At 63.0% G+C, this 57406-nt stretch carries 52 protein-coding genes (1 of these 52 cut by a window edge); 32 read left to right on the top strand and 20 right to left on the bottom strand.

Going from position 1 to position 57406, the window contains the following annotated elements:
* A protein-coding gene (locus tag BLU76_RS28950) for a mechanosensitive ion channel family protein (RefSeq protein ID WP_092225543.1) crosses the window boundary here: on the top strand, positions 1–1516 show its 3' portion. 557 nt of this gene lie to the left of the window's left edge; the window shows 1516 of its 2073 coding nt (coding positions 558–2073); its start codon lies beyond the left edge, outside the window; it ends in the stop codon at positions 1514–1516.
* Between the two features lie 155 nt (positions 1517–1671).
* Here the strand turns inward: BLU76_RS28950 and BLU76_RS28945 are convergent, their stop codons facing one another.
* Entirely contained in the window at positions 1672–5985 is a 4314-nt protein-coding gene (locus tag BLU76_RS28945; protein ID WP_092225541.1) for a DEAD/DEAH box helicase, read from the bottom strand.
* Positions 5986–6314: 329 nt separating this feature from the next.
* On the opposite strand from BLU76_RS28945, the gene BLU76_RS28940 reads away from it, so the two are divergent.
* Together BLU76_RS28940 and BLU76_RS28935 are read left to right on the top strand one after the other, a co-directional pair.
* A complete protein-coding gene (locus BLU76_RS28940; RefSeq protein ID WP_053188636.1) occupies positions 6315–7199 on the top strand; it encodes a sugar nucleotide-binding protein in 885 nt (294 codons plus the stop codon).
* Positions 7192–8121, top strand: a complete 930-nt coding sequence (locus BLU76_RS28935; protein ID WP_063324158.1) for an NAD-dependent epimerase/dehydratase family protein — start codon at positions 7192–7194, stop codon at positions 8119–8121. The genes BLU76_RS28940 and BLU76_RS28935 overlap by 8 nt, the downstream gene beginning before the upstream one ends.
* A gap of 182 nt (positions 8122–8303) precedes the next feature.
* Here the strand turns inward: BLU76_RS28935 and BLU76_RS28930 are convergent, their stop codons facing one another.
* The 5 genes from BLU76_RS28930 to BLU76_RS28905 form a co-directional block, all read right to left on the bottom strand.
* The gene (locus BLU76_RS28930; RefSeq protein WP_063324159.1) at positions 8304–9002 is read right to left on the bottom strand and encodes an OmpW/AlkL family protein; all 699 of its coding nucleotides are present in this window, start codon (positions 9000–9002) and stop codon (positions 8304–8306) included.
* A gap of 260 nt (positions 9003–9262) precedes the next feature.
* Positions 9263–9781: a DUF3299 domain-containing protein gene (locus BLU76_RS28925; protein ID WP_013694320.1), complete on the bottom strand. Its 519-nt coding sequence runs from the start codon at positions 9779–9781 to the stop codon at positions 9263–9265.
* Positions 9782–9792: 11 nt separating this feature from the next.
* Positions 9793–11058 carry an ABC transporter permease gene (locus tag BLU76_RS28920; RefSeq protein WP_092225539.1) on the bottom strand — a complete coding sequence of 422 codons (1266 nt, stop codon included), beginning with the start codon at positions 11056–11058 and terminating at the stop codon, positions 9793–9795.
* A gap of 1 nt (position 11059) precedes the next feature.
* Positions 11060–11770: an ABC transporter ATP-binding protein gene (locus BLU76_RS28915; RefSeq protein WP_063324161.1), complete on the bottom strand. Its 711-nt coding sequence runs from the start codon at positions 11768–11770 to the stop codon at positions 11060–11062.
* 136 nt (positions 11771–11906) lie between these two features.
* Positions 11907–12485, bottom strand: a complete 579-nt coding sequence (locus BLU76_RS28905; RefSeq protein WP_092225537.1) for a DUF2796 domain-containing protein — start codon at positions 12483–12485, stop codon at positions 11907–11909.
* A 120-nt stretch (positions 12486–12605) separates the two neighbouring features.
* Here BLU76_RS28905 and BLU76_RS28900 point away from each other — a divergent pair, with 120 nt between their 5' ends.
* Complete coding sequence (locus BLU76_RS28900) at positions 12606–12998, top strand: hypothetical protein (protein WP_092225535.1); 393 nt, start codon at positions 12606–12608, stop codon at positions 12996–12998.
* 42 nt (positions 12999–13040) lie between these two features.
* Here the strand turns inward: BLU76_RS28900 and trxA are convergent, their stop codons facing one another.
* The 3 genes from trxA to BLU76_RS28885 form a co-directional block, all read right to left on the bottom strand.
* Positions 13041–13913: a thioredoxin gene (trxA, locus tag BLU76_RS28895; protein WP_072346362.1), complete on the bottom strand. Its 873-nt coding sequence runs from the start codon at positions 13911–13913 to the stop codon at positions 13041–13043.
* 199 nt (positions 13914–14112) lie between these two features.
* On the bottom strand, positions 14113–14769 hold the full coding sequence (locus BLU76_RS28890; protein WP_063324165.1) for a class I SAM-dependent methyltransferase: 657 nt from the start codon (positions 14767–14769) through the stop codon (positions 14113–14115).
* The gene (locus tag BLU76_RS28885) at positions 14766–15230 is read right to left on the bottom strand and encodes a YbaY family lipoprotein (RefSeq protein ID WP_092225533.1); all 465 of its coding nucleotides are present in this window, start codon (positions 15228–15230) and stop codon (positions 14766–14768) included. Before BLU76_RS28885 ends, BLU76_RS28890 begins: the two co-directional genes overlap by 4 nt.
* A 127-nt stretch (positions 15231–15357) precedes the next feature.
* Here BLU76_RS28885 and nrdR point away from each other — a divergent pair, with 127 nt between their 5' ends.
* The 12 genes from nrdR to BLU76_RS28825 all read left to right on the top strand — a co-directional run bounded on the left by nrdR (position 15358) and on the right by BLU76_RS28825 (position 24228).
* Positions 15358–15822 carry a transcriptional regulator NrdR gene (gene nrdR / locus BLU76_RS28880; protein ID WP_013694316.1) on the top strand — a complete coding sequence of 155 codons (465 nt, stop codon included), beginning with the start codon at positions 15358–15360 and terminating at the stop codon, positions 15820–15822.
* Positions 15819–16952, top strand: a complete 1134-nt coding sequence (ribD, locus tag BLU76_RS28875; RefSeq protein WP_092225531.1) for a bifunctional diaminohydroxyphosphoribosylaminopyrimidine deaminase/5-amino-6-(5-phosphoribosylamino)uracil reductase RibD — start codon at positions 15819–15821, stop codon at positions 16950–16952. Before nrdR ends, ribD begins: the two co-directional genes overlap by 4 nt.
* Before the next feature lie 46 nt (positions 16953–16998).
* The gene (locus BLU76_RS28870) at positions 16999–17664 is read left to right on the top strand and encodes a riboflavin synthase (protein WP_041022468.1); all 666 of its coding nucleotides are present in this window, start codon (positions 16999–17001) and stop codon (positions 17662–17664) included.
* A 16-nt stretch (positions 17665–17680) separates the two neighbouring features.
* Positions 17681–18772, top strand: a complete 1092-nt coding sequence (gene ribBA, locus BLU76_RS28865; RefSeq protein ID WP_063324168.1) for a bifunctional 3,4-dihydroxy-2-butanone-4-phosphate synthase/GTP cyclohydrolase II — start codon at positions 17681–17683, stop codon at positions 18770–18772.
* Between the two features lie 299 nt (positions 18773–19071).
* The gene (gene ribE / locus BLU76_RS28860; RefSeq protein ID WP_003206025.1) at positions 19072–19548 is read left to right on the top strand and encodes a 6,7-dimethyl-8-ribityllumazine synthase; all 477 of its coding nucleotides are present in this window, start codon (positions 19072–19074) and stop codon (positions 19546–19548) included.
* Entirely contained in the window at positions 19545–20045 is a 501-nt protein-coding gene (gene nusB, locus BLU76_RS28855; RefSeq protein WP_057713127.1) for a transcription antitermination factor NusB, read from the top strand. Before ribE ends, nusB begins: the two co-directional genes overlap by 4 nt.
* Positions 20046–20063: 18 nt before the next feature.
* Positions 20064–21029, top strand: coding sequence for a thiamine-phosphate kinase (gene thiL, locus BLU76_RS28850; protein WP_092225529.1), 966 nt, complete (start codon positions 20064–20066; stop codon positions 21027–21029).
* Positions 21026–21529, top strand: coding sequence for a phosphatidylglycerophosphatase A family protein (locus BLU76_RS28845; protein WP_003206020.1), 504 nt, complete (start codon positions 21026–21028; stop codon positions 21527–21529). The genes thiL and BLU76_RS28845 overlap by 4 nt, the downstream gene beginning before the upstream one ends.
* Positions 21530–21540: 11 nt before the next feature.
* On the top strand, positions 21541–22299 hold the full coding sequence (locus tag BLU76_RS28840) for a substrate-binding periplasmic protein (protein WP_092225527.1): 759 nt from the start codon (positions 21541–21543) through the stop codon (positions 22297–22299).
* A 110-nt stretch (positions 22300–22409) separates the two neighbouring features.
* A complete protein-coding gene (gene ribA / locus BLU76_RS28835) occupies positions 22410–23027 on the top strand; it encodes a GTP cyclohydrolase II (RefSeq protein WP_030140454.1) in 618 nt (205 codons plus the stop codon).
* Positions 23024–23443 carry a hypothetical protein gene (locus BLU76_RS28830; RefSeq protein WP_063324171.1) on the top strand — a complete coding sequence of 140 codons (420 nt, stop codon included), beginning with the start codon at positions 23024–23026 and terminating at the stop codon, positions 23441–23443. Before ribA ends, BLU76_RS28830 begins: the two co-directional genes overlap by 4 nt.
* Positions 23443–24228 (top strand): cobalamin-binding protein, encoded by a 786-nt coding sequence (locus BLU76_RS28825; RefSeq protein WP_092225525.1) that lies wholly within the window; start codon positions 23443–23445, stop codon positions 24226–24228. Before BLU76_RS28830 ends, BLU76_RS28825 begins: the two co-directional genes overlap by 1 nt.
* A 65-nt stretch (positions 24229–24293) precedes the next feature.
* On the opposite strand, the gene BLU76_RS28820 is transcribed toward BLU76_RS28825, so the two are convergent.
* The 5 genes from BLU76_RS28820 to BLU76_RS28800 all read right to left on the bottom strand — a co-directional run bounded on the left by BLU76_RS28820 (position 24294) and on the right by BLU76_RS28800 (position 30832).
* Positions 24294–26174: a TonB-dependent receptor domain-containing protein gene (locus tag BLU76_RS28820; protein ID WP_092225523.1), complete on the bottom strand. Its 1881-nt coding sequence runs from the start codon at positions 26172–26174 to the stop codon at positions 24294–24296.
* Positions 26175–26325: 151 nt separating this feature from the next.
* Positions 26326–28224: a 1-deoxy-D-xylulose-5-phosphate synthase gene (gene dxs, locus BLU76_RS28815; RefSeq protein WP_092149748.1), complete on the bottom strand. Its 1899-nt coding sequence runs from the start codon at positions 28222–28224 to the stop codon at positions 26326–26328.
* Between the two features lie 115 nt (positions 28225–28339).
* Entirely contained in the window at positions 28340–29227 is an 888-nt protein-coding gene (ispA, locus tag BLU76_RS28810) for a (2E,6E)-farnesyl diphosphate synthase (protein WP_092225521.1), read from the bottom strand.
* Positions 29224–29466, bottom strand: a complete 243-nt coding sequence (locus tag BLU76_RS28805) for an exodeoxyribonuclease VII small subunit (RefSeq protein ID WP_003185917.1) — start codon at positions 29464–29466, stop codon at positions 29224–29226. The genes ispA and BLU76_RS28805 overlap by 4 nt, the downstream gene beginning before the upstream one ends.
* A gap of 229 nt (positions 29467–29695) precedes the next feature.
* The gene (locus BLU76_RS28800) at positions 29696–30832 is read right to left on the bottom strand and encodes a Fic family protein (protein ID WP_092225519.1); all 1137 of its coding nucleotides are present in this window, start codon (positions 30830–30832) and stop codon (positions 29696–29698) included.
* A 269-nt stretch (positions 30833–31101) separates the two neighbouring features.
* On the opposite strand from BLU76_RS28800, the gene BLU76_RS28795 reads away from it, so the two are divergent.
* From BLU76_RS28795 to BLU76_RS28735, 13 genes are all read left to right on the top strand, one after another.
* A complete protein-coding gene (locus BLU76_RS28795; RefSeq protein ID WP_063324177.1) occupies positions 31102–31890 on the top strand; it encodes a YfaP family protein in 789 nt (262 codons plus the stop codon).
* Between the two features lie 30 nt (positions 31891–31920).
* Positions 31921–33630 (top strand): DUF2138 domain-containing protein, encoded by a 1710-nt coding sequence (locus tag BLU76_RS28790; protein ID WP_092225517.1) that lies wholly within the window; start codon positions 31921–31923, stop codon positions 33628–33630.
* Positions 33627–34310 carry a DUF1175 domain-containing protein gene (locus BLU76_RS28785; protein ID WP_170867337.1) on the top strand — a complete coding sequence of 228 codons (684 nt, stop codon included), beginning with the start codon at positions 33627–33629 and terminating at the stop codon, positions 34308–34310. Before BLU76_RS28790 ends, BLU76_RS28785 begins: the two co-directional genes overlap by 4 nt.
* Entirely contained in the window at positions 34307–38875 is a 4569-nt protein-coding gene (locus BLU76_RS28780; protein WP_092225515.1) for an alpha-2-macroglobulin family protein, read from the top strand. The genes BLU76_RS28785 and BLU76_RS28780 overlap by 4 nt, the downstream gene beginning before the upstream one ends.
* A gap of 1 nt (position 38876) precedes the next feature.
* The gene (locus BLU76_RS28775) at positions 38877–40496 is read left to right on the top strand and encodes a DUF2300 domain-containing protein (protein ID WP_092225513.1); all 1620 of its coding nucleotides are present in this window, start codon (positions 38877–38879) and stop codon (positions 40494–40496) included.
* Positions 40497–40499: 3 nt separating this feature from the next.
* Positions 40500–41330, top strand: coding sequence for a YfaP family protein (locus BLU76_RS28770; RefSeq protein ID WP_063324182.1), 831 nt, complete (start codon positions 40500–40502; stop codon positions 41328–41330).
* 368 nt (positions 41331–41698) lie between these two features.
* Positions 41699–42280, top strand: coding sequence for a YjfI family protein (locus BLU76_RS28765; protein WP_086936714.1), 582 nt, complete (start codon positions 41699–41701; stop codon positions 42278–42280).
* 22 nt (positions 42281–42302) lie between these two features.
* Entirely contained in the window at positions 42303–43001 is a 699-nt protein-coding gene (locus BLU76_RS28760; protein ID WP_003205987.1) for a PspA/IM30 family protein, read from the top strand.
* Positions 43002–43266: 265 nt separating this feature from the next.
* A complete protein-coding gene (locus tag BLU76_RS28755; protein ID WP_092149766.1) occupies positions 43267–44301 on the top strand; it encodes an ion channel in 1035 nt (344 codons plus the stop codon).
* A complete protein-coding gene (locus BLU76_RS28750) occupies positions 44288–44950 on the top strand; it encodes a DUF2491 family protein (protein WP_092225511.1) in 663 nt (220 codons plus the stop codon). Before BLU76_RS28755 ends, BLU76_RS28750 begins: the two co-directional genes overlap by 14 nt.
* A gap of 15 nt (positions 44951–44965) precedes the next feature.
* A complete protein-coding gene (locus tag BLU76_RS28745; protein ID WP_063324186.1) occupies positions 44966–45394 on the top strand; it encodes a DUF350 domain-containing protein in 429 nt (142 codons plus the stop codon).
* Positions 45395–45413: 19 nt separating this feature from the next.
* Positions 45414–46118, top strand: a complete 705-nt coding sequence (locus BLU76_RS28740; RefSeq protein WP_092225509.1) for a DUF1190 domain-containing protein — start codon at positions 45414–45416, stop codon at positions 46116–46118.
* A gap of 12 nt (positions 46119–46130) precedes the next feature.
* Positions 46131–47288 (top strand): glutathionylspermidine synthase family protein, encoded by a 1158-nt coding sequence (locus tag BLU76_RS28735; RefSeq protein ID WP_092149777.1) that lies wholly within the window; start codon positions 46131–46133, stop codon positions 47286–47288.
* Positions 47289–47499: 211 nt separating this feature from the next.
* On the opposite strand, the gene BLU76_RS28730 is transcribed toward BLU76_RS28735, so the two are convergent.
* The 6 genes from BLU76_RS28730 to BLU76_RS28705 form a co-directional block, all read right to left on the bottom strand.
* Positions 47500–48432, bottom strand: a complete 933-nt coding sequence (locus tag BLU76_RS28730) for a phosphatidate cytidylyltransferase (protein WP_063324189.1) — start codon at positions 48430–48432, stop codon at positions 47500–47502.
* Position 48433: 1 nt separating this feature from the next.
* Positions 48434–49054 carry a lysophospholipid acyltransferase family protein gene (locus BLU76_RS28725; RefSeq protein ID WP_063324190.1) on the bottom strand — a complete coding sequence of 207 codons (621 nt, stop codon included), beginning with the start codon at positions 49052–49054 and terminating at the stop codon, positions 48434–48436.
* Positions 49055–49256: 202 nt separating this feature from the next.
* On the bottom strand, positions 49257–49712 hold the full coding sequence (locus BLU76_RS28720) for a hypothetical protein (RefSeq protein WP_092149783.1): 456 nt from the start codon (positions 49710–49712) through the stop codon (positions 49257–49259).
* Positions 49702–51045, bottom strand: coding sequence for a phosphatase PAP2/dual specificity phosphatase family protein (locus tag BLU76_RS28715; RefSeq protein ID WP_092225507.1), 1344 nt, complete (start codon positions 51043–51045; stop codon positions 49702–49704). The genes BLU76_RS28720 and BLU76_RS28715 overlap by 11 nt, the downstream gene beginning before the upstream one ends.
* Positions 51045–52802, bottom strand: coding sequence for a bifunctional alpha/beta hydrolase/class I SAM-dependent methyltransferase (locus tag BLU76_RS28710; protein ID WP_092225505.1), 1758 nt, complete (start codon positions 52800–52802; stop codon positions 51045–51047). Before BLU76_RS28710 ends, BLU76_RS28715 begins: the two co-directional genes overlap by 1 nt.
* 11 nt (positions 52803–52813) lie before the next feature.
* Entirely contained in the window at positions 52814–53437 is a 624-nt protein-coding gene (locus tag BLU76_RS28705; protein ID WP_092225503.1) for a CDP-alcohol phosphatidyltransferase family protein, read from the bottom strand.
* A 562-nt stretch (positions 53438–53999) separates the two neighbouring features.
* Between BLU76_RS28705 and BLU76_RS28700 the strand changes: the two genes are divergently transcribed.
* The 3 genes from BLU76_RS28700 to BLU76_RS28690 all read left to right on the top strand — a co-directional run.
* Positions 54000–54407 (top strand): DUF6088 family protein, encoded by a 408-nt coding sequence (locus BLU76_RS28700; protein ID WP_092225501.1) that lies wholly within the window; start codon positions 54000–54002, stop codon positions 54405–54407.
* 315 nt (positions 54408–54722) lie between these two features.
* The gene (locus BLU76_RS28695; protein WP_092225499.1) at positions 54723–55181 is read left to right on the top strand and encodes a GNAT family N-acetyltransferase; all 459 of its coding nucleotides are present in this window, start codon (positions 54723–54725) and stop codon (positions 55179–55181) included.
* A 134-nt stretch (positions 55182–55315) separates the two neighbouring features.
* Positions 55316–57406, top strand: a 2091-nt coding sequence (locus BLU76_RS28690; protein WP_256572713.1) for a YD repeat-containing protein, incomplete at its 3' end; no start/stop codon positions are given.

Genomic DNA, 57406 nt, shown 5'->3' with positions numbered 1-57406 from the left:
TTTCTCCACCTCGGTGTTGCTGTGCGTGATCGTGATGTTCAACGCGGGTCACAAACGCCGGGCGGTGGCGATGATCCGGCGCTTCAGCCCCCGGCCATTGTTCATGATCGGTTTTCTCGCCGCCCTCAGCGATGCCCTGACCAGCCCGCAGATCGCCCGGCAACTGGGCGGCAACATCACCAGCAGCATCGCAGTGTTCACCGGCTTGTTTGCCTCGGTGATCTTTGGCTGGCTAGTGATTCGCATGCGCAGGCCCGTGGCGCACCTGATCCGCAACCGCCCGCTGGCCCAGCGCTTGAAGCAACCGGCCTTGCAGGAGTCGCTGCGGATTTTCTCCGGGCTCTGGTATTGGCCGATCCTGTTGATGGTGCTGGTGTCGGCGGTGAGCCTGATCGGTGTCGGCGAGGACAACCAGAAAGCCCTGCGTTGTGCGCTGTTCACCACCATCCTGCTGATCGCCACGGTGTTCCTCAGCACCGTGTTCCAACACGTCTTCAAGTCGCCCAAGGCCGAGGCCATCCAGCGCAACAGCGCCTACAAGGGTCGCCTGTTGAGCCTGCTGCACGCGTTGCTGCGCATCGTCATGGCGGTGGTATTCATCGAAGTCCTCGGACGGATCTGGGGCATTTCCCTGTTCGAGTTCGCCTCGCGCAATGCCATAGGCCGGGCGATCAGCGATTCCTTGAGCCGCATCGGCCTGATCTTCCTGATGACCTGGCTCACGTGGGTGGTGCTCGACACGGCGATCCAGGAAGCCCTGAAACCGCCGCTGAACAAGCGCGGGGCCCGCCAGCCCAGCACCCGGGTCAAGACCATCCTGCCGCTGTTGCGCAACGCGGCGAAAATCATCCTGGTGGTGATTTGCGCGATCACCACCATGGCCAACCTGGGCATCAACGTCGCGCCGTTGCTGGCCGGTGCCGGGGTGGTGGGGCTGGCGATCGGCTTCGGTTCCCAGCAACTGGTGCAGGACGTCATCACCGGGCTGTTCATCATTATCGAAGACACGCTGTCCATCGGCGACTGGGTTGTGCTCAGCTCTGGCCACGCCGGCACCGTCGAAGGCCTGACCATCCGCACCCTGCGCCTGCGCGACGGCAAGGGCTTCGTGCATTCGGTGCCGTTCGGCCAGATCAAGGCGGTGACAAACCAGTCCCGGCAATTCGCCTTTGCGTTTTTCTCCGTGCAATTCACATACGACACCGATGTCGACCAGGCCATCGAGCTGATTCGCGAGGCCGGGCGTTCGATCGCCGAAGACCCGTTCCTCAAGTTCAACCTGCAAGGGCCGTTGGATGTGTTTGGCGTGGACAAGATGGACCTCAACGGCGTGGTGCTCACGGCGCAGTTCCGCACCGTGTCGGGTGGGCAATATGCGGTGAGCCGGGCGTTCAACCAGCAGTTGAAGAAGCTTGTGGATAACCACCCGGCGGTGCACTTTGCGCAGACTTATCCACAGCAGGTGATGTTGCCCAAGCGGTTCGTGGAGGAGCCGAAAGAATCGGGGGAGTCGTGAGCTAATCGGTAACCCTGTGGCGAGGGAGCTTGCTCCCGCTCGGCTGCGAAGCAGTCGTCGCTTTGGGCGGATATTGCCGCGCACGGATGTATTGTTTGGGGCTGCTACGCAGCCCAGCGGGAGCAAGCTCCCTCGCCACAGGTGTGATGTGTAGGCTAATGGTGTTGGATCAGCTTATTCTTGATCTCAGCCATCCCATGAGCATCCAACTCCATCCAAAGATGCTGCTTGCCAGCAATCTGCGCCGCCACCGGCAAACCATCGCGATACACCAGCCGATTGCCCGCCAGCGCCGGCACTTTCGCCCCCGGCAGCAGGGTGCCGGCCAGGTTCAGCGGGTCGACGCCGCACACCGCCACCAGGCTGCCGTCGGTGGGGCGGCGGCGTACTTCGCGCAGCAGCGGGATGGCTTCGGGCAGGGCGAATTGTTCACCTGCCAGGCCGCTGACGAACCGCCCGCCACGAATCTCGCCCCGCGCCTCCAGGCGATGAAAGGTACGCAGCAGCTCGCGCCAGCTCGGCAACCAATCGGCCTCCCGCTCCAGCAAGCGCCAGAACACCACACCGTAGCGGCGCAGCAGGGTCATGGCGATGTGCTCCAGGGTCTCGGGCGGTGTCGGCGCCGGGCGGTTGCCTTCCACCGGTGCGGGTTGGCTACGGCGCAGCAAGGCCCAGCGCCCGGCGTCGTCCATGCCGCCGACAAACGCTCCGCGCCCGCGTCGGCTGCTGCGGGCCTGGCGTTTGCTGGCGGGGGTGATCAGCGCGCGCAAGCCGGCGAAGCTGTCGGCATTCACCAACCCGGCACCCACCAGTTCCTGCAAGGCGATTTCCAGTTCGCTGCGCAGCAGATGGGCCTCGTGGGCCAGTTCGTCGAAAAACAGCGCGCCGTGTTCGGCGAGGGCCTGATGGACTTTTTGTGTCTTGGGTGACAGCTCATCAAGGGCCGTTTGCCCTGCCAGGCTGCTCCACAACGCCACCTGGCTGCGCGGCAGCAATACCACCGGCGTGCTGCGCAGGGCGCTGGCGGAAGGCTTCTGGTGCGCACTCAGGCGCGTCCATACCCACTTGCCACTGCGGCACAACTCATCGAGCCAACTGGGCGAATAGTCTTTGATCCGCGCCGGCAGCAGGTCGCTGTCCCAGGCTGACGCGGCGGCTGGAAAGCCTTCGAACTGACCCAGGATCGACGGCAGCACGGCATTGCCCCGACCTTGGCTGGACGATGACAGGTGTTGCCAGTCGAACAGGAAACGCATGAAATCCTGCAGCATCACCGGCTCGATTTCCCGGCGCAGGCGCTTGACCGTGTAGCGATGAATCCGCGCCAGCAAATGCCGCTCGCACCATTCCTCCTGGCCGGTGCCCGGCGTGAACCGCCCACGCAGCACATAGCCTTGCTGCTCGAGCTGCGCCAGGGCCTGGGTGACTTGCGGGGTCGACAACCCCAGCGGGTAGGCAATGGCCTTCAACGGCAGCGGGCCAAAGGCGCTGAGTCGGGCGCGGAGCACTTCCACCAGGGCCTCGTCGCCGTCCCAGGCTTCATCGAAACCGGCCATGGGCGTCAGCGCTGGTTGCCATTGGGCCTGTGGATAAACCGCTTGCAGACACGTCAGCCGTTCCAGCGCCACCCACAAGCCGCGTTCGGCGCTGATCTGCACATGGCTGGCGCGTCCGCCCTCGGCCAGCGTCTGCAACCAATCCAGCCACGACGCGTGGGCGCTGGCCTCGCTGTCGGCGATGCAGGCCAGGCTCATCAAGGCTTCGTGCATCTCATCGAGATTGGTCGGCGTCGGCCAGGCTTCATCCCGGACCGACTGGATGGCTTCGGCGTCCAGGGCGCCGAGGTCGTCGGTGGCCTGTGGATCGCTCCAGCGCCGGTTGATCACCGCCTGGGTGCGCCGTTCTTCCAGCGGCGCGTCGTCGAGAAAGGTGTAGGGCCGGGCGCTGAGGATTTCCGCCGCCAGCGGCGAGGGCGCCGGCAGGTCGCGGCTGATCAGGCGAATCTGGCCGGCTTCCATGCGCCGCAACAGCGTCAGCCAACCTTCGCTGTCCATGGCTTCGTGCAGGCAATCGTCGAGGGTCTGTTCCACCAGCGGATGGTCGGGGATCTCCCGCTCGCCGGCGAGGTTTTCCAGGCAGGCGATCTGGTCCGGAAACACGCTGGCAATCAGGTCCTCGCTTTTCATCCGCTGGATCTGCGGGGCGACTTTGCGCCCGCCGGCGTAGCGCGGCAAGGCCAGGGCCACGCCAGCGTTCCAGCGCCAGCGCACGCCGAACAGCGGCGCATCCAGCACCGCCTGGACCAGGATCTGCTCGGCGCTGTGGCTGTTGAGGTAGCGCCACACTTCGTCCAGTTCGAAGCTGTGGCTGGTGGACAGCGAGAGCACGATGGCGTCTTCACTGGCGGCGGCCTGCAATTCGAAGTTGAAGGTGCGGCAGAAGCGCTTGCGCAAGGCCAGGCCCCAGGCGCGGTTGATACGGCTGCCGAAGGGCGTGTGGATGATCAGTTGCGTGCCGCCGGACTCGTCGAAAAAACGCTCCATCAGCAGCGTGTCCTGGGACGGCAGGGCGCCGAAGGCCAGGCGCGCCGGGGCCAGGTAATCCACCAGTTGTTCGGCGCTGGCCAGGTTCAGTTGCAAGGTGCCGGTCAGCCAATCCAGGGCCGGTTGCAGATGGCCCGGCGTGGCGCCGAGCAGTTGATCGAGCTGGGCTTGCAGGCGCGCCACGGCCAGGGACAATTCGGCGCTGCGTCCCGGCGCTTCGCCGAGCCAGAACGGGATGGTCGGCGGTTGGCCCTGGGCGTCCTCGACCCGCACGCGGCCAGTTTCGACGCGAATGATGCGGTAAGAGGTATTGCCCAACTGGAACACATCGCCGGCAATGCTCTCCACCGCGAAGTCTTCGTTGACGCTGCCGATGTTCAGCCCTTGGGGTTCGAGCAGCACGCTGTAGTCGGCATTGTCTGGAATGGTGCCGCCGCTGGTCACGGCGGTCAGCTTGCTGCCCCGGCGCCCGCGCAGGGTCCGGGTCACGGCATCGCGGTGCAGGTAGGCGCTGCGCACGCCCTGGCGGCCATTGAGGCCTTCGGCGAGCATCTGCAACAGCGCCTGGTAATGCCCTTCGTCCAGCTCGGCGTAGGGCGAGGCGCGGCGGAAGGTCTCCAGCAGCGCCTGCTCCGGCCATTCCTGGCAACTGACCTCGGCGACAATCTGCTGGGCCAGCACATCCAGTGGCGCCTTGGGAATGTGCAGGATGTCGAGTTCGCCACGGCGCACGCAGTCGAGCAGGGCGGCGCATTCGATCAAGTCGTCGCGGGTGGTGGCGAACAGGCGGCCCTTGGGCGTGCCACCGACCTGGTGACCGGAACGACCGACCCGTTGCAGGAACGCCGAGATCGAACGGGGCGAGGCGATCTGGCAGACCAGGTCGACATCGCCGATATCAATGCCCAGCTCCAGGGACGCGGTGGCGATCAGCACCTTCAGTTCGCCGCGCTTGAGGCGTTGTTCGGCGTCGAGGCGAAACTCCTTGGCCAGGCTGCCGTGATGGGCCGCCACGGCGTCCTTGCCCAGGCGCTCGCTCAGATGACGGCTCAGGCGCTCGGCCAGGCGCCGGGTGTTGACGAACACCAGGGTGGTGCGGTGTTCCCGGGCCAGCTCGGCGAGGCGGTTGTAGACCAGTTCCCACACGTCATTGGCCATCACCGCCGACAGCGGTACTGGCGGCACCTCTATGTCCAGGTCCCGGGGGCGGGCGTGGCCGATGTCGACGATTTCGCAGCTACGTCCCTCACCGACGAGAAAACGCGACACCGCTTCGATGGGCTTTTGCGTGGCGGACAGGCCGATGCGCATCAACGGTTCGGCGCACAGGGCTTGCAGGCGTTCCAGGCTCAAGGCCAGGTGGCTGCCGCGCTTGCTGGCGGCGATGGCGTGGATTTCGTCGACGATCACCGTGCGGGTGCTGGCGAGCATCTGCCGGCCGGAATCGGAACCGAGCAGCACGTAGAGCGATTCGGGGGTGGTCACCAGGATGTGCGGCGCGGTCTTGCGCATCGCCGAGCGTTCTTTCTGCGGCGTGTCGCCGGTACGCACAGCGGTGGTGATGTGCAGGGGGGGCAGGTCCATCCGCCGCAGCTGTTCGGTGATGCCGGCCAGCGGATTTTGCAGGTTGATCTGGATATCGTTGCTCAAGGCCTTGAGCGGCGAGACGTAGACCACCAGCGTTTGGTCCGGCAGGCCGCCCTGTTCCAGGCCGCGATGCACCAGGTCATCGAGCACGGCGAGAAAAGCCGTCAAGGTCTTGCCCGAGCCGGTTGGCGCCGCCACCAGGGTCGAACGACGCTGGCCGATCAACGGCCACGCTTGGGCCTGGGCGGCCGTGACCGCCGGGAATGTCTGGCTGAACCAGGCGCGAACGGCGGGGTGAAAGCCTGCCATGGCGTGGTCGGCTGCAAGGGGCAGATTCATAGGATCAGTGTATGCGGGCGAGGTGGGGAGGATGCAAGTACTGATACTGTGCCTGTGGCGAGGGGATTTATCCCCGCTGGGCTGCGAAGCAGCCCCAAACAAGCAAATGGGATAGATCTGACCCACCCAGGTGGCAATTAAAGGGGCTGCTGCGCAGCCCAGCGGGGATGAATCCCCTCGCCACAAGTCAGCTACCAGCCTTGTAAGATGCGATCCACACTTTACGGATGACGGTTGCGCACTAAACCCGCAAAATGCAACGATTCCGACAACGCCTGCGGGCGTGGTCGACCAAATTCTTGTGCCAATAGACTGGGCCTGCTGACTTTATGCGAATGCGCCTTATGTTACTGGGCGGCGGAAATGCCCTTGGGCAGGCGCTGATTCGCCTCGGTGCAGAAGAAGACATCGGTTTTCTTGCCCCCCGCCCGCCCGAAGACGGTTGGGATGCCGCGAGCCTGACGCAACTGCTCGACGACACCCGTCCGGACGCCTTGATCAACCTGGCGTACTACTTCGACTGGTTCCAGGCCGAGGCTGTCAGCGAGCAGCGCCTGGCCAGCCAGGAGCGCGCTGTCGAGCGCCTGGCCGAGCTGTGCCAGCATCACAATATCGTCTTGCTGCAACCGTCGAGCTATCGCGTGTTCGATGGCTCCCGCGCCACGGCCTACAGCGAGAAAGACGAGCCCGTGCCCCTGGGCGTGCGCGGCCAGGCGCTGTGGCGGATCGAGCAAAGCGTGCGCGCCACCTGCCCGCAACACGTGCTGCTGCGGTTCGGCTGGCTGCTGGACGACAGCGCCGATGGCATCCTCGGGCGTTTCCTGGCCCGGGCCGAACAGCCCGAAGAGCTGTTGCTGGCCGACGACCGCCGGGGTAATCCGACGCCGGTGGACGATGCCGCGCGGGTGATCATCTCGGTGCTCAAGCAACTCGATTGCGCGGCGCCGCTATGGGGCACCTATCATTACGCCGGGCACGAGGCGACTACACCGCTGGCGCTGGGCCAGGCGATCCTCACCGAAGCCCGTGCCCTGCATCCGCTGGCCATCGAGTCGCCCACCCCCCAGGCCCACGCCGCACGGCCGGACGCCGCGGAAGAACCGCAGCACGCGGTGCTGGCCTGCAAGAAAATTCTGCACACTTTCGGGATCAAGCCCCGCGCCTGGCGCGCGGCACTCCCGGGCTTACTGGATAGGTTTTATCGCCATGGCTGAAGGCCCTGTTTTAATCACCGGCGGCGCGGGTTTCATTGGCTCGCACCTGACCGACGCTTTGCTTGCCAAGGGACATTCGGTACGCATCCTCGATGATCTGTCCACTGGCAAGCGCAGCAACCTGCCGCTGGACAACCCCGCTGTCGAACTGATCGAAGGCGACGTCGCCGATGCCGCGCTGGTGGCGCGGGTCATGGCCGGTTGCAGCGCCGTCGCGCACCTGGCGGCGGTGGCTTCGGTGCAAGCTTCGGTGGACGATCCGGTGCGCACGCACCAGAGCAACTTCATCGGCACCCTGAATGTCTGCGAGGCCATGCGTCAGTCCGGTGTGAAGCGAGTGCTGTTCGCCTCCAGCGCAGCGGTCTACGGCAACAACGGCGAAGGCGAGTCCATCGACGAAGAGACCCCCAAGGCGCCGCTCACGCCGTATGCCTCGGACAAACTGGCCAGCGAGTTCTACTTCGACTTCTATCGCCGCCAGCATGATCTGGAGCCGGTGGTGTTCCGCTTCTTCAACATCTACGGCCCGCGCCAGGATCCGTCCTCGCCGTATTCCGGGGTCATCAGCATCTTCAGCGAACGGGCACAGAAAGGCCTGCCGATCACCGTGTTCGGTGATGGCGAGCAGACCCGGGATTTTGTCTACGTCGAAGACTTGGTGGACTTGCTGGTGCAGGCCATCGAGAAGCCAGAAGTGGAAGTGGGGGCAGTGAACGTCGGCTGGAACCAGGCCACGACCCTCAAGCAGATGCTCCAGGCCCTGGCCGCCGTGGTGGGTGATCTGCCGCCGATCAGCTACGGCCCGGCGCGCTCCGGCGACATCCGCCATTCCCGGGCCGACAATCGCCGGCTGGGGCAGCGCTTCAGCTTTCCCCAGCAAACTCCGCTGAGTGTGGGGCTGGCGCGGCTGTTGGGCCGCTGAACGAAAAAGGCGCCTTTCGAGGCGCCTTTTTCATGAACTTGCTGGAGTGAACACTGTGGCGAGGGAGCTTGCTCCCGCTGGGCTGCGAAGCAGACCCAAAGTATTTGCGACCGCTTCGCGCTCGAGCGGGAGCAAGCTCCCTCGCCACAGGATGTGTTGTCAGCTGTTCATTGCGTTGCCATTTAGAACTTGTAACCCAACCCCACCATGTAGATCCATGGGTCCACGTCGACATTCACCTTGGCCCGGGTACCGCCGGCCACGGCGTTGTTGTCCACATAGGCGGTGGTGTCGATGTCGATGTAGCGAATCTGGCCGTTGATCATGACGTTGTCGGTCAACATGTAGTCAGCGCCCACTTGCCACGCCATGCCCCAACTGTTGCTCGCGCGGAAATTGCTGAAGCCGTTGGCACTGGCTTCGCTGCCGACGTGTTCGTCGTAGATCCAGGTGTAGTTGATACCGGCGCCGACATAAGGCTGGAACGTCGACTTGGCGTCGAGTGGGTAGTAGACCAGGCTCAGGGTTGGCGGCAGGTGCTTGAGGGTGCCGAGCTTGTTGTTGGCCGCGCCCAGGGCGGTGCCTTTGATTTTCACGTCGTGCTCGAACGGCGAGGCCGCCAGCAGTTCGATCCCCAGGTTGTTGGTGATCATGTAGGCGAAGTTCAAGCCCAACTGCGTGTCGCTGCTCATGGTCGCCTTGCCGCCCAGGTCGGCGCCGGCCAGCGGGCCACGGTCGACCTTGACGCTGGAGCTGTCGGCTTCCGGATTGACGGTGATGGCACCGGCGCGAACGATAATATCGCCGGCTGTGTGGGCCTGGGCGAGTGGGGCGGCGAGCGCGAGGGCGGCGAGGGAAGCGCAGAGCAAGGACTTGTTCATGAGGGCTCCAGAGGGCATCGAAATTTGATGTCTCATGGTACGAAGCCGTCTGGTCCGGTCTTTTGACCCAGCTCAATGAGTCAGGGGGTGTTTAATTGACTCAGCTCAATAAAAGCGCTGATGAGAAAATTCGAGGGAACCATCGCGAGCAAGCTCGCTCCCACATCATTCGACCGCATGCTTTCTGAAGAAACACGATCAACTGTGGGAGCAAGCTTGCTCGCGATAGCTATCTGACTGACCGCACATCACGACCGGATTCACTCCGGCAGCTCATATACATAAATTTTCTCGGCCTCCATCTGATACCCGGCATCGGCCAGTTCACTGGTGGACGGCTTGACCTGCATCGGCCCTTCGACCCAGTACGGTTGATACAACTCGTCGAGCTTGACCCCGACTTCACTTTTCACATGCACGATCTGGTTGGACGGCGGTGGTGGTACGTGGATACAGGCGCCGAAATACGGCACCAGCAAAAAGTCGGTGGTGCGACCTTCCTCGCTGACTTCCAGCGGCACGATATAGCCCGGCAAACGAATCTGCTGGCCATCGAGGGCCTTGACCACCGGGGCGTTGGGCAAGTCCTGCTTGGCCGCAGGGGCGGACTCGGCGGCCAGGGCGTCGCTCATCTTCGACAAGTCGTGCAGCGGGGTCATGTTCGGCACTTCTGGCGGGGCGTCCGGCGGGATCATTTCCGACCAGGCCAGGTCCCTCGGCTCGGCCGCCCACAGCGGCAGGGCGACCATCATCAACAGCGCAAGCAGGGCGCGGGGCATTTTCAAGGTCCTCATAGACGGATCGACAGGCCGTCGGCCAACGATTGGCGATAGGCGCGCCAGGCCGGCACGCTGCCCATCAGCAGGGCGGCGACCAGGATGCCAGCCAGCAGCGTCCATTCATATTCGCTCGGCCAGCCCAGCGGCAAGTACAAGCCGTAGGCCGATTGCACGTAACCCTGGGCGGCGGCGATGCCGATGTACAGCAAGGCCAGCCCGGCGATGACCCCGGCCAACGCCAGGGCGAAGGCTTCGAGCACCAGCAGCGTTGCGATGTGCCACGGCCGCGCACCCACCGAGCGCAGGATCGCCATTTCCCGGCGGCGCTCGTTGAGGCTGGTGAGGATCGCCGTAAGCATGCCGATCAACCCGGTCAGGACCACGAACAACGAAATCACGAACAAGGCTTTTTCCGCCGTGCCCATCAAGCTCCACAACTCCTGCAGCGCCACGCCGGGCAGGATCGCCAGCAAGGGTTCGCCGCGGAACTCGTTGATCTCGCGCTGCAAGGCAAAGGTGGAAATCTTGCTGTTGAGGCCGAGCATGAACGCGGTGATCGCTTGGGGCGTGAGGTCCATGTTGCGGGCCTGGTCGGCGCTGATGCGGCCATTGCCCTGGGCCGGCACGCCGTTCTTCCAGTCGATGTGGATCGCCTCCATGCCACCGAGGCTGATGTGCAGCGTGCGGTCCACCGGGGTGCCGGTGCGCTTGAGAATCCCGACCACGGTGAAGGGCTTGTCGTCGTGCTTGACCAGGCTGATCGCCGCCACGCCGTGGGCCAACACCAGTTTGTCGCCGAGCTTGTAGTGCAGCGCCTCGGCCACTTCGGCACCGAGCACCACTTCGAACGGATCGGTTGCGAAAGCCCGGCCGTCGGCCAGTTCCAAGTGCTGCTGGCGGCCGTACTGGTAATGCTCGAAGTAGGCCTCGGTGGTGCCCATCACCCGATAACCACGGTGGGAATCGCCCAGGGACATGGGGATCGCCCACTTCACTTTCGGGTTACTGGCGAAGTGTTCAAAGCTGTCCCAGCGGATGTTGTTGGTGGCGTTGCCGATGCGAAACACCGAATACAGCAGCAGGTTCACGGAGCCGGAGCGGGCGCCGACGATCAGGTCGGTGCCACTGATGGTGCTGGCGAAACTGGCTCGTGCTTCGGTGCGCACTCGCTCCACCGCCAGTAACAGACAGACCGAGAGGGCGATGGCAAACGCGGTGAGGATCGCGGTGAAGCGGCGGTTCGCCAGGCTGGCCATGGCTAGACGGAACAAATACATCTCAAACCTCGAGTGGCGTGGCGGCGCGATTGAGATCGGCCAGCGACAGGTTGCGGTCGAACAGCGGCGCCAGGCTCTGGTCGTGGCTGACGAACAACAGGCTCGAGCCGGCCTCGCGGCATTCGGCGAACAGCAGTCGCAGGAAGTTTTCCCGGGCGTCGTAGTCCAGGGCCGAAGTCGGCTCGTCGGCGATCACCAGCTCCGGCTGGCCGATCAGGGCCCGGGCGGCGGCGACCCGTTGCTGTTGGCCGATGGACAGCGAGTCGGCGCGCCGCCCCAACAGGTTCGGATCGGTCAAACCCAGGTGGGCCAGCAGCGTGGCGGCGGCTTGATCGACGCTGCCGTGGCGCTGGATCGCCCGTTGCGCACGCAGCTTGGAAAAGTGACAGGGCAGCTCGACGTTTTCGCGCACCGAGAGAAACGGCAGCAGGTTGAACTGCTGGAAGATATAGCCGGTGTGGTCGACGCGAAAGCGGTCGCGACGGCCGGCGCCCAGTTCGCTGAGTTCCTGGCCAAGCAGGCGGATGCTGCCGCGGTCCGGTGTCTGCACCCCGCCCAGCAGCCCCAGCAAGGTGGTCTTGCCGCTGCCGCTCGGGCCCTTGAGAAACAGCGTCTCACCAGCCTCCAGGCGGAACGCCGGGATATCCAGCAACGGCGGATGCCCGGGCCAACTGAAGCCCAGGTCGGAGAGTTCGATGAGTGCTTGGGTCATATGAAACCGGTCAAATTAAAGATCAACTCCTGTGGGAGCGAGCTTGCTCGCGATAGCGGTTTGTCAGGCAGCATCTGTGTTGGATGTGCCGGCCTCATCGCGAGCAAGCTCGCTCCCACATGGGCTTTCGGTGTACTTAGAATTTCAGGCTGGCCGCCTTGGCCGTCACTTCCACGCCTTGCTGGCCGCTCGGGCTGATCAGTTGTACCTGAATTTTCTGGGTGGCCGGGAAGGTTTTGAACAGGGTCGCCAGGTCCAGGTTCTTCAGTGCACCCGGGGCGGCGCAGGTGAATTGGTAGTGGGCATGAATCTCACTGTGCTCGCCGTGGTGCTCGTCGCCGCCTTCATCATGGTCTTCGTGGTCCGGTTCATCGCCGAACAATGGGCTTTCCAGTTCCTGTTGGGCCACGGTGCATTTGGCGGCGGCCGGCAAGTTGAACAACGCCAATGGCTTGTCCAACTGCGCGCGTACGGCGGCGACCTTGGCCTTGTCGGCATCGCTGGTGGCGGCATGTTCGAAGCCCACCAGGTTCATCGCCGGGCTTTCCAGTTCCAGCTCCAGGGTCTGGCCGTCCAGGGCGGCGTTCAACCGGCCCACACCATGTTCATGGGCACCCAGGCTGCCGTGCTCGTGGTCATGATCATGCTCGACCGCCCCATGAGCGACGGCCAATGGCAGCAGGGCGAACGGCAAAGCGAGAAACAGACGACGCATGACGAGTCTCCGAAAAGGTTATGTAATCTTATAACGAAAGTGCGGAGAGTTTGACCGTCTGCTTGGCGTCGCGCAAGGGCCATGGGAGCATGCGAACATGAAATATTCAGGAGCACGGTGATGTTGCGGATACGCGGAACCGTCGGCGATTGGCCGGTGGACTTGTCGATCGAAATGGATGAGAGCGACTGGGCGCAGCTCGGCGCGCAATTGCAAGTGGCCAAGTGCGAGGGTGTCGCGGCCCCGGCGACCAAACCGGTGGCCAATCCGGTGAGTCAGGACGATGCCCAGTGGCAGATCGCCAAGGAATTGCTGCGCAAGGCCGGGCAATTGAGCGGCCCGGACCTGCTGGAACAGCTCGAAGGCCTGACCGGCAGCGCCTCGGCGGGCAAACGCCTGTTGGTGCGCTTGCGCCACTGTGCCGAGGTCAAGGTACTGAGCGGCGCCGATACGCCGCTCTACAGTTGGGTGGGAGAAGAAGCGGCAAGCTACAAGCCGCAAGCTTCAAGCTGAAGCAATCTTGCAGCTTGCAGCTTGCAGCTTGCCGCTGCCTCCCTAATACAACGCCGCGAACAGCTTGCGACGATAGCTCGTCACCAGCGGATGATCGTTGCCCAGCAGTTCGAACACTTGCAGCAAGGTCTTGTGGGGCAAGCCTTCGCTGTAGCTGCGGTTACGCATGAACAGCTTGAGCAGTGCATCGAGGGCCGCTTCGTACTGCTGGCGCGCCAGTTGCTGGATCGCCAGTTGGTACACCGCTTCATCGTCCTGCGGGTCTTTTGCCAGTCGGGCCTTGAGGTCGGCGGCGTCCGGCAGGTGCTTGGCCAGGCCGAGGAACTGGATTTGCGCCTTGGCGCCGGCGAGCGCGGCTTTGTGCTCGTCGCTTTTTACCGCATCGAGCACGGTCTGCGCTTCGTCCAGCTCGCCGCGTTCAGTCAGGCAACGGGCGTACAGGATCAGCGCCTTGGCGTTGGTGTTGTCTTCACCCAGCAACACCGTGAGCAGGGCTTCGGCGTCGGCGAAACGACCGTCGTCGAACAGCGCCTGGGCTTGTTCGAACGGGTCGGCGGCGGCTGGCGGTGGCATCTGCACGTGGGGTTCGAGCATCGCCCGCACCGCCGATTCCGGCTGGGCCCCGGCAAAGCCATCGACCGGCTGACCGTCCTTGAACAGCACCACGGTGGGCAGGCTGCGGATGCCGAAGCGGGCGACGATATCCTGCTCGATGTCGCAGTTGACCTTGGCCAGCAGCAGTTCGCCCTGATAGCTCTCGGCAATGGTTTGCAGCATCGGCATCAGGGCCTTGCACGGCGCACACCACTCGGCCCAGAAATCCACCAGCACCGGTTTGTGGAAAGAGTTCGCGATCACCGACTGGTCGAAATCGGCGGTGGTGGCGTCGAAGATGTAGGGCGTTTCCTGAGTCATGGGCAATCTCGTAGAGCGCTTGAATGGGGCAACTATACGGCTTGGTGGGGGGTGGCTGAAAGCGGGGTGGTCTTTCGCCCTGTGGTGTCTGACAGGACGCCTTCGCGGGCAAGCCCGCTCCCACAGTTGATCTTCAGTGGGTACAACATTCGCGTTCACTCTAGATCCCGTGTGGGAGCGGGCTTGCTCGCGAAGCTTCTCAGGCGCGCCGCGCGTGATACAGGCTCACATGCCGAAACTCTTCAGGCTCGGCCAGGTCCGGCAAGGTCATGGCCTGGAGCATGTCGATGCGTCGGTACAGCGGATGCTGGAAGTCCCGCACCCGGGAATCGGCCACCAACGCCTCGCGACCACGGCTGAGGAATTGATCGAGCAGCGGCAGGTTGGCCCGGTCGTAGAGCACATCGGCGACCAGGATCAGGTCGAAGCGATCGGCCTCGGCGAAGAAATCCGTTGAATACCCCAGCTCCACGTCATTGAGCGCGGCATTGGCCCGGCACGCGGCAATCGCCAGAGGGTCCAGGTCGCAGGCCACCACCTCCAGCGCTCCAGCCTTGACCGCCGCGATGCCCGCCACGCCGGAACCGGCGCCAAAATCCAATATGCGCTTGCCCTTGACCCACTGCGGCTGTTCGGCCAGGTAGCGCGCCATCGCCAGGCCGCTGGCCCAGCAGAAACTCCAATAGGGCGGCTCGTGGAGAATGCGCCGGGTTTCTTCCGGGCTGAAGGCACGGTCCATGTTGTCGCCGTCGATCAGCCACAACTTCAAGTCGGCGCCGGGTAGCGGGCAGGCCACCAGGCGCGCGTCACCCAGCAATTCACTCAACGCCCGTTGCAGGTCCTGCGGTGCACTCATGGCGCTTTGACGAATTGCAGGGCGCCCAGGGCCTGGGTGGTTGGTTGGCTGATGCGTTGCTCCGGCAGGTGCAGGATCAACTGGCCCGACTGGCTGGCGCGGCCACGCAGTTCCACCCGGGCGCCGACCGGGAAGGCGTCGGGGTTGAAGCGCAGGCGGAAGGGCAGGGCCTGGTTGGTACCGATCAGGCTGGAACTGGCGAGCAATTGCTGCGGACGGTCCTTGTCATCGATCACCAGCAGCGCCAGTTCAACCTCGGCCCCGGCCGGTACGCCTTGCAAGGTGCCGCTCAATTCGCGCTGATACGCCGGCAGTGGCCCCAGTTCGGCGGCCTGGCGGGCTTTTTCCTGGGCCTGTTTCGGCGCCGGGGCCGGTGCGGGCGCCGCGGGCTTGGGGGCGTCGCTGCTGCACGCCATCAGCAGGCTGAAAAGACTGAGCAAAACGAGCGATCGTAGCGGCATGTGTGGCTCCAGCAAGGTGAATTCCATGGATCTGACGGTAAGCCCGTCTGTATACCGTAAACCCTATGGCTTGTCTTGCCAGTGGGATGCGCTACCATGGCCCTCCCTTTTTTTGTTGCCTGCCACCATGCACTGTCCCTTCTGCGGTGCCAACGACACCAAGGTCATCGACTCGCGACTGGTCGCCGAGGGCGAACAAGTCCGCCGCCGCCGCGAATGCCTGGCTTGCGGCGAACGTTTCACGACGTTCGAGACCGCTGAACTGGTGTTGCCGCGCCTGATCAAAACCGACGGCAGCCGCCAGCCGTTCGATGAAGAAAAACTGCGCGCCGGCATGCAGCGCGCCCTGGAAAAACGCCCGGTGAGCGTCGAGCGCCTGGAAGCGGCGCTGGTGCACATCAAGCACAAGCTGCGGGCGACCGGCGAGCGCGAGGTCAAATCCCTGGTAGTCGGTGAGTTGGTGATGGCCGAGTTGCAGAAGCTCGATGAAGTCGCCTACATCCGTTTCGCCTCGGTGTACCGGCGCTTCCAGGACCTGAACGAGTTCCGCGAAGAAATCGACCGCCTGGCTCGCGAACCGGTGAAAGAATGACCGTCTCGGCGCAGCAGGCCGTCCTCGACGCCCACTACATGGCCCGTGCCCTGGAGTTGGCGCGGCGCGGTCACTACACCACCCACCCCAATCCCCGGGTCGGTTGCGTGATCGTGCGTGACGGGCAGATTGTCGGCGAAGGCTGGCATATCCGTGCCGGCGAGCCCCATGCCGAAGTCCATGCCCTGCGGGCTGCTGGCGAACAGGCCCGCGGCGCCACGGCTTACGTGACCCTTGAACCGTGCAGCCATCACGGGCGTACGCCGCCGTGTGCCGATGCGCTGGTCAACGCCGGCGTGGCGCGGGTGGTGGCGGCGATGCAGGACCCCAACCCGGAAGTCGCTGGGCGTGGCCTGCAACGGCTGGCCCAGGCCGGCATCGCCACCGAAAGTGGCGTGCTGGAAGGCGAGGCGCGCAAGCTCAATGAGGGTTTTCTCAAACGCATGGAGCAGGGGCTGCCGTTCGTGCGGGTCAAGCTCGCCATGAGCCTCGATGGCCGCACCGCCATGGAAAGTGGCGAAAGCCAGTGGATCACCGGCCCGGCTGCACGTTCAGCGGTGCAACGCCTGCGCGCCCAGGCCAGTGTGGTGCTGACCGGCGCCGATACGGTGCTGGCGGACAACGCCCGGCTGACCGTGCGCGCCGATGAACTCGGGCTCGATGCGGAGCAGACGGCGTTGGTCATGAGCCGCCCGCCGCTGCGGGTGTTGGTGGACGGTCGTCTGCGGGTGCCGCTGGATGCCGCGTTTTTCAAGGCCGGTCCGGCGCTGGTCGCTACCTGCATGGCGGTGGAAGAACAATACGCCAACGGTCCCGAATGCATGATCGTGGCAGGCGATGACGGCCAGGTCGATCTGCGTCGGCTGCTGGTGGCGCTGGCTGCCCGGGATGTCAATGAAGTGCTGGTGGAGGCTGGTCCGCGCCTGGCGGGCGCTTTTGCCCGGCAAGGGCTGGTGGACGAGTTCCAGATTTTCATCGCCGGCAAGTTCCTCGGTTCTTCGGCGCGGCCGCTGTTGGACTGGCCGCTGGCGCAGATGAAAGATGCCCCGCAGCTGAAAATCACCGAAATCCGCGCCGTGGGCGATGACTGGCGAGTCATCGCCGTTCCCGTTCCACCGGCCAGCGTATAATTCCCGGCTTTCGCGCAAGCGGCGGCCTGTTCTCGAGGAGGACTCCATGTTTACCGGCATCATCGAATCCATCGGCAGCATCCGTGCACTCACCCCCAAGGGCGGCGATGTGCGGGTCTACGTCGAAACCGGCAAGCTCGACCTGAGCGACGTCAAGCTGGGCGACAGCATCGCGGTGAACGGCGTGTGCCTGACCGCCGTTGAACTGCCAGGCAACGGCTTCCTGGCGGACGTGAGCCGTGAAACCCTCGACTGCACGGCCATGAACGACCTCAAGAGCGGCAGCCCGGTCAACCTGGAAAAAGCCCTGACCCCCACCACTCGCTTGGGCGGGCACCTGGTCAGCGGCCACGTGGACGGCGTCGGCGAAGTGGTCTCGCGTACCGATAACGCCCGGGCCGTGGAGTTTCGCATCCGCGCGCCCAAGGAATTGGCCAAGTACATTGCCCACAAAGGCTCGATCACCGTCGACGGTACCAGCCTGACGGTCAACGCGGTGGATGGTGCCGAATTCCTGCTGACGATCATTCCCCACACCCTGAGCGAAACCATCATGGCCTCGTACCGGCCAGGTCGCCGGGTCAACCTGGAAGTCGACTTGCTGGCCCGTTACCTGGAGCGCCTGCTGCTCGGTGACAAGGCCGCGGAGCCTGCATCCGGCAGCAACATCACCGAAAGCTTCCTGGCCGCCAACGGCTACCTCAAATCCTGACCCAAGGGGGTGCCGCGTGGCGCTCAATAGCATCGAAGAACTGGTTGAAGACATCCGCCAAGGCAAGATGGTCATCCTCATGGATGACGAAGACCGCGAGAACGAAGGCGACCTGATCATGGCCGCCGAATGCTGCAAGGCCGAGCACATCAACTTCATGGCCAAGCATGCTCGTGGGCTGATCTGCATGCCGATGACCCGCGAGCGCTGCGAGCTGCTGAAGCTGCCGCTGATGGCACCGCGCAACGGCTCGGGCTTCGGCACCAAGTTCACCGTGTCCATCGAGGCTGCCGAGGGCGTGACCACCGGTATTTCCGCGGCTGACCGCGCGCGCACCGTCCAGGCGGCTGCCGCGAAAGACGCCAAGGCCGAAGACATCGTCAGCCCCGGCCACATCTTCCCGCTGATGGCCCAGGCTGGCGGCACCCTGGCCCGCGCCGGCCACACCGAAGCGGCCTGCGACCTGGCGCGCATGGCCGGCTTCGAGCCCAGCGGCGTGATCTGCGAAGTGATGAACGACGACGGCACCATGTCCCGTCGTGCGGAGCTGGAAACCTTCGCCGCCGAACACAACATCAAGATCGGCACCATCGCCGACCTGATCCACTACCGGATGATCCACGAACGTACCGTTCAGCGGATTGCCGAGCAGCCGCTGGACAGCGAACTGGGCCAGTTCAACCTGGTGACCTACCGCGACTCGGTGGAAGGCGACGTGCACATGGCGCTGACCCTGGGCACCGTGTGCGCCGAAGAGCCGACCCTGGTGCGGGTGCACAACATGGACCCATTGCGCGACCTGTTGATGGTCAAGCAACCCGGCCGCTGGAGCCTGCGGGCCGCCATGGCCGCGGTGGCCGAGGCCGGCAGCGGCGTGGTGCTGCTGCTCGGTCACCCGCTCGATGGCGACGTGCTGCTGGCGCACATCCGCGAAACCGCGGATCAAGCCGCCGTGAAAAAACCGACCACCTACAGCATCGTCGGTGCCGGTTCGCAGATCCTTCGGGACCTGGGCGTGCGTAAAATGCGCCTGATGAGCGCACCGATGAAATTTAATGCGATATCCGGTTTCGATCTGGAAGTTGTAGAATACGTGCCCTCCGAATAATGGCCTGCGGATTCCGGCATTATTGTTCACTTAAGGCTTGTTAGATTCATTGTGGCGAGGGAGCTTGCTCCCGCTTGGGTGCGCAGCACCCACAACTGGGCCGCTGCGCAGCACCCACAACTGGGCCGCTTCGCAGCACCCACAATAGGGCCGCTTCGCAGCCCAGCGGGAGCAAGCTCCCTCGCCACAAAAGCTTGAAATGGACAGCATGACGGGATCTGCGGGTGCTGTAGATTCGAGACTAATATCACTGAGGAGCGCGTATAGAACGCGCTCCGGCTCTTTAAGAGATCTGACGAATGACCCTGAAGACCATCGAAGGTACCTTCATCGCCCCCAAAGGCCGCTACGCTCTGGTAGTGGGCCGTTTCAACAGTTTCGTGGTCGAGAGCCTGGTTGGCGGTGCGGTCGATGCCCTGGTTCGCCATGGCGTGAGCGAAAGCGACATCACCATCATCCGTGCCCCTGGCGCCTTCGAAATTCCGCTGGTTGCGCAGAAAGTCGCTCAAAAGGGCGAATATGCGGCGATCATCGCCTTGGGCGCGGTCATTCGTGGCGGTACTCCGCACTTCGAATACGTGGCCGGCGAATGCACCAAGGGCTTGGCCCAGGTCTCCATGGAATTCGGCGTGCCAGTCGCTTTCGGCGTACTGACCGTTGACTCCATCGAGCAAGCCATCGAGCGTTCCGGCACCAAGGCCGGTAACAAAGGTGCCGAAGCGGCACTGTCCGCCCTGGAAATGGTCAGCCTGCTGGCGCAGTTGGAGGCCAAGTGATTAGCGACGAAAGCGATCGTTTCAACCCGCGCGATCCAAAGCCTGCGGATGCCGGCAAGCCGTCGAAAAGTGCCAAGCGCCGCGAAGCCCGTCAGCTCGCGACCCAGGCGCTGTATCAATGGCACATGGCCAAGCAATCGCTGAACGAGATCGAAGCGCAGTTTCGGGTCGACAACGATTTCAGTGATGTTGATGGCGCTTACTTCCGCGAGATCCTGCACGGGGTCCCACAGTTCAAGACTGAAATCGACACCGCGCTCACGCCTTGCCTGGACCTGACCATTGAAGAGCTGGATCCGGTTGAACTGGCGGTGCTGCGCCTGTCCACCTGGGAGTTGCTCAAGCGCGTCGACGTACCGTACCGCGTGGTGATCAACGAAGGGATCGAGCTGGCGAAAGTCTTCGGCTCCACCGATGGCCACAAGTTCGTCAACGGTGTGCTCGACAAACTTGCCCCGCGCTTGCGTGAAGCCGAAGTGAAGGCGTTCAAGCGCTGATTGGCGTTTGCAGCGGCTATGGGCGAATTTGAGCTGATCCGTCACTACTTCGCCGCCGCGCCTTGTGCGCAGGGCGGCGAGGGCGTTGCGCTGGGGATCGGCGACGACTGCGCCCTGCTGGCCGTTCCTTCCGGGGAACAGCTGGCGGTGTCCACCGACACGCTCGTGGCCGGTGTGCATTTTCCAGACCCTTGCGAGCCGTTCCTGCTCGGCCAGCGCTCGCTGGCCGTGGCGGTCAGTGACCTGGCCGCCATGGGCGCCAACCCTTTCGCCTTTACCCTTGCCCTGACCTTGCCGACGGTGTCCGCCGATTGGCTGCAAGCCTATGCCCGCGGTTTGAACCACATGGCCCAGGCCTGTGGCGTGGCGCTGGTGGGGGGGGACACCACACGTGGGCCCCTGAGCCTGACCATGACGGTGTTTGGCCACGTGCCGTCCGGCCAGGCCCTGACCCGTAGCGGCGCGCGGCCCGGCGACCTGCTGTGTGTGGGCGGCGAATTGGGCAATGCCGCCGGCGCATTGCCGCTGGTGCTCGGCCAGCGCAGCGCCGAACCTGCGATTGCCGAGCCGTTGCTGGCCCATTACTGGTCGCCACGTCCGCAGATCGACCTGGGCCTGGCGTTGCGGGGCAAGGCCAGCGCGGCGATGGATATTTCCGATGGCCTGCTGGCCGATTGCGGGCATATCGCCCAAGCGTGCGGGGTGGCCTTGCAGGTTGAACGGGACCGACTGCCGCTGTCCAACGCTCTGGTAGCGTTTCTTGGCCGGGCGGATGCCGAGCAGGTCGCCCTGAGCGGCGGTGACGATTACGTGCTGTTGTTCGCCGTGCCACCAAGCCGATTGTCGGCGTTGCAGGCCGCCGGCTGGCCGATCCACGTGATCGGCCGTGTACTGGCCGGGCAAGGCGTCACGCTGGTCGACAGCCTCGGGCACGACATCACCCCGCCAGTGCGGGGCTATCAACATTTTCGGGAGACACCGTGACAGATCATCCCAACCAGGTCCCGGCAGAGTTCGTTCCGCCTTCGGTCTGGCGCAATCCCTGGCATTTCCTGGCATTTGGCTTCGGTTCGGGTACTTTGCCCAAAGCCCCGGGCACCTGGGGCTCGCTGGTTGCGCTACCCTTCATACCGTTGTGGCAGATGTTGCCGGACTGGGGCTACTGGTTGATGCTGGGCATCACCATGCTGTTTGGCTTCTGGCTGTGTGGCAAAGTGGCGGATGACCTTCGGGTGCACGATCATGAAGGCATCGTCTGGGACGAAATGGTCGGCATGTGGATCACCTTGTGGCTGGTACCGGAAGGCTGGTATTGGTTGCTGGCGGGTTTCCTGGTGTTCCGTTTCTTCGATATCCTCAAGCCGTGGCCGATCCGCTGGATCGACAGGCATGTACACGGCGGTGTCGGTATCATGCTCGATGATGTGTTGGCCGGGGTTTTCGCCTGGCTGGCAATGCAGGGATTGGTGTGGTGTTTCACCTGAGGGAGTCAGGCATGGGCGTAAGCCGCGCACTACTGCTGTTGCTGTGTTTAGGAGCCTGTTTGGGTGCAAGGGCGGTCGAGTCGACGCCGCTGCCTGACAAGATCCGTGCGGCCAGCGAAGAGTGGGCCGATTACACCCAGGCCGATGGCCAGGGCATGGGCTGGGATATCTTGCGCGCGGTCTTCGAGCCTGAAGGCGTCAAGCTGGAGATCCGCAGCGTGCCCTACACCCGCTCGATCGGGTTGGTGCAGCGCGGCGAGGTCGACGTGCAGGTTGGCGCCTATCGGGATGAATCCGAAGGCGTGCTCTACCCGCATTGGCACTACGACGTCGATCATATCTATGCCTTGGGGCTGGCCTCCAAGCCTTCACCGACGCTGGCGACGATTGGCAACTATCGACTGGTGTGGATGCGCGGGTACGAATACAACAACTACCTGCCCAACATCCGGCGTTTCAATGAGATTCACCGCGCTGTAGGTATCTTGCCGATGCTGGCCCATGATCGTGCCGATTTTTATATCGATGCGTTGATGGAAATCCAGGATGTGCTTGCCAAGGCCGACGATCCCAAGCAATTCAAGCTTTCGCCCCTGATCAATTTGCCGCTGTACCTGGGTTTCGCCAACAACGAAAACGGCCGTACGTTGCGGGCGCTGTTCGACCGGCGCATGGAAGTGCTGGTGAAGAGCGGCGAGTTGAAACCGATTTTCGAACGCTGGAAGCAACCCTATCCTTTCGACGAGAAAGGCAAGCCGCCGAAGCCATGATCAATCTTATCGATGTTCATTAGCGATAATTCAGCCTAAGCGTCTGTCGGATCGTGCTGTTACAATGCCCGCCTCTGCGAATCTCCAGTACTAGAATCAGGAGCACACCGGTGCCTGTCGTTTTTGTTGCCGCTTCCAAGCTGCCAACGCCCTTTGCGCAATTCACCATGCATGGTTTTCTCGATGAAGCCACCGGCCGCGAGCACGTTGTGCTGAGCCTGGGTGATTTCGCCGACGGTGCACCGGTGCTGGGCCGCCTGCATTCCGAATGCCTGACCGGCGACGCCCTGTTCAGCCAGCGCTGCGATTGCGGTTCGCAACTCGAGGCCGCGCTGCAAGCCATTGCCCGTGAAGGCCGTGGTGTGTTGTTGTACCTGCGCCAGGAAGGACGTGGTATCGGCTTGTTGAACAAGATCCGCGCCTATGAACTGCAAGATGGCGGCGCCGATACCGTGGAAGCCAACGAACGCCTGGGCTTTGCCGCCGACCTGCGTGACTACAGCATTTGCTTGCCGATGCTCGAACACCTGGGTATCAAGTCCCTGCGGCTGATGACCAACAACCCACGCAAGGTCAAGGCCTTGACCGACATGGGTATCGTGGTGGCCGAGCGTGTGCCGCTGCACACCGGTCACAACCCCCACAACAAACTCTACCTGGCAACCAAGGCCAGCAAGCTCGACCACATGATGGGTAACGAGCACCAAGGCGAGGTTGACCGGGCGTGACGCGCGGTCAGGTTCGGCGGCGGCTATCGGTCAGTTGGTGGAAATACCTGGCCCTGGCCTTGCTGCCGCTGTTCGTGATCAACGCGGTGTTCGGCCAGGGCGAAGCGATTCTGCCGGTGCTGGCGATGCCGCTGTTCATTGCCGGCGTGGCGTCGATGTTTGTCAGCCTGCGATTCTTCGGGCCGTACAAGCAAGCCCTGATCGCCACCCAGAAAGCGCTCGACACGCCCGAAGAACCCCAGGCCTGGATTGACCTAGCGGCCCGTCGCCGCTCAGCCTTCCTGGTGGCCGGGCTACCGGCCTGGGTCGGTGCCCTTGCGGTGTTCGTGGGCCTGGAAGCGGTGCCGTTGATGCTGCTGGCCTTGTCGACCGCCGTGTTGTTCTACCTGTACCGCATCCCGCGCCAACTCGGCTGATGAACCGCTGGCTGGCGGTCTTGCTGCTGGCCGCCAGCGCCTCGACGATGGCGGCTTCGCGGGTCGTCAGCCTCGCGCCGTCTTTGTCGGAAATCGTCGTTGAACTGGGCTCCGCCGACCTCTTGGTGGGCGTGCTGGATGGCGGTGACCGTCCGCCAATCCTTAAGGACCTGCCTTCCGTAGGACGTTACGGTCAATTGGACATGGAACGCTTGCTCAGCCTCCAGCCCGACCTGCTCCTGCTCTGGCCCGGCAGTGTCGGCCCGGCGCAGCGCGAGCAACTCAAGGGCTTGGGTATTCCCGTTTATGTCGCCGAGCCCCGCAGCCTCGACCAACTCATCGCGCAAATTGAAGACATTGCCATGCAGCTCGGCCGCCCGGAGCGGGGCGCGCCGCGGGCGGCGCAGTTGCGTGTGCGTCTGGAAGCGTTACGCCATCGCTATCGACGGGACCCGCCGTTGCCGGTGTTCTACCAAGTCTGGGACCGGCCGCTGTACACCGTCGGGGGCGGGCAGATCATCAGTGATGCGCTGGCGGTGTGCGGCGCTCGCAACGTCTTCGCTGACCTGAGCGTGCCGGCCCCGCAGGTGAGTGTGGAAGCGGTGCTGCAACGCAATCCGCAGGTCATCCTGGCCACGGAGCAGGCGCAGCTCGATGCCTGGAAAACCTGGCCGGTGGCGCAGGGGCGGTTGTTGCTGGTCAATGACAAGGGGCTGGAGCGGCCCAGTGGGCAGATGATCGAGGCGACGGCGCGGCTATGTGAGTTGATTGCGCCAGACAGATAGATTGCGGCGGGCCCAATCGCGAGCAAGCTCGCGATGAGGCCCGCCCAAACACCACAAATTCCAGATCAGAGGGCGGGGGACCAAGTCACCCCAAGCAACCAGGTCCGACCTTCCTCCCGATACCCATACTGGCCTCCATCATGGCTATACAGCGCTCGGCTGTAACCCTTGTCCAGCAGGTTATCCACCTTCATCTCCAGCTTGACCTCCCGGGTCAACGCCCAGCTGCCGCGCAGCCCGAGCAAGGCATAGCCACCCAGGGCATTGCGGTTGTTTTCATCGTCATAGCTGCCACTCACCGCTTGCCAGGTGGCGCCCAGGCCCAGACGGTCGAATTGCCGGTCCAGGTCCAGGCTCAAGGTCCGCCGGGCGCGGCGTGCCAGAGTGTGGCCGCTGTCGCGGTCACGTGGGTCGATGATGGCCAGGCCCAGGTTGCCCTGCCAGCCGAACACATCCTGCAGGTAGGCCATCTCAAAACCGTTGATCCGCGCCGAGGCAACGTTCTGTGGGCGTGAGTTACTGCCAAAGATGATCGCGTCTTCCAGGTCCGTGCGGTAAAGCGAGGTCTCCAGGCGGGCGCTGTCGCTCAGTTGGCTGCGCCATTGCAGCTCGTAGCTTTTCGCCGTCTCGGGTTTCAGGTCAGGGTTGCTGAAGTCCGGGTAGTACAGGTCGTTGAAGGTCGGCGCGCGGAAGCTTTCGCTGTAGGTCAGCAACAGGTCGTTGTCCGGGTTGATCGGCAGGGTAAGCGTGCCGCTCCAACTGTTCTGGCCGCCAAACTGCTGATTCTGGTCGAGACGCAGGCCCAGTTCGGTGGAGAACGTTTCGGCCTGGAAGCGGTGCTGGATGAACGCGGCACGGTTCCAGCGGCTGTCTTCGTCGAACGGCGTGCTGCTGTTGACCCGGTCCTGATACCAGTCGCCGCCGACGATCAGGCTGTTGCGCTCGTTCAGCGTCACGTCGTTCTGCCAGGTCACGGAATCGCGGTAGGTGTTGAACACTTCGCGGACATCGCTGAGCTTGTCGAAGGTTTTTTCACGGTTCTCGCTGTGGCCCAGTTCCAGGCGCGACTTCCAGGCCTCGTTGATTCGCCCGTCCACATAGGTGCTGAAGCTGCTCACCGCAAACTCACTGTAGGGTTGCTGGGGCAGGGACTCGAACGTGGCCGGATCGAAGCGGCCGAATGGGTTGTCGTATTCGCTTTTGCCGCGGTTATCCAGCAGGTTCAGGCCAACTTCCAGGTCATCGCTGGCTGCATGGCTCAGGCTCAGGCTGAAGGACTGGTTGCGATTGGCATCGTCGTCGCGATCGCTGGCGTAGGACTCGTGGGTCCGATTGCTTCCGGCGCTGTCGTCGAGGCTGGCGCCGAGGTTGAAACGGGTCTGCTCGTCGCCACCGGACAGGCCCAGGCTGCGCTCCCAGGTCTGATGGCTGCCGACACCCATATGCAGGCGCGGTTGCAGGCCTTGCTCGTTGCCGCGGCGGGTGAAAATCTGAATGACGCCGCCCACCGCATCGGCACCGTAGATCACCGAACGCGAACCGCGCAGCACTTCCACGCGCTCGATCTGGTTGATGTTCAGGCGTTGCAGGTTGCTGTCACCGGAGGTGGCGTTACCGATGCGCTGGCCGTCCACCAGCACCAGGCTCTGGGCCGATTTGGTCCCGCGAATGTAAATCCCCGGCAGGCTGCCGCGCCCACCCAGCGGAGCCACCTGCACGCCTGGTACACGGCTGAGCAAGTCAGTGACACTGGCCGGCTGCAAGCGCTCGATGTCGTCGCGGGTGAACACGGTATTGGCGGCGCTGCTGTCGTTGCGGGCCTCGACCTGGCGGTTGGCGCTGATCACGATGTCGGGCAGCTTCAGGGCCTGGTCGCGTTCGAAGGTGTCGGCCAGCAGTTCTGGGGTTGGCAGCAGGGTAAGGGTGAGGGCGAGGCGCAGTTTCATGGGGTTCCGGACATTTCTGGTCTGCATAAACCCCTTGTGGGAGCGAGCTTGCTCGCGATGGCGCAAGATCAGATCAGTCAAGTCATCCATTGGCTGACACACCGCTATCGCGAGCAAGCTTGCCCCCACAGGGAGTTTGTGTTGGCTGAACTTACAGGCCCAACAACTGCAACCGCTGGCGCACCGCCGTTTCGATCCCCACCTCGTCCAATCCACATTCGGCCAGCATCTGCGCCGGCTTGGCGTGTTCGACATAGAGGTCCGGCAAGCCCAGGTGCAGCACCGACTTGAGGATGTTGTCCCGGGCCAGGAATTCGCTGACCGCCGCGCCGGCGCCGCCCATGATGGCGTTTTCCTCGAGGGTCACCAGCAGGTCATGGCTGCCGGCCATCTCGCGCACCAGGGCTTCGTCCAGGGGTTTGACGAAGCGCATGTCCACCACGGTAGCGTCCAAGGTGTCGGCGACTTTCAAGGCCTCGGCCAGTTGCACGCCGAATACCAGCAGGGCGGTTTGCTTGCCCTGGCGGCGAATCACGCCCTTGCCGATCTCGATTGGCTCAAGGTCGGGCGAGATCGTCGCGTTCGGGCCGGTGCCACGCGGGTAACGCACTGCCGCCGGGCCATTGAACAGGTGGCCGGTGGTGAGCATCTTGCGCAGCTCGTTTTCATCGCTCGGGGTCATCACCAGCATGCCGGGGATGCAGCGCAGGAACGACAGGTCGAAGCTGCCGGCGTGGGTCGGGCCGTCTTCGCCCACCAGGCCGGCGCGGTCGATGGCGAACAGCACGTCGAGGTTCTGTACGGCGACGTCATGAATCAGTTGGTCGTAGGCCCGTTGCAGGAACGTCGAATAAATCGCCACCACCGGTTTGGCACCCTCACAGGCCATGCCGGCGGCGAGGGTCACGGCGTGCTGCTCGGCAATCGCCACGTCGAAATAGCGTTGCGGGTAGCGTTCGCTGAAGGCCACCAGGTCCGAGCCTTCCTTCATCGCCGGGGTGATGCCCACCAGGCGCGGGTCGGCGGCGGCCATGTCGCACAGCCATTGGCCGAAGACACCGGAGTACTTTGGTCCGCCGGCCTTTTTCGGTGCGGCCGCCGGAGCGTCCAGGGGTTCGAGCTTGGTGATGGCGTGGTAGCCGATCGGGTCGACTTCCGCCGGGGCGAAGCCTTTGCCTTTCTTGGTGACCACGTGCAGGAACTGCGGGCCCTTGAGGTCGCGCATGTTGCGCAGGGTGGCGATCAGCGTGGGCAGGTCATGGCCGTCGATGGGGCCGATGTAGTTCCAGCCCAGTTCTTCGAACAGCGTGCCGGGCACCAGCATGCCCTTGGCGTATTCTTCGGTGCGGCGGGCGATTTCCCAGGCGCCGGGCAGGCGCGACAGCACTTTCTTGCTGCCTTCGCGCATGCTGGCGTAGGTGCGGCTGGAGAGGATCTTTGCCAGGTAGTTGGACAAACCGCCAACGTTGCGCGAGATCGACATGTCGTTGTCGTTGAGGATCACCAGCATGTTGGCGTCGACTTCCGGCGCGTGGTTCAGCGCCTCGAAGGCCATGCCCGCGGTCAGTGCGCCGTCGCCGATCACGGCAATGGCCTTGCGCTCGCTGTTTTGCAGGCGAGCGGCAATCGCCATGCCCAGGGCAGCGCTGATGGATGTACTGGAGTGACCGACGCCAAAGGTGTCGTATTCGCTCTCGGAGCGACGCGGGAAGGCGGCGATACCGTCCTTCTGACGCAGCGTGCCCATGCGCTCGCGACGACCGGTGAGGATCTTGTGCGGGTAGGCCTGGTGCCCGACGTCCCACACCAGCCGGTCGTCCGGGGTGTCGAACACGTAATGCAGCGCGATCGTCAGCTCGATGACGCCCAGGCCCGCGCCGAAGTGCCCACCGGTCTGGCCGACCGTGTAGAGCAGCTCCAGGCGCAACTCATCGGCCAGGGTTTCCAGCTCGGCTTCACCCAGGCGACGCAGGCCGTCCGGCGTGTTGGCGCGGTCCAGCAGGGGCGTGGTCGGGCGCTTGCGGGGAATCTCTTGAAACGTCGTGGGCATCAGGCGAATCGTTATAGGTATAGAAAGAGGCGGCAGTTTACCTTATGGATCGCAAGCTGCCCACGCGTTGGCCGGAACTTGGCCGATACGCACTTATGAATGGGTTGACCCTGTATCAGCTGCGTCGTTCGACGATATAGCGCGCCAAGTCGCGCAACGGCTCGGCCGCCGCGTCAAAGGGTCGCAGCGCGGCCAGGGCCTGGTCGCGCAGCTCCAGGGCGTAGGCCTTGGCGGCGTCGAGGCCGAGCAGGGCCGGATAGGTCGGTTTATCGCGGGCGATGTCGGCACCCTGGCGCTTGCCCAGGGTCTGGGTATCGCTTTCGACGTCGAGGATGTCGTCCTGCACCTGGAACGCCAGGCCGATGGCTCGGGCGTAGGTCTGCAAGGCTTGCAACTGGGCGGGCGTGGCCCGGCCGCTGGCCAGGGCGCCGAGCCGGACGCTGGCCTCGATCAAGGCGCCGGTCTTGTGCCGGTGCATGTATTCCAGGGCGCTCTGGTCCAGCTTCAGGCCCACCGAGCCCAAATCGATGGCTTGGCCGCCGACCATTCCCGCGGGGCCTGCCGCCAGCGCCAGGGCACTGACCATGTCCAGGCGAACCGGCGCCGGGCAGTCGCTCAGGGCCGGGTCCAGCAGGGCGCTGAACGCCAGGCTCTGCAAGCCGTCGCCGGCCAGGATCGCGCAGGCTTCGTCGAATTGCTTGTGGGTAGTGGGCTGGCCGCGACGCAGGTCGTCGTCGTCCATGGCCGGCAAATCGTCGTGCACCAGCGAATACGCGTGGATCAACTCCACCGCACAGGCGGCGCCGTTGGCTTGCTCGGCCTGGCCGCCCAAGGCTTCGCACGCGGCGTAGGCCAACAGCGGCCGTACACGCTTGCCGCCGTTCATCACGCTGTAGCGCATGGCTTCGTACAGGCGCGCCAGCTCCGGGCTCGGGGCGCTGAACAAGCTATCCAATGCAGCATTGACCCGGGCCTGGCTGCTGGCCTGATAGGCGCCGATCATTCAGGCTGTTCCGCGTCGAAAGGCTCTTCGGTCAGCTCGCCGTCGCGCTCGAGCAGCAATTGCACCTTCTGCTCGGCCTGGGCCAGCGCCGCCTGGCAGTCGCGAGTCAAGCCGATACCCTGCTCGAAGGCGGTCAGCGAGTCTTCCAGCGACAATTCGCCGTTCTCCAGCCGTTCCACCAGCGTTTGCAGGTCGGCCAGAGATTGTTCGAAATCCAGTGCAGCTTTTTTGCGGGCCATGGCGGCTATTCCGGTTGACTGTTAAACCGGCGCGACACTAGCAGACATGGGGTTTTGGGGCAAATCAGGGCAGGGGGATCGAAGCGGGACAACGGGCTTGCACCGACCTGCTTTTGTGGCGAGGGAGCTTGCTCCCGCTCGGCTGCGCAGCAGTCGCAATCCGGTTCAGCCCCCGCAGGTTGGGGCCGCTTCGCAGCCCAGCGGGAGCAAGCTCCCTCGCCACGGAATTTCAGCGGGCCGGATAACAGACCCGATACCGGGTACTGCGCCCACCGCCGGGCATTCGCTCCAGGCAGCCTTTCTCCAGCAGTTCGGCGAGATGGCGGGTTGCCGTCGCCTTGGAAACCTTCGCCACTGCTTGGTATTGGGCTGCGCCGATTCCGCCCTCGAAGCCTTTTTCACCGCCATCGAGCATTCGGTTGAGTACCTTGATCTGCTCAGGCGTAAGCGCGCTGTTGCGATGAACTTGCCAGAATCTCGCTTTGCAAAACACGCTGTCGATCCGCTTCATCGCCTGCTGGAGGCTGCGCAACAACGTCTGCAGAAACCAGGTCAGCCAGGCGGTGATATCCAGTGTGGCCTTCTGGCTGTTCTCCAGAAGCCGGTAATAACCGGCGCGGTCGTCGAGGATGCTCACGGACATGGCGTAGAAACGGATTGCCTGCGCCTCGCCCTGGGCCAGTGCCAGGTCGGTCAGGGTGCGGGTCAGGCGGCCATTGCCATCGTCGAATGGATGCAGGGTGACGAACCAGAAATGAGCGATGCCAGCACGCAACAATGGATCGAGGTCGGCCTGATGACGACTGGTCTCGAACCAGTCGATGAACGTTTGCAATTGCTGTTCAAGACCCTGGCGGGGAGGAGCCTCGAAGTGAACGGTGGGGCGGTCCAACCTGCCAGAGACTACCTGCATCGGTTCGTCACCGCGCAGCGTGGCTACGCGGATCTGTCGGTGGGCAAAGTCGCTGGTTTGATCAGGAAACAACCACTCATGCCATTCCAGCAAGCGTTCGACAGTCAGGGGCTGGTTGAAATGCCGGGTAGCGTCCAGCAAGAGGTTCGCCAAGCCTTCGCTGCGTTGGCTGACCGGCGTGTCGTCGCCTTGTTCCAGGCCGAGGCGGCGGGCCAGGGACGAGCGCACCGAGCCGACATTCAGTTGCTCTCCTTCGATAGCCGAGGAGGTCACGATGTTTTGCAGCAAGGTATCCAGTTCGCTCTGGGCACTGAGCGAAGCCGTGACCGCGCCCGTCATGCCGAGCAACTGGCCTTGGGTCTGCACGCATTCGCGAAGCAGCGGTGCCAATGCTTCAGCTTGCCAGCGGAAGCCGGGCCAGTCGGGCTGTTGCCAGATCCAATGGGGTGCCATGCGCCTGTCCAAAGATGAGTGAGCCGAATAATAGCGCTATTCGGCTCATTTCGTGAGCCGAATACGCCTGCTATTCGGCTCACGCACCTCTCAGTACGTGATTTCCCACACAGAATCGCGCGTTCCCCGATTGTTAATAATTCGCCGAATCGCTAACCTTCGCGCCATCTACAGCCCCGTTGCGACGGGGCCTTCAGACGAAGCCCGAATAATGACAAGCAGCGCTGAGGATCAGCGCCGGGTTGCGTCGTGCATGGCAGGAGGCATACGTGCGTTTTCTTTCTTTACTGATCGTGTTGCTCGGCGCGCCGTTGGCGTGGGCGCAGCCTTCTGCCGAGATGTCGGAGCCGGTGGGCGGTTGGCGCTACAGCGGCTTGCTCGATCGCACTGAAAACCCGCAGGTCGCCTATCCCACGCCGCCCATCGACCGGGGCGTGCAGCGCAACCGCACGATGATCGAGGGCCGGCTCAAGGCCATGGGCACGGCTCGCCAGCCCCATAGCCTGGCGGTCAACGGCAATCCACTGAATCTCTACACCGACGACGAGGGGCGTTTCGCCCGGCCGTATGCGTTCGGCGCCGGCTCCAACAGCGTTGAGGTGCGCAGCTCCGAAGGCCAGTCCCTCAAGCGCGTGCAATTCTATGAAGCCAACAACCTGCGCACGCCCGCGCAGATCCGCGTGGTGCTGGGCTGGGACGACCCCAAGGCCGAACTCGACCTGCATATCGTCACACCCGACGGCCAACATGCGTTCTTCGGCCGGCCGGCGCTGACCAACGGTGGCGGCCTCGACCCGGATGGTGTCGATGGCCCGGGCCCTGAAATGTTCACCATGACTGCGCCGATGCACGGCACCTACCTGGTCTACGTGAACTACTGGGGCAACTACGGCAGCGGTGGCTACAACTTTGACGAGACCAGCAACGACAACGAGGTGATCACCTCGCAGATCAACCTGGTGCTCAATGAAAACACCGTCGATGAAAAACGCGAGACCTTTGTCGTGCCCCTGCGTGCCATTGGCGATCTGCTGCTGGTCAAGACTTTCAACTACTAACGCTCCACGGATGAACAGGCCCTTGTGAATATGAGCGACAACACTGCTTCCCCGACCACGCCGACACCTGTCGCTAAACCTGTGCGCCGTTGGCCGGCGATACTGATCGGGCTGTGCCTGGTAGCAGGTGTGGCCGCCGGGTTGGGCTGGTTCATGACCAAGCCCAAGGCGCCGCCCATGGCGTTGGCGTTGGAAAAGCTCGGCCTGAGCCGCCCCGACGGCTTGCTCGAGGCGCATTCCCTGAGCCAGTTGCCCAAGGACCTGCTGGCGGTGCCGTTCCTCAAGGCCACGCTCACCGAAGACTTCGTCTTCTATTACGAGGCCCACGCCGACCGCCTCGGGCTGATGGGCAGCCTGCGCCGGATCATCTACGAGCATGACCTCAAGTTGCAGGACAGCCTGATCGAAGAGCTTTTCGACCAGCCAGCCGATGTGGCGCTGTGGCGCGGTGCCGACGGTCGCCTCAAGGATTTTCTATTGGTAATGGATCGCGGCGGGTTGGCCAAGGTGCTGGAGCCATTGGCCAAGGTCGCCCTGGATGATACGCAACTGAGCAAGCTCAGCGACCTGAAAGTCGGCGGTGATGACGTCGCGCTGTACCAGCTCAGCTACAACGCCAGCAAATCCCTGCTCTTCGCTTCCCATGGCGACAAGCTGGTGGTGTTGTCCAACCCGGCGAAACTCTATGACCCGGCCAACGGCCCGTCGGATGAGCGCGGCAGCGTGTCGACGACCGCCCTGGCCGCCTTGCTCAATGGCGACAAACTGTTTCCCGAAGCCTTCGGCCTGCCGTCCAAGGCGCCGGAGGTCAAGCAACGTATTTCGGTCAATGCCAATGTGCTGGCCATGGGTTACCAGCGTTTCATTCCGAACTTCGCCGGGCTGCGCTTCGACATGGACGACAAGGGCTGGCACAGCTTCCTGGCCATGGACGAGCTGGAAAACCAACCGGACTTCGACTTCAAGCCGATCTGGCAAGCCATGCCCATGGGCGCCAGCGCCTGCGTTGCCTTGCCGTTGGCCGCAGAACCGCAGAAGCCGCTGTTGGTGAAACTTGGCGCCGACGAAAAAGCCGCCCAGGCCATGGTCGACCATGTGGCCGGCGCGGCAGGTCTGTGCTGGTACGCCGATTCGCGGTTGTATACACCGCTGCTGGTGGCGAGCCTGAACGAAGACGACGGCAAGCTCGACGCGGATTTGGGCAAACTGTTTGGCTCGATGGTGGGCGCCTATGAGAACAATGCCGCCGAGCACGTGTTCCCGGTCGTCGAGAAACAGGAAGGCGCTATGCACCAATGGCAGCGCCAGGTGAGCTCCAACTTCGGCCCTTACCTGGCCAAGGACTCGCTGCAACCGGACGCCATCACCGGCAAGGCATTCCTGCGCGTCAGCCTGGCGCGTCATGGTTCGACCCTGCTGTTCTCCCTCGACGACAAGCTGGTGGACAAGGCCCTCGGCACCCTCGACAAGCGCTTCCCACCCATGGCCGACGTGGTGCCCAAGGATGTGCTGATGCCGATTTATTTCGGCCCCGATGCCATGGCGCAACTGATGCAGCGTGAAACCCTCGACAGCTTGCCCCAGGACATGGAACCGGTGTTCTACAACGCCGCGCAAACCTACCTCATCCCGAAACTGCGCACCCTGGGCGGCTATGGCAAGTACGCCCTGACGTTGCCTGCCGGCAGCGAGCCGGACGGGCACTGGCAGTGGCTGCCACTGGAATGGAAAGCGCTGTGACAGGACTGATCCGCAACCCCGGATGGGCGCTGCTGCTGGCACTGCTGTGGGGTGGGCCGGCGCTGGCCGTCGAGACGCCGCTTTCCGTCGCGGCGCGGCCTTCCGTTGAGACGCCGCCGCTGGATGTGCGGCAATCCCAGGTGTTTCGTGCCTGGTTCGTGCGCATCGCCGAGGAGCAGTTGACCAAAGGCCCGAGCCCGCGCTGGTACCAGCAAGACTGCGCCGGCCTGGTGCGGTTTGCCGCCAACGAGGCGCTGAAGGTCCACAACGATAAGTGGCTGCGCAGCAATGGCCTGTCCAACCGCTACCTGCCGCCGGAGCTCGAACTCAGTGACGCCCAGCGGCGCCTGGCCCAGCAATGGCAGCAGGGCGGCGGCAAGGTCGGGCCCTACGTCAACGCCATCAAGCTGATCCAGTTCAACAGTCGCCTGGTGGGCCGCGATGTCGCCCAGGCCCGTCCCGGCGACCTGATGTTCTTCGATCAGGGCGACGACCAGCACCTGATGATCTGGATGGGCCGCTACATCGCCTATCACACCGGCACCACAACCCCTACCGACAACGGCATGCGCTCCGCAAGCCTGCAACAACTCATGAACTGGAAGGACACCCGATGGATACCCGACGCAGCCAACCCCAACTTCATCGGCGTCTATCGACTCAACTTTCTCTCCCAATGACCGGTGCTCGCATGCTGCGCTTGTGTTCAAAATTGCCCCTGCTGTTTGCCTTGTTGCTGGCCCCCCTCGTGAACGCCGAAGACACGGTGGCGCCCAGCGGCTACACGCCGGTGGCCGGTGAAAGTTTCTTCCTGCTGGCCGACAGCAGCTTTGCCAGCGACGAGCAGGCCATGGTCCGCCTCGAAGCGCCGGGCCGCGACTACCGCCGGTTTCGCATGGAGCCCTACGGCGGCGCCGATATCCGCGTCTACCGCATCGACAAGCCGCTGGATTTCCTCAAGCGCCAGAAGAACCTGCACCGCGTGGTCAGCGACGGCCAGTTCAAGGGCGAAGGCCTGTCGAACACCCTCGCGTACCTGTGGGACAACTGGTACCGCAAGTCTCGTCGAGTGATGCAACGGGCGTTTTCCTACGAGTCCCGCCAGCAAGTCACCGAAGAAGTGCCGGAACTGAAGATCGGTGACGCCCTGGTCGCGCCGACACCGTATGAAGCACCGCCACAATTCGCCTTGATCCCGGGCTTGCCGGTGGTCAGCCAGTTCCGTTATCCGCTCTGGGAAGCCAAGCCGATCCAGCCGCCTGCGGGCGTCAACCTGGCCGGCTCGTCCAGTGAGTTCGTCAGCGTCGCGCCGGGCAACGTCTACGTGCCGCTGGGCCAGTTGAAGCCCGGCCTGTACCTGGTGGAAGCGCTGATCGGCAAATACCGCGCGACCACCATGGTCTTCGTCTCCAACACCGTGGCCGTGAGCAAGATTGCCGGTGATGAGTTGCTGGTCTGGGCCGCACGCAAGCATGAAGGGCGTTCGGTGCCCAAGGTCAATGTGCTGTGGACCGACGGCCTGGGCGTGATGAGCAGCGGTGCCACCGATGAAAACGGCCTGCTGCGCCTCAAACACGTTAGCCCGGAGCGTTCGTTCGTCATCGGTGAAGACGAGGAGGGCGGGGTATTCGTCTCGGAAAACTTCTACTACGACAGTGAAATCTACGACACCAAGCTCTATGCTTTCACCGACCGGCCGCTGTACCGGCCAGGGGATTGGGTATCGCTGAAAATCGTTGGTCGTGAGTTCAAGAACGCCCGTGATTCGGTGCAACCGAGCGCCGCCGACGTCAATGTCAGCGTGTTGGATGCCACCGGCACCGCGCTGCAAACCCTGGCCCTGAAACTCGATTCCAAAGCCGGCACCCAAGGCCGTTTCCAACTGCCGGAAAACGCTGTGGCCGGCGGCTATGAACTGCGCTTGCGCTACAAGGACCAGCTCTACAGCAGCGCCTTTCGTGTAGCCGAATACATCAAGCCGCACTTCGAGATCGCCCTGAACCTGGCCAAGCAGGACTATCGCACCGGCGAGCCGGTCAAGGGCAACCTCGTGCTGCTGTACCCGGACGGCAAACCGGTGGTGAATGCCACGGTGAGCCTGAGTCTGCGCGCCCAGCAACTGTCGATGGTCGATAACGAACTGCAATACCTGGGGCAATTCCCGGTCGAGCTGACCAGCAGCGAAGTGACCACCGATGCCAAGGGCAACGCGACCCTCGACCTGCCGGCCGCCGACAAACCGAGCCGCTACACCCTCACCGTGTTCGCCAGCGATGGCGCCGCGTATCGGGTCAAGACCACCAAGGAAATTCTCATCGACCGTGGCGCGGCGAATTTCCGCCTGAGCGCACCCCAGCGTTTCAGCGCCGTCGGCCAGAAGGTGGCGTTCAGCTACGCCAACGAAGGCGGCAACGAACAAACCAAAGCCGTGACACCGGGCAGCTACGCCTGGGTACGGCTGGAAGACCAGACCACCGGTGAAGGCAAGCTGACGGCCAAGGACAAGGGTTTCAACCTGACCTTCGACCGTCCGGGCACCTATAACCTGACACTCAAGGACGACCATGGCCGGGTGGTTGGCGCCGTCGCCCATGCGGTCACTGGCGAAGGCATCAAGTCCGTGCCGGGTACTGTCGAGATCGTCCTCGATAAAGCCGAATACAAGGCCGGCGACGAAGCCTTGGCCCTGATCACGTTCCCGGAACCGGTCAGCGATGCGCTGCTGTCCCTTGAGCGGGACAAAGTCGAGGCCACGGCGCTGCTGTCCAAGGGCGGCGATTGGCTGAAGATGGAAAAACTCAGCGACACCCAATACCGCGCGCGCATTGCCGTGAAGGATAACTTTGCGCCCAACCTGACCTTCTCGGTGCTGTACACCAAGGGCGGCCAGTACAGCTTCCAGAACGCCGGCATCAAGGTGATCACGCCGCAGATCGACGTTGCCGTCGTCACCGACAAAGCCACCTACCGCCCGGGTGACACGGTGACCGTGGACCTGAGTACCCAGTTCTCCGGCAAGGCGATCCCCGCGCACCTGACGGTCAGCGTGGTGGACGAAATGGTCTACGCCTTGCAACCGGAAGTGGCGCCGACCATCGATCAGTTCTTCTATCACCCGCGTCGCAACAACGTGCGCACCAGTGCCAGCCTGTCGTTCATCAGCTACGACGTGGCACTGCCAGGCAGTCCTGGCGCGCCGGGCAAGGCCAACCGCAGCGAACGCGGGGTCAAGGTGCTGGAGCGGCCGCGTCGTGAAGACGTCGACACCGCTGCATGGCAACCGGAACTGGTCACCGACGCCAACGGGAAGGCCCGCTTCACCTTCAAGATGCCGGACTCCCTGACCCGCTGGCGCATCACGGCCAAGGCAATTGCCGACGACGGCCAAGTGGGCCAGAAGAAGCAGTTCATCGCCTCGGAAAAACCGCTGTACCTGAAATGGAGCGGCCCGACCCGATTCCGCACGGGCGATAAGCCACAACTGGGCCTGTTCGCGTTCAGCCAGTCTGAAAAACCACTGAAGGCCGAGCTGCTGATCCGCTACGCCGGCGCCGAACAGCGCATGGTGGTGGACCTGAAAAACGGCATCAACTACGTGGCGCTGCCGGCCCTGGAGCTGAGCAGTGGCGACTTGAACGTGCAGTTGCAATTGAACGGCGAAACCCAGGACGCCCTGGCCATGCGCTTGAACGCCAGCGGCAATGGCTGGCAAGTCACCCAGAGCCAGCGCCTCGATGTGGCGAGCGGCGACACCCCGATGGCCTTGCCGGCCGACGCCAGCGATATTCGCCTGCGCCTGGACGACAGCCCGCAAGCGTTGTTCCGTTCGGCCCTGGATGACCTGCTCAGCTACCCATACGGTGGCGTCGAGCAGACCGCCAGCCGCCTGTTGCCGTTGAGCATTGCCTATCCGACCCTGGCGTCGAACCCGCAGATCCGCGACCGCTTGCGGTTGATCATGCAAAACAGCCGCTTGCGCCTGGTGCAGATGGCCGGCCCCTTGGCGAGCTTTACCTGGTGGGGCCAGGACGGTGAGCCGGATGCATTCCTCACCGCCTATGCCTATTACGCCGACTGGCACGCCAGCAAGGCCCTGGACCTGAGCCTGCCGCCGGAACACTGGCAACGGGTGCTGGAGGTCTACGCCAAGCAGGCCGGTGATACGCCGCTGCTGCAGCGTGCGCTGATCCTGTCGTTCGCCAAGCAGATGCAATTGCCGGTGAACACCTTGCTCAGCGGCCTGATGGACGATCTGGCGAAAGCCAGCGAAGACAGCAGCGAGAGCGTGCTGGACAGCGGTGAAGACAGCCTGGTCATGTACGCGCCGGATTCGGCCCTTGGCTTGGCCAGCGCCCGTGTCCTGACCGCGTCCCTGGCGAAACAGGCGAAGGTGCCGTTGCCGGCGGCCTTCAGCCGTCAAGCCGATGCGGCGCAACAGCAACTGGAGCTCAGTTCGCAGCCGTTCGTCGAGGCCCTGGTGTTGTCGTTGCAGGGCTTCGATCAGGCTCGCGCCACTGCATTGCTGGAGCGTGTGTTGCCGCAGCAGTCCACCTTGGAGCGGGCCCTGGCCTTGACCTGGTTGCAGCGCAGCATCGAACAGGCAGCGCCGGCCGTGGCCCTGGCACCGGGCGAAGGCTGGGCAGCCAAACAGGGCGCGACCGGTGAAACCTACTGGCAGTGGCAGGGCGCGCAGCTTCCAACGATGCTGACCCTGACCGGCGCCCAGGAGCGTCCATTGCAAGCGGCACTGAGCTTCCAGAGCCAGCAACCGCCGGTAGCACCGATGGCCGTGTCCATCACCCGGCGCCTGTCGCGCCTGGTGCCGGGCGATGAGGCTTTCACCTTCAAGCTCGAAGCCGTGGGCAACAAACCGTTGTCCAGCGACAGCCTCTACCTGGATGAAGTGATCATCAACAGCAAGGCTGCGACGCCACTGCGCTACGGCATGCTCGAAGTGCCGCTGCCACCGGGCGCCGATGTGGAGCGCACCACCTGGGGTATCCAGTTGATGGGCAAGGCTGACAGCGAACCGACGTCCCTGGAAAAAGCCCGCTTCGAGCCCGGCCAGATGGCGTATGCGGTGCCGGTGGATGCCCTCAGTGGCGAGCTGCGCCTGCGGCACTTGGTGCGCTTCTCCCAGAAAGGCCAGTTCACCTTGCCGCCGGTGCGCTTCACCCAGGTCTACGCGCCGCAACATCAGGCGCGGGAACAGAAACCGGCGCTCGGTCAGGTCACGGTCAACTGATATGCGTTGGCCGCTGGTTGGGTGGCTGCTGTGCTTGATCCCTGCGCTGGTAACAGCGCAGGACGAGCCGTTGCGCTTGGCCTTCGACGGTCAATTGCTGCGCGTGAGCCAGACCCAGGTGCTGGATCGTCAGCCGTTGCCCGATACCTTGCAGGCGCCGCTGGGCAGTCTGTGGAAGATCTTTGTCTACGCCTGGCTGGTGGACACCGACGCCCGTGAACCGGTGTATGAATGCCGGGGGGAGTCGAAGGAAGAGGTCTATTGCTGCAGTGCCGGGCAGAGCATCGGTCGCGATCAAGCCTTGGTGAAATCTTGCGGCTTGTATTTCGAACCGCAGCGGCTCGGGCTCTTGGCCTCGGATTGGCGCGCCTATTGGCAGGCCCGTCAGGCACCGGCCTGGTTATTGGACCTGTCCATGTTGCAACCCCAGACTCAGGTGCCTGTCGCCGGACTGCTCAAGACCCTGGCCACGCTGCCGGCCCAGGATCAGGCGCGGCGGGTGCTGCTGGACGTGGTGCTCAACGCGGCGGACGGGCGACTGATCGGTGAGTTGGGCAGCCGTCTGCGGGTCAAGACCTGGAGTTGGCTGGGTGATCAGGGGCCCTCGTCCCGTCAGGGCGGTTTCGCCGGTTGGCTGGCGGACGGCACTCCGGTGTGGGCCGGTGGTCGCGGCACCAGCCAGCAGGTCTTGAAGGTCTACGGCGAAGGCTTGGCGGCGGCGCTGCCATCGCGCTGGCCGGCGGAAACCGGGCGTTGCGTGGAAGTGGGCCTGTTTGCCCGTTATCCGTTGCAACGGGTAATGGCGGGCGACCGTCCTGCCTTGCCGGGCCAACTGCGCGGCGATTACCGCGTCGAATTCAGTAACGGCAATCAATTGGACATCCACAGCGATGGCGAGCTGTTCCTGATGCCCGGCAAGCTGGTGGCGCGTCTGGACCGGGAGGAATACGTCGCCCGGGTCTTGCAGCGCGAAGCCAAGGCCGAGCCTGCCGAAGCCGCCAAGGCACTGGCGGTGGCGATACGCACCTATTTGCTGCAGAACGCCCAACGCAACGGTGATTGCCTGAGCATCGACGACAGCAGCCATCGCCAGCGTGTCGCGCCACGCCCGGCGGCGCCCGAAACCCGCGCCATTGCCGCCTGGACCAGCGACCTGGTCCTGGCCGGCACCGATGTCACCTACCACTCTGACCAGCCTGGCCCGGACAAACTGTCCTGGGCACAAGCGGTGGAGCAAGCCAACGCCGGCCAACGCTACGACGCCATCCTGCTGCACGCCTACCCGCGCGCCAGCCTCAGCCGCTGGGACAACCCGGTGGCATCCTGCGAAGCGCTGCCCGCCGCCCAGGACTGGCTGCTGAAGCAACGGCGGGGCTGGCGTGAGCGGCTGGAAAGTGAAGTGGGCTACAACGAGATCAGCGCTTTTGCCGTCTGCCGCGTCGCTTTCGGCCGGCCTTATGTCGACCGCGAGCGCCAGCGCATCTACGTGCGCGGCGTGCTGTCGCTGCAAGACCGCCTCGACCTGACCCATGAATATCTGCACCTGGCCTTTGAAGCTCATCCCAATGGCCAGGACGAAAACTATATCGAAGGGCTCGCCCGTCACCTCTTGCTGGAATAGACCATGACACTCCGTTATCCACAGGTCTTGTTGTTGCTTTGCGCCTTGACCGCGTTGCCTCCGGCCATCGGCGCCGAGAACATCAAGCTCGACACGCCGGTCGGCGGTTGGCGCAACGGTGCGCCGGGCGGCGAGGATGAAAACTTCAGCCAGACCGTCAACTACCCGGCCTCGTCGGTCAATACGCCCCAGGGCCAAGCCAATACCGCTCGCATCACTGGCCAGATCCAAGGCGCGCCCAAGGGCAATGCGCCGGGCCAACTCATCGTCAACGGCGTGAGCCTGCCGTTGAAGCTCGATGAGCAAGGCCGCTTCGACCGGCCATTTTCATTCCCCAACGGCAGCAACAGTGTGGAAGTACGCAGCCCCGACGGCCAACAGCGTCACCGCACGCAATTTCTCAACACCAGCGGCGGCGCCACCCCGGCCAAGCTGCGGGTGTTGCTGACCTGGGACAGTGACGGCACTGACTTGGACCTGCACCTGGTCACCCCCGATGGTGCGCACATCTGGTACGGCGACCGTGCCGTCGCCAACGGCGCCGCCCTCGACGTCGACGTCACCACCGGCTACGGCCCGGAAATCTTCGCCATGCCGGCGCCGATCAAAGGCCAGTACCTGGTGTATGTGAACTACTACGGCGGCGGTTATCGCTATCAGGACGACGGCGAGGAAGGTGAGGGCGGTGGAGAACAAGCGCAACAAGCCCTGACCACCGCACAAGTCACAGTGATCACCGAAGAAGGCACGCCGAACGAGAAGATGGAAACCTTCGTGGTGCCGATGCGGGCGGTGGGCGAGCTGACGCTGGTCAAGAGTTTCAGTTACCCATAAGGCCATCCCCGGTCCCCTGTGGCGAGGGAGCTTGCTCCCGCTGGGCTGCGCAGCAGCCCCATCTGAAGCTGACTGCACTTTTACCTGACATACCGCGGCGCCTGCTTGGGGGGCTTCGCGCCCCAGCGGGAGCAAGCTCCCTCGCCACAAGAGCGGTCGGTGCTTGTGATCAATAAAATCTCACGCGTGAGCTATTGTGGGCTTGCGAAACTACCTGTAGTGTTTCTCACGCGTGAGTTTTTCACAGTGGGGTCAGTACCATGTCAACCAGCTCTCCATCAGATCCGCCAGACGGGTCTGTAACCGATTCAGCGAGCCGCACGGGAGAGCGCGCCAAACCCTCCGCGAAAAAGCCGTCGAGCTTCTACATGAAGCAGATGCGCGCGGGCCTGAGTGCCGCCGGGTATGTGAAACACGAGACTTGGGTGCTTCCTGAAAACCGAAGCCTGCTCAAGCAAATGGAGAAACAGCTACGCCAACCGATTCTGGCTGGCTCATTCATGTCGGAGAATTACATGAGCGCAGGTAATAACTGGAACATCGACCGCCTCTACAGCGCCCTTCAGGCCCTGGACGAAGTGGTCGCGAACGACATCACTCTCTCCCTCGTCCAAGGCTCCGAGTCCAGCATCAAGCTGGAAATGAATGATTTTGGTGGCCTGCCGATCTACATCGCGGTGGTGGGTGACCAGATCATCGTCGATACCGTCCTGGTGGACGTCGAGTCGATCAACGATGTCGCGGCATTCAATGACGCTGTGCTGCGCAGCCGGGAAATGTTCCCGCTGTCGTCCATTGGCATCGAGACCATGCCCAACGGGCAAGTCGTCTACAACATCTTCGGTGCGTTGAGCGCCGACTCCAGCCTGACCAACGTCGTGACCGAGGTCAAAACCCTCGTCGACAACGTTCAGCGCGCCAGCGAAGCCTTCGAACGCTTCTTCATTTAATTCACCGAACAGGAACTATCCAATGACTCAGTCCATCTGGAGCAAATTGTTCACCGCACTGCGTGGCGGTGCCAGCGAAGTCGGTGAATCGATCGTCGACCAACAGGCCCTGCGCATCCTCGACCAGGAAATCCGTGATGCCGACAGCGCGCTGGCCAACGCCAAGCGTGAGCTGGTCACCATCATGGCCAAGCACAAGCTGGCGACTGATCGCGTCGGCGAATACAACGCCAAGATCAAGGACCTGGAAGCCAAGGCCCTGGCCGCGATCCAGGCCAACCGCGAAGACCTGGCGCTGGAAGTGGCCGAAGCCATTTCGACCCTGACCAACGAACTGGACGCCGAGCAGAAGCACGCCACCGAATTCGGTGGTTATGCGGACAACATGCGCAAGGACATCACCAAGGCCGAAAGCCGGATCAAGAGCCTGCGCCAGCAAGTGGACATGGCCAAGGCCCGCGAAAGCGTGCAGAAGGCCCAGGTCAGTGCTTCGATCGCCAGCGGCGGCGCCAATGGCAAGCTGGAAACTGCCGTCGGTACGCTCAACCGCTTGCAGGCCAAGCAACAGCAACGTGCCGCTGAGCTGCAAGCCCAGGACGAACTGGCCGAGGCTTCGACCGGCTCCGACCTGGAGCGCAAGCTGCGCGACGCCGGCATCACGCCGAACGAAGGCAGCGCCAATGCGATCCTGGAACGCCTGAAGAAAAAATCGGCGGAGTGATCGCTGAGCGCCCCGAACCCGTGGCGAGGGAGCTTGCTCCCGCTGAGGCGCGAAGCGGCTCCAAAAAAAGGGGCCTGCTGCGCAGTCCAGCGGGAGCAAGCTCCCTCGCCACAATAATGTCCGGCGCTCCTGGATTTAATTGTGACGCAGGTACTTTTATCCAACCCCCGCAACAGGTTTAATGCTGTCCGGCCATTACGCTCGAGCCCTCAGACGCCAGAGCGATGATCCCGCCAGGAACGAAGCCCCACGGAGTCAGGGACGAATGTCGATTTTTCTTTTGTTGCGCACATACGCGTCGTCCTTCTTCCATCGGTTCGGCTGGGCGGGCCTGGCCATTGCGTTGGGCGTGCACCTGTCCACGGCCTGGATCGGCCTGGTGCTGCTGGGCGAGCAACACCTCATCGCCGCCGCCACGTTTATCTACTTCTATCTCACCACCACGCTCACCGTCGGCTATGGCGATCTGTTGCCACAGACATCCGCCGGGCGAATTTTCGTGGCGACCTGGATCATGCTCGGGGGTATTGCCCTGTTGACGACGGTCATCGGCAAAACCACCAGCAGCGTCATCGATGTATGGAGAAAAGGCATGAAGGGCAAAGGCGATTTCACCGGCAAGGTCGGCCACACGGTTCTCATCGGTTGGGAGGGCGCCTCCAGTGAGCGGGTCATTGAATTGCTGCTGCAGGACGAAACCTCCAATGACAACCTGATCGTCATCTGCGATTGCGATCTCGAAGAAAACCCCATGCCCGGCAAGACATCGTTCATCAAAGGCGACAGCCTGTCCTCCGTCGCGCTGTTGCAGCGTGCTGGCGTGCCGGGTGCCGAACGCGTGCTGGTGCGCACCCACTCCGACGACCTGACCCTGGCCACCGTGCTGGCGGTCAATCAATTGGGCCCTGCCGGGCATGTGGTCGCGCACTTCAATGACAGCGAAATCGCCGCCCTTGCCAGCGCCTATGCGCCGAGCCTGGAATGCACCTCCAGCATGGCCATCGAAATGTTGGTGCGTGCCTCCCAGGACCCGGGCTCGTCCGTGGTCATCAATGAATTGCTCTGTGTCGGCCAAGGCGCCACTCAGTACCTGATGAAACTACCCGAGGCGTTTGAAGCGACGTTCGGCGAGCTTTATGCCCGATTGAAAGAGCAGCACAACGCTACGCTGATTGGTTACCGCGCCAAGGGCGCCCGACACCCATCGATCAACCCGCCCGGCGCCACCCGCGTCGTGGGCGGGGAACTCTTCTACATCGCCTCCACGCGTCTCAAGGAAATTTCCCATGGGGTGGTTTAAACAGTTGATGGGGCTTGAGGCCCCGAACGCGAACACGAAAGCCAGCAATAACTCGCCTGTCACCGGGCCGCTGGGCCTGGCCTCCGGCAAGCAGGTCATGTTCGACTCCACGCTCAAGTTGCTGCTCGACGGCAACAGCACGGTGGTCATTCCGAGCTCCCAACAGATCTGGAGCCTGGGCATCGTCGACCTCGGGCAGTCGAACTGGCTGTCGCGCTGCTACATGAACGACGAAGACTACTGGCTGCAAGTGCACACCAGTGGCGATATCGCCGGGCAGGTCGAGTCGGTGATCCTGTTCAACTACCTCAGCTACGTCACGATCAGCAGTGAAGCGGAGTTACGTCGCCTGGCCGGCCCTGAAAGCCTGATCGGCCTGCCGACCTACACCCATGACGGCGTCGAGTACACCCGCGAATGGGGCACCGAGGCTGGCCAGACAGAACTGGTGACGTTGAGCGAGCGCGTGAGCAATCCGGATGAGTCCTACAGCGTCGAACACCGTTCGATGCTGTACGCCCGCGACACCGGCCTGACGGATCGTCGCGAGTTCCTGCTGTTCTCCGTTGAAGAGGACGCCGAAGGCACCGTCAGCTTGAGCACTTCGCTGGGTATTTCGCTGTACACCACTGACCTGAACACTCTTTGAATAAGGAACAAGTCCATGCTTGAAGCGCTCTCCATTTCCCTGAACAAAGCCGCCGTGCTTGGCTTTGTCATGTACATCCTCGGCGCCGCCGTGCTGTTCGCGCTGTTCCAGTTCATCTACACCCGCGTCACGCCGCACAAAGAGTTCGAGCTGATCCGTTCGGGCAACGTGGCTGCGGCCATCGCCCTGGGCGGTGCTGTCATCGGTTTCGCGATTCCGGCCAGCAACGTGATTGCCTATTCGATCAGCATGCTGGATTTCGTTGTCTGGGCAGTGATCGCCGCTGTCGTCCAGTTGTTGGCGTTCCTGGTGACCAGCCTGGTGCTCAAGGGCGCTTCCGCGCGGATCAGGAACGGTGAGATCGCAGCGGGTATCTATATCGCCGCCGTGGCCATCAGCGTCGGCATGTTGAACGCCGCGTGCATGACGCCTTCCACGAACTGATTGCGCTACGGAGAACCCGATGAAACGAAGCAAGTACGTCCAGCTTTCGCTGGCCGCGTCGGTCGCCATGGCGATATCCGGCTGCGGGCCGACGGAAAAAACCTACGAGTTGAAAAAGAAGTACAACTTCCAGTCCGTGCAGCAATGTGTCGATGAAAAGCTGCCGGTAGACATTTGTGCTGACGCCTACATGACTGCCATGACGGAGCATCGCCGGATTGCGCCGGTGTACGACAACCAGGCCGATTGCGATGCCGACTTCGTTCCCGATTGGTGCCAGCAGGACTCCGCCGGCAAGTTCATCCCCAAGCTGGGTGGCTTCGAACTGAGTGCCGAGGGCGAGGTTACGCAATCGGAAGTGGACGCCGCCAAGGCCCAATTGCCGGCCTCGGAAGCGATGAATACCGGTGGAGGTTTCAGCAACCTGCTGACCGGGCTGCTGATCGGCAACATGCTGAGCAGCAACCGCAACAGCTATTTCTCCGAGCCGGTCTACCGCTACCGCGATGATCGTGGCAGCTTCGGCTCCTCCACGCTCAGCCAGCGGGTGTCGACAGGCTCGACATTCACCAAGTCCAACCAGGCGCGATACGGCAGCTACACCGACTCCATCAAGTCCACCAGCAAGCCGATGTCCGTTGCCTCATCCACCTCCCGTGGCGGCTTCGGCAGCAAGTCCAGTGCCCGCAGCGGTTGGGGCGGTTCGAGCAGCTCCGGCGGTTGAGGAACCAGCGCCATGAAGAAGATCCATTGCGCAGAACGTCATGACTGGAAACAGACCGCCGAGCAGCTCGGCTTTCTGTTCCACACCATCGACGACGAACCCTATTGGGACGAAAGCGCGTACTACCAGTTCACCCTCAAGCAGATCGAGGACGACCTGGAAGACCCGACCACCGAGATCCATGATATGTGCATGGACCTCGTGGCCCGCGTGGTCCAGAGCGAAGAATTGCTGGAACGCCTGAGCATTCCCGCGCCGTTCTTCGACCTGGTGCGCACTTCATGGCTCGAAGGCCACCCACACTTGTATGGGCGCATGGATTTCTCCTACAACGGCACCGGCCCCGCCAAGCTGTTGGAGCTCAACTACGACACGCCGACCAGCCTCTATGAGGCGGCGGCGTTTCAGTGGGGCTGGCTGGAGCAATGCATCGAGCGCGGCTTGCTGCCGGCCCATGCCGACCAGTTCAACAGCATCGACACCAAGCTGCACCAGGCTTTTGCCCAGTTGCAGATCAAAGAGCCGTTTTATTTCGCCTCGATGAAAGGCTCGGTGGAAGACAAGGGCACCACGGACTACTTGCGCCTGATCGCGGAAAAAGTCGGCATTGAATCGCGGCACATCGATATCGAAGACATCGGCCTCAACAGTGACGGGCGTTTCGTTGACCTGGAAGAGCGCTGGATTGCCCACCTGTTCAAGCTGCATGCCTGGGAGTTCATCTTCCACGAGCCGTTTGGTGAAGCGATCGCCCAGTGTGATACGCAGTTTTTCGAGCCGGCCTGGAAGTCGATCATCTCCAACAAAGGCATCCTGCCGCTGCTGTGGGAGTTCAACAAAGGCCACCCGAACCTGCTCGCGGCCCACTTGGATACCGACACGAGCAAAGCGGTGCCCAAGGGCTGGGTGCGCAAGCCGTTCTTTTCCCGGGAAGGCGCCAACATCGAGCTGCAAACCGCTGATGGCCTGATCGTAAAAGAAGACGGCCCCTACACGGACGCCCCGTTCATCCTCCAGGAGTTCGCGCCACTGCCACGCTTTGGCGACAGCTACACCCTGATCGGCTCCTGGGTCATCGGCGACCAGGCCGCCGGCATTGGCGTGCGGGAAGACAACAGTTTGATCACCAAGGATTCCAGCCGGTTCCTGCCGCACCTGATCCTTGACTGAGCGATGCCCCCGCTTTTGTGGCGAGGGAGCTTGCTCCCGCTGGGGCGCGTAGCGGCCCCAAATCCAAGCACCGCGCAGTATCAGACAGATTGCATAGGCTTTCAGAGGGGGGCGCTGCGCACTGGAGCGCCAGCCCGGCCCAGCGGGAGCAAGCTCCCTCGCCACAGGAACTTTGTGCTCCCACAGGGTCAGGAGTTCGCCGCAGGCTTTTTCAGGTCCACCAGTACCGCACCAAATGAAAGAAGATCGGCGCGGCGAAGCACACCGAGTCCAACCGGTCGAGCATGCCGCCGTGGCCTTCGATCATGTGGCCCCAGTCTTTCACGCCGCGGTCGCGCTTGATCGCCGACATGACGATGCCGCCGGCAAAGCCCAACAGGTTGATCAGCAAGGCGATGAGGAACGACTGCCACGGATTGAACGGCGTGATCCACCACAGCGCGCCACCGATCAGCGAGGCCAGGAAAATGCCGCCGACAAACCCCTCCACGGTTTTCGAGGGCGACAGGTTCGGTGCGATCTTGTGTTTGCCGAACAGCTTGCCGCACACGTACTGCAACACGTCCGAGAGCTGCACCACGATCACCAGGTAGGCGATCAGCAACAGGTTGCGCCCTTCGAAACCGGCGATGTCCAGCGTCAGCAGGGCCGGGACGAAGGAGATGCAGAACACCGCGATCATCAAGCCCCACTGGACCTTGGAAGCGCGCTCCAAAAAGTGCGTGCTGTCGCCGCCCAGGGACGCCAGGATCGGCAGCAGCAGGAACACATACACCGGGATAAAGATCGAAAACAGCCCGTACCAGTCGTAGTAGATCAACAGGTACTGCAGCGGCAGCGCCAGGTAGAACGCGGCCACCAATGCTGGATAATCGCTGCGCCGGGTCGGTGTCAGGGTCAGGAATTCCCGCAGGGCGTAGAACGACACCGCGTAGAACAACAGGATCACTGCGGCGTTGCCGAGCCAGAACGCGATGCCGATCACCAGCACCATGATCCACCAGGCGTTGATCCGCGCGTTGAGGTTGTCGATGACGGAGTTCGGCGCGCCGCGGGTTTTCAGCTTGAGAATGAAACCGATCAACGAAGCCAGCACCAGAATGGCGCCGATCCCGCCAAACAACATCAGGGTATATCGATCCATGTCAGACGTGCTCCGGGGCCAGTGCCAGCAGCGCGGCGCGGCTGCGTTCAAGAAATTGCTCTTTGCTTTCATCTTCTTCGATGCACAGCGGCGCGCCGAAACTGGTGGTGCATAACAGCGGCAGCGGTAGTACCCGGCCCTTGGGCATGACGCGGTTGAGGTTGGCGATCCACACCGGGATCACCTCGACCTCGGGGTGTTTTTTCATCAAGTGATAGATCCCGCTCTTGAAGGGCAACAGGCCTTCCTCCGGATTGCGTGTGCCTTCCGGAAAGATGATCAGTGAGTCGCCGTTTTCCAGCGCATCGAGCATCGGCTGCAATGGGCTGTAGGAAGGATCCTTGCGTTCGCGGTCCACCAGCACACCGTTGAACACCCGGTTGATGATGTAGCGACGCACCGGGCTGGTTTGCCAATAATCGGCCCCCGCCACCGGGCGGGTGAGCTTGCGCAGCGCCGGCGGCAGCGAGGCCCAGAGCAACACGAAGTCACCGTGGCTGCTGTGGTTGGCGAAGTAGATCCGCTGCACCGGCGTCGGCGCGCAGCCGAGCCACAGGCTGCGAGCGCCCGTGACCATGCGGGCGGCGGAGGTGATGAGGTTGGCGACCACGGGTTCGAACATGAAGATTCCTTGTCCTGAGAAGCTCGGGTAGTGACGCAATCGTTAACAGCTGACCATTAACTGTGGCGAGGGAGCTTGCTCCCGCTGGGCTGCGCAGCAGCCCCCAAGAGGCTGAACACAATTCATCTGATACACCACAGTGCCTGGTTTTGGGGCTGCTTTGCAGCCCAGCGGGAGCAAGCTCCCTCGCCACCAAAACTATCTAGATACTTGAAGCTAACCAGGGGCTGGCCAGGATGAAGCCCAGCACCAGGACGACTTGTACGGCCAATAATCGTGACTGTCGACGCAGCAGCAACAACGCGCCATGCCGGCGTTCGGTCCAGAGACGCCCTGCACGTGCGGCCGGTTGCAGGCCCAGGGAGGTGAGGGCTTGATCCAAGGTATAGGTGCGCTCGGCCAGGGACTGGGTGCTGTCAGCCATGCGCTGGAACAGATCGGCATCGAATGCCACGCGCAGCGCCCAGTATTTTTCCAGCATGCCGAGCACCAGTAGCGCCGCACTCAACAGCAGCAACCACGGATCGATGACGCCCACCCACCATTGCCCCAACCCCAGCAGCGCCCCAAGCAGCGTCAACCCGGTGGAAAACTGGTCCAGCGAATGCCCTCGGCGCAACAGGCTCGCCACGGTGTGGAGCTCCATATCAGTGATCATGGACATTCCCCTGTGCTGTGGATAACTGCTCCAGCGCGCGGCGGTGTGCCGCGTGCAAGACGATACGCGGTCGAGCGCGCTGGATTTGCACGATCGCCGCATCAACGCTCGCTGCCCGCCCGCTGTGCAACAACCAGGCAACCACCGCCGTGGCGCTGCGCGAATAACCCAGGGCGCAGCAGACCAGCACCGGCCCTTGCTGGCGCAGGCTTTCGATGGCCTCTGCCGCTTTCAGGCATTGCTCGGCGGTCGGCGCTGTCAGGTCGAGCACTGGCAATGAGCGATAGGCGACGCCGCTGCTGTCCATGGACAGTTCCGCGCAGAGATCGAGCACCCCGCTAAACGCACTGTCTTTCAGCTCCATCGGCGTGGGGATTCGTCCCAGCCAGACGTTATCCGCTATCAGGTCCGGTTGCGGATGCTTGCGCGTCCAGCCGCGCGAATTGATCCACGCCGCCGCCAGGTAAGGCGCCAGCAACCAACGCGCTGCCGGGCTCAAACGACCATCGGCACGCTTCTGGAAACCGTCGGCACCGAACACCAGGTAATTCAGCGCCACCATGAGCACCGCGACCGCCGGCCAGATCAGCCAGAGCCACGCGCCGCCGAAGGCAAACGCCGGGATAAACAGCGCCGCCGCGCCCAGGCCATAACGCAAGGCCAAGCCTCGGCGGGCAGGATCCGTCGCCAGTCGCGCACTCAGCAGCGGACTCGGACGGTCCAGCGGCCACAGCCAGACACACAGCCAACCGGCCAACGCGCCCGTGGGCAGGTCAATGAAGTGATGTTGATAAGTGGTCAGCACCGACACGCCGATCAACGCGAACCAACCGTGCATCACCCAGCGCCAGAAGCCCTGCAGATGCCGCTGATAGCAGACCCACAGCACCACCAGCAACGCGATGTGCAGCGACGGCGCCTGATTGAACGGCTTGTCGAAACCCGCCAGCACTTCGAACAACCAACCAAACACCCCGTCCATTTCCGGGCGGGGGAAAGTGAAGCGCAACGGCCAGAGCAAAAAGCAACTGACCGCAATCACCTGCGCCGTCAGCAGGCGCAAGGCGTGGCGCTTGAGTTCTTCGCGGCTGGTGGGCAATAGCAAGGACAGGCCGTACAACAGATCGATCGACCAGTAAGGCACGATGGTCCAGGCCATGAACGGCATGTGGCTTTCCCAGGCGAACACCAACGTGCCGACATCGTCACGCTGGGAGGTGACCCAGGTGGCGAAGCCGTAGGTGGTGAAGAACAGCGGCGCCAACAACAGCAACCACAGCACCGCCGGTTTCAGCAGTGCGGGCTCGCGGGCCGGCGCGATGACGGCGCTCATTACTGCACTCGCTGGGCCAGCGAAACGCTGAAAATGCCCCATTCATCGACCCGCAGGGTGATCTTGCGAAAGCCCGCCGCCTCAACCAATTGATCCATTTCCGCCTGGGTGCGTCGACGCATCACCCAGGCTTGCCCGGCGCGGTGGCTGGTGAGGGCGCGGGCGATCAGTTCCAGTTGCGGGTGCCATGGCTGGCCGGTGTAGACCAGGAAACCGCCAGGCTCCACGGCTTCGGCCAGGCCGGCGAGGGAGCCGCCGACCAGTTGGTTGTCGGCAAACAGCTCGTACAGGCCCGACACCACGGTGAGGGTTGGTTTCGGTTCCAGCGCCGCCAGATCCTGGCGGTCGAAGGCATCGCCCTTGACGAATCGGGCGATGTCGCCCAAGCCTTTTTCCACGATCAGCGCGCTGCCATCGCGCACGTTGATGTCGCTGTAGTCGCGCAGCAGGATCGACTCGGGCAACGGGCTGACGCCTTGCAGCGCTTCGAGAATGTAGCGGCCATGGCCGGCGGCGATGTCGACGATGCGCACCTCGCGGTCTTGCGCACGCAACTCGCCCATCGCCAGGCGCAGCAGCTCCTCGACGTGCAGCTTGCGCTGACGAATGCCGCGCCAGCCGATGGAGTTCAGGTAATTCTGGTCAATCATCTTGCCCAGCGCCGAGGTGCCGGTGGGGCGGTTGCGGTAGACGTAATCCAGAGTACTGCCAGAGTCGAACCCAGTGTCGAAACCCAGCTTCACCCCGGCGGACAACTTGCTGCCAAAGCGCATGCTGGCGCGGGTCATGCGCCAGTAGAGGTCGCGCAGCGAGTTGTGCGGCAGCGGCGTGGCCAGGGTTTCGGCTTCGGCGCAGGTCGCGCCCAGGCGATCGGCGTCGAGCAGGGAAGGGCGGTCCAGCGCTCGGGCAAAATTTTGCAGGATGAAGCGGCGCGCACTGGCAATGGCCGGCGCGCGGTTCTTCTCGCCGAGGGTGTCGTGGAAGAACCCCGGCAGAATGTGTTTCTCCTTGTGCAAACTGCCCAGGCGCTCGAAGAACTGCTCCTGGGGTTTGCGGTGCACCACGAAGTCCGAGCCGGAGATCAACAGCTGCGTCGGCACCTGGATCGCCTGGGCATCGGCCACCACGCGGTCGGCGGCTTCGTACAGGCCCAGCAGCACGTTCACCGAAATGGCCTTGGTGATCAATGGATCGCTGTCGTAGGACGCCACCCGCTCCGGGTCATGGCTGAGGAATTTCGCCTTGACGTAACTGTTGACGAAAAAGTTGCCGCGAAACTTGCGCATCAACGCCAGGCCCGGACGAGCGAAGGGCACGTAGAGCTTGACCTTGAATGCCGGCGAGGCCAGCACCAGCGAGCGAATGCGCGGCGCGTAGTCGTGGACCCAAGTCGACGCGATCACCGCGCCGACGCTTTGCGCCACTACCGCGATGTTCGCCTCGTCGATCTGGTGCGTGGCGCCGATGTGATCGCAGAAGGTCTGCACATCCCGCGCACTGGTGGCAAAACTCGGGCTGTCGCCCCGTTCGCCCGGCGACTGGCCATGGCCACGGGCGTCCCAGGCAAAGAAGTCGAACCCTGGCAAGTCCAGTTCATCCACCAGGTGCGCAATGCGCCCGGAGTGTTCATGACCGCGATGAAACAACAACACAGCCTGGCGGGGTTCACCCGCTGCCGCGTCGACAGCCGGCCAGTGCCGGTAGAACAACTCCACGCCATCGTGGGTAGTGAACGTCAGTTCCTGGGCTTCGCGCATTGCAAGTTCCTTTATGCTGAGGGAGCGTTTTCCTTCACTTGGCCCAGGCCATGACGGACCCGGTTGACCAAGGTATACACCAGCAGGGCGGCAACCACCGCCATCACACCATCGACCCAGAGTGCCCCGAGCCAACCCAGGGCAATGCCGGTTGCCAACACGCCCAACACAAAGGCGCGATCACTCTTGCCCATCGGCCCGTCATACCGCCGCGAAGCTCCCACCATGGCCCCCAAGACGCCTGCGTATTCGCTGAACAACGCCAACAGCGTGACCAGCAACACGAGCAACAGACTGGCATCGGGAATCAGGGCAAAAGGCAGGATCAAGGCAGCGTCGGCGATGATATCGCATAGCTCATTGAGGTAGGCGCCCAGATGCGATTGCTGGCCAAACTCCCGCGCCAACATGCCATCCACGGCATTCAACGCCATGCGCAGGAACATCCAGATCGGCACAAGCACGAAGATCCACGGATGGTCGGCAAACCAGGCGATGACCGCACCGACCAATACCGAAACGATGCCGGCGAGCACCGTGACCTGGTTGGCGGTGACACCGTTGTTGTAGAGGCGTTGAACCATGGGGCGCAGCAGGTTTTGAAAGGCGGGCTTGAGTTGGTAGATGGAGGGCATCGGGGTGAGATCTCGGCCGGTTGCGGGGCTGGGCTTATACAGGTGCGAGATTACGATAGGTTGAGGGGTTGCTGGCGGGTATTTCTCGAGAATGCGCGCGGGTAGGCATCTAAAACGCAATTTGCGGGTGTAAACCCTGGTGTGAGCGGGCTCAACCAATAAAGACCGGCCTACGCCAACCCCCGTGGCGAGGGAGCTTGCTCCCGCTGGGCTGCGCAGCAGCCCCCAAAGAAGACAACTCAATTTGCCTGGCCCACCGAGTCATGGGATCCAGGGCTGCTGCGCAGCCCAACGGGAGCAAGCTCCCTCGCCACAGGAGTGGTGGTGTGTCAGTTAAGGATCAAACGACGAAAATCCTGTGGAGTGAGCTTGCTCGCGATAGCGGTGGGCCAGGCAACGTCAATGCCGGTTGAGCCACTGCTGCGGTTCTTAGGTCGCATTGGTCAGTGTCGCTGTGCTGATTTATACTGAACCCGGCATGAGCACGGTTTGTATTATAAATATTATATTAAACAATAAGTTATGTTGTTTTGTGGGTTAGGTGAAGTCTGGGAGGTACACCGTGGTTATCGAAGAGCGGCTTAAAAGATCTATCGCCCTGCGCAAGGACGATGTGTTTCTGCGCTCCGAATTTTCCGACTTCGGCAGCCCCGCACAGGTATCCCGAGCATTGCGTCATTTGGTTGCCAACGGTGTATTGGTCAAACTCGGTGTGGGTGTTTTCGCGAAAGCCAAGGCCAGCGTTCTTACGGGCAAGCCGATTCCGGTCCGTCCACTGGAAATCCTGGCGCCTCTGGTTCTACAAAAGCTCGGCGTGAAGATTACGGCTGGCCGCGCCGTGCGTGATTACAATGCCGGCGACAGTTTGCAGCTCCCTGCCGGTATCGTTTTCGACACAGGCTCACGGCGCATTAACCGAAAACTCGGCTTTGGTGGTCGTTACGTTATCTATGAAAACCATCACGCCTGAGCAGGTCGAGTTAATTGATGCGGTGTTGGCGCCAACCCCTGTGGCGAGGGAGCTTGCTCCCGCTGGGCTGCGCAGCAGCCCCAAAGGCATCAGCGCCATTTACCTGGCTCACCGAGTTGTTGGAGCCCAGGGCTGCTGCGCACCCCAGCGGGAGCAAGCTCCCTCGCCACAGGAACGGTGGTGTGTCAGTTAAGGATCAAACGACGAAAATCCTGTGGAGTGAGCTTGCTCGCGATAGCGGTGGGCCAGAACAGGTCAGCAGCCTGCTAGCCTCCTATCCTCCCTCCAGGACCGCATACATAAGGAGTGTTTCAAATGCCGCGAGTGGATTGGCTCGATAGCCACATGGAGAAATGCGACCAGATGGCCGAATGGCTTTATCGGGAATTCAATCATGAGTATGCCGAGCAATCCCTCGACAGTTGGCAGCAGGAGTTCGCGGCGGGGCAGCGTGATGGGCGTTGGAAGTGCCTGATCGCCACGGAGCACGACCAGTTGCTCGGTGGCGCTTCACTGGCCAGCAACGACCTGCCTGACCGGCCAGAGTTGGGCCCGTGGCTGGCGTGTGTGTTCATCACTCCCGAGGCTCGACGCAGAGGGCTTGCAGCTCAGTTGATCGAAGGCATCTGCAGTCATGCGCGAGAGGCTGGAATCATCACCTTGTTCCTGCACACCCACAGCCAGCGTGATTACTACGCCAGGCTCGGCTGGGAGGTGTTGGAGCGTTTCGAGGCTTGGGGCAAAGAGCAATGGCTTATGTCACGACAGTTATAGCCGCCGCCGGGAGTTGCACGCCTAACGTTTAAATTTAGCGAATCGCCCTACGTCCACCGCTTCTTTCACTGACTTAATTCCTCAGCCATCGTCGGCAAAGTCTCGCGTTCGTCCCTGTCCCGCGAGACTCCCGCATGTTTGCCCCTGACAAACTCCTGGCTTTGAACAACACCATCGGCTCTTTGGTGGTGGCGGCCATGGACCCCGATCAGCCGGATGTCGAAGCGGTACTGGCGGACTTCCGCGCCTGCCTCAACGACTACGACGCCTGGGCTGAAAGCTTTTGGGCCGGCTGGGCGCTGGATCTTGAACAAGTGTTCAATGTCGGCAACGAGGTGTCCCTGGCGGCGCCGAAGAATCTTGATCAACCCATCAGTGCCACGGTGGCCGCATGTCCGGCGAGTGGTCCGCTGACGTTGGTGCACATGTTCCAGGCGGCGCGCTTTGTGCCGATTGGCGACACCCCGGTGATGCTGGAACCCGTCACCGGAGGCGAGCCCGGGAAGGAAACGTTCGGCGAGCCGGTGCATCACGTTATCGGCCCCAGCGGCATCCTGGAAATCCCCGAATGCTGGCGTGGCGGGCGCTACCGCATCACTTTTTTCCCCCATGTGACGGCCGATCACGTCAAGGCGCTGTATGCGTCCTATCAAGGGGTGATGGACGAACTTGAGGGGTGGCTGAAGGCCGAGTGGGACGAGTTTCAATCCCTGTGGGCGGCGTTTTCCGACGCCGGGTTTCGCGAACGTTATGACCTGGTGCAGCAGGCCGATTGGCGCGGTTTTGAAAACGCCCTGCATCAGCTATGGGATGACGTTAAACAGGTTTTCCAGCTGTTGGCCGATCTGCAGGCCAACAGCGAAAAGCTCCTGGAGTATCTGACCCAGGTAGAACTTGAGCAGTTACTGAGCGCTTCATCCGAGGCCATCGCCAAAGGACTGATGGTGTTGAGTGACGAGCCGCTGCTCTTCGTCCACATGGCGGCGTTCGTCAGCTGGCTGCGGATGTTGCCGCCCCAATACATGGCTGAAGTCACGGGCGAGATGCGCGCCTCGGTGCTGATCAATTTCCTGTTGATACGGTTGACCGGCGCCCTGGGCATGGGCGTGCGGATGAGCGGCAAAGTGCTCCGTCAGCTCCGCTCGGAGCGGGCTCGCGAGTGGTTGAGCGCATCAGGGCTGAGGCTGGCCCAACGCCCTGCCGATCGGCTCAACCGGCATGCCGATGTGCTCAAACCGTTGGTGGTCAGCGCCCAGCGTGCGCCATTGAAGCCGACGCCTGTCGGACCTCTGCACATCACCCCCGAGCACTTCCCACCCTTGGCGGTCAGCAATCCGGCCGCTGTGGCGCGGGAAAAATCCCACGGTTCAACCCGGCTAAGCAAACACGAACCCCACGACGACGCCCCCGCCCAGTCGAAAAACCCCAACGGCGACAGCGCCGACACCGCCGCCCAGACCCAGACCAGCGGCTGCCCGGTGTCGATGGTCACCGGCGAAGAACTGCTGACCCTCGACGATGGCACCCTCGATGGCCGCTTGCCGTTTGTCTTCACCCGTTTGTACCGCACCAGCGCCGCAGACCTGGACGTCGGCCTCGGGCGCGGCTGGAGCCATGCCCTGGCCCATCGCTTGGAGCTTGAGGGCGAGCAGGTCACCTGGGTCGACCAGGAAAACCGCCGCACGACGTTTCCCCTGCCCAACGCCCAGCGTCCGGCCATCCACAACAGCCTGGCCCGCGCGGCGATCTACCTGGGGGCCGAGCCGGACGAACTGATCGTCGCCCAGCCCGGGGAAAACGCCCCGTTTCTGCACTTTCGCGACGGTCACCTGACCGCCCTCAGCGACCGCTACGACAACCGTCTGACGCTGCAGCGCAACATCCATGGCGACATCAGCCGCCTGGACAACGGCGCCGGGCGCGCCCTGCGCCTGCGTTACGAGCAGCGCCACCTGATCGCCGTCGACTACCAGAGCTTCCATCCCGCCATCACCCTCGACGAAGCCTGGCGGACCGAACAGACGCTGATGTCCTACCGCTACGACGGACGTTTCCGACTGATCGAAGCGACCAATGCCGCCGGTGAAAGCGAACGCTACGACTACGACGACCAGCACGTCATCCTCCAGCGGCAACTGGCCGGCGGGGCGAGTTTCTACTGGGAGTGGCAAGGGGCTGGGCGGGCGGCGCGCTGCGTACGGCACTGGGCTTCGTTTGCGCAAATG

It is taken from the genome of Pseudomonas sp. NFACC08-1 (assembly GCF_900106735.1).
GTDB lineage: Bacteria > Pseudomonadota > Gammaproteobacteria > Pseudomonadales > Pseudomonadaceae > Aquipseudomonas > Aquipseudomonas fluorescens_Q.
This window is presented reverse-complemented; position numbering and strand designations above follow the sequence as displayed.

Excerpts from the sequence above, each read along its gene's own strand:
- BLU76_RS28945 (WP_092225541.1), bottom strand. The coding sequence starts at position 5,985 with ATGAATCTGCCCCTTGCAGCCGACCACGCCATGGCAGGCTTTCACCCC.
- BLU76_RS28940 (WP_053188636.1), top strand. The coding sequence starts at position 6,315 with ATGCGAATGCGCCTTATGTTACTGGGCGGCGGAAATGCCCTTGGGCAG.
- BLU76_RS28935 (WP_063324158.1), top strand. The coding sequence starts at position 7,192 with ATGGCTGAAGGCCCTGTTTTAATCACCGGCGGCGCGGGTTTCATTGGC.
- BLU76_RS28930 (WP_063324159.1), bottom strand. The coding sequence starts at position 9,002 with ATGAACAAGTCCTTGCTCTGCGCTTCCCTCGCCGCCCTCGCGCTCGCC.
- BLU76_RS28925 (WP_013694320.1), bottom strand. The coding sequence starts at position 9,781 with ATGCCCCGCGCCCTGCTTGCGCTGTTGATGATGGTCGCCCTGCCGCTG.
- BLU76_RS28920 (WP_092225539.1), bottom strand. The coding sequence starts at position 11,058 with ATGTATTTGTTCCGTCTAGCCATGGCCAGCCTGGCGAACCGCCGCTTC.
- BLU76_RS28915 (WP_063324161.1), bottom strand. The coding sequence starts at position 11,770 with ATGACCCAAGCACTCATCGAACTCTCCGACCTGGGCTTCAGTTGGCCC.
- BLU76_RS28905 (WP_092225537.1), bottom strand. The coding sequence starts at position 12,485 with ATGCGTCGTCTGTTTCTCGCTTTGCCGTTCGCCCTGCTGCCATTGGCC.
- BLU76_RS28900 (WP_092225535.1), top strand. The coding sequence starts at position 12,606 with ATGTTGCGGATACGCGGAACCGTCGGCGATTGGCCGGTGGACTTGTCG.
- trxA (WP_072346362.1), bottom strand. The coding sequence starts at position 13,913 with ATGACTCAGGAAACGCCCTACATCTTCGACGCCACCACCGCCGATTTC.
- BLU76_RS28890 (WP_063324165.1), bottom strand. The coding sequence starts at position 14,769 with ATGAGTGCACCGCAGGACCTGCAACGGGCGTTGAGTGAATTGCTGGGT.
- BLU76_RS28885 (WP_092225533.1), bottom strand. The coding sequence starts at position 15,230 with ATGCCGCTACGATCGCTCGTTTTGCTCAGTCTTTTCAGCCTGCTGATG.
- nrdR (WP_013694316.1), top strand. The coding sequence starts at position 15,358 with ATGCACTGTCCCTTCTGCGGTGCCAACGACACCAAGGTCATCGACTCG.
- ribD (WP_092225531.1), top strand. The coding sequence starts at position 15,819 with ATGACCGTCTCGGCGCAGCAGGCCGTCCTCGACGCCCACTACATGGCC.
- BLU76_RS28870 (WP_041022468.1), top strand. The coding sequence starts at position 16,999 with ATGTTTACCGGCATCATCGAATCCATCGGCAGCATCCGTGCACTCACC.
- ribE (WP_003206025.1), top strand. The coding sequence starts at position 19,072 with ATGACCCTGAAGACCATCGAAGGTACCTTCATCGCCCCCAAAGGCCGC.
- thiL (WP_092225529.1), top strand. The coding sequence starts at position 20,064 with ATGGGCGAATTTGAGCTGATCCGTCACTACTTCGCCGCCGCGCCTTGT.
- BLU76_RS28840 (WP_092225527.1), top strand. The coding sequence starts at position 21,541 with ATGGGCGTAAGCCGCGCACTACTGCTGTTGCTGTGTTTAGGAGCCTGT.
- BLU76_RS28825 (WP_092225525.1), top strand. The coding sequence starts at position 23,443 with ATGAACCGCTGGCTGGCGGTCTTGCTGCTGGCCGCCAGCGCCTCGACG.
- BLU76_RS28820 (WP_092225523.1), bottom strand. The coding sequence starts at position 26,174 with ATGAAACTGCGCCTCGCCCTCACCCTTACCCTGCTGCCAACCCCAGAA.
- dxs (WP_092149748.1), bottom strand. The coding sequence starts at position 28,224 with ATGCCCACGACGTTTCAAGAGATTCCCCGCAAGCGCCCGACCACGCCC.
- ispA (WP_092225521.1), bottom strand. The coding sequence starts at position 29,227 with ATGATCGGCGCCTATCAGGCCAGCAGCCAGGCCCGGGTCAATGCTGCA.
- BLU76_RS28805 (WP_003185917.1), bottom strand. The coding sequence starts at position 29,466 with ATGGCCCGCAAAAAAGCTGCACTGGATTTCGAACAATCTCTGGCCGAC.
- BLU76_RS28800 (WP_092225519.1), bottom strand. The coding sequence starts at position 30,832 with ATGGCACCCCATTGGATCTGGCAACAGCCCGACTGGCCCGGCTTCCGC.
- BLU76_RS28790 (WP_092225517.1), top strand. The coding sequence starts at position 31,921 with ATGAGCGACAACACTGCTTCCCCGACCACGCCGACACCTGTCGCTAAA.
- BLU76_RS28780 (WP_092225515.1), top strand. The coding sequence starts at position 34,307 with ATGACCGGTGCTCGCATGCTGCGCTTGTGTTCAAAATTGCCCCTGCTG.
- BLU76_RS28775 (WP_092225513.1), top strand. The coding sequence starts at position 38,877 with ATGCGTTGGCCGCTGGTTGGGTGGCTGCTGTGCTTGATCCCTGCGCTG.
- BLU76_RS28770 (WP_063324182.1), top strand. The coding sequence starts at position 40,500 with ATGACACTCCGTTATCCACAGGTCTTGTTGTTGCTTTGCGCCTTGACC.
- BLU76_RS28765 (WP_086936714.1), top strand. The coding sequence starts at position 41,699 with ATGAAGCAGATGCGCGCGGGCCTGAGTGCCGCCGGGTATGTGAAACAC.
- BLU76_RS28760 (WP_003205987.1), top strand. The coding sequence starts at position 42,303 with ATGACTCAGTCCATCTGGAGCAAATTGTTCACCGCACTGCGTGGCGGT.
- BLU76_RS28755 (WP_092149766.1), top strand. The coding sequence starts at position 43,267 with ATGTCGATTTTTCTTTTGTTGCGCACATACGCGTCGTCCTTCTTCCAT.
- BLU76_RS28750 (WP_092225511.1), top strand. The coding sequence starts at position 44,288 with ATGGGGTGGTTTAAACAGTTGATGGGGCTTGAGGCCCCGAACGCGAAC.
- BLU76_RS28745 (WP_063324186.1), top strand. The coding sequence starts at position 44,966 with ATGCTTGAAGCGCTCTCCATTTCCCTGAACAAAGCCGCCGTGCTTGGC.
- BLU76_RS28740 (WP_092225509.1), top strand. The coding sequence starts at position 45,414 with ATGAAACGAAGCAAGTACGTCCAGCTTTCGCTGGCCGCGTCGGTCGCC.
- BLU76_RS28735 (WP_092149777.1), top strand. The coding sequence starts at position 46,131 with ATGAAGAAGATCCATTGCGCAGAACGTCATGACTGGAAACAGACCGCC.
- BLU76_RS28730 (WP_063324189.1), bottom strand. The coding sequence starts at position 48,432 with ATGGATCGATATACCCTGATGTTGTTTGGCGGGATCGGCGCCATTCTG.
- BLU76_RS28725 (WP_063324190.1), bottom strand. The coding sequence starts at position 49,054 with ATGTTCGAACCCGTGGTCGCCAACCTCATCACCTCCGCCGCCCGCATG.
- BLU76_RS28720 (WP_092149783.1), bottom strand. The coding sequence starts at position 49,712 with ATGATCACTGATATGGAGCTCCACACCGTGGCGAGCCTGTTGCGCCGA.
- BLU76_RS28715 (WP_092225507.1), bottom strand. The coding sequence starts at position 51,045 with ATGAGCGCCGTCATCGCGCCGGCCCGCGAGCCCGCACTGCTGAAACCG.
- BLU76_RS28710 (WP_092225505.1), bottom strand. The coding sequence starts at position 52,802 with ATGCGCGAAGCCCAGGAACTGACGTTCACTACCCACGATGGCGTGGAG.
- BLU76_RS28705 (WP_092225503.1), bottom strand. The coding sequence starts at position 53,437 with ATGCCCTCCATCTACCAACTCAAGCCCGCCTTTCAAAACCTGCTGCGC.
- BLU76_RS28695 (WP_092225499.1), top strand. The coding sequence starts at position 54,723 with ATGCCGCGAGTGGATTGGCTCGATAGCCACATGGAGAAATGCGACCAG.